This is a genomic window from Bacillus sp. BR3(2024), assembly GCF_039134555.1.
Taxonomy (GTDB): domain Bacteria; phylum Bacillota; class Bacilli; order Bacillales; family Bacillaceae_G; genus Bacillus_A; species Bacillus_A cereus.
In genome coordinates, this window is record NZ_CP152433.1 from 3,215,586 (window position 1) to 3,273,256 (window position 57,671).

Consider the following 57,671-nt stretch of genomic DNA (forward strand, 5'->3'; position numbering starts at 1 on the left):
CACAAATATGAAAATAACCTTAAATTGCTGGTCAAAAAAGCCAGGTAGCATGAATAACACATTACCTGGCTTTTTACATTTTTAATTTAAATTCAACTAAACATTACCAATGAATAGTAGTAAAAACTATACCTGTCACTTATTTAATAATTAACATCTCATAAGGATGTTGTTCCATAAATCTATTCTCCCAAGGAATCTCTAATGATGTCCAATTTGAACCACCGTCTACTGACTGATACACTCCTTTATTGCTAAACAGATAAAACGTTCCATCACTTGTTGCCTTTAATACTGGTATGATTGTGCCTTTAGGAGTTGGTAAACCTACATTCATTTCTGCCCAAGACTGATTTTTTTCTTTCTTATAAATAAATGATTCACAATTTCCATTATTGTAATCATGCGCTACGTGTGGATTTGAAGATGTCGCGATAATAATATTTTCTGGATCATTTGGGTTAACTGCCATTTGATATGCGTAATGATGCTTTAGCCCGCTACACATATAGTTCCAAGTCTTACCTCCATCATTACTCTCCGCATACTCTTGACCTGGTTCTTTCAAGAATGAATCACCTAACACCCCGTATAAACGATTTGGCGCATCGCCATGTGATTTAAGAATGTGAATATCTTGAGGATAGTTCCCCTCTTTTTCCTCAGTCCATGTCTTACCTCCATCTACACTTTTAATTAATCCGCCTACCTCAATAGTCGTATAAATAGTTTCTGGATTATTAGCATCAATTTCAATATGTTTTACATGGTGTGTATATGTTCTTTGAGGAAAGAACCATGATGAATATGATGGCATTTGTCGATAATCAGTTAGCAGCTCAAAACTGTCTCCTCCATTTTTGGATACGAACATTGCGCTCGGTTCAGTTCCTACATATACAATCCCGTTACCGTCATCCCCCTTCGCTGGAGATACAGAAACTGCTGTAATAGCTCTCATATGAATAGCATTTGCTGGGAACACTTCACCAAAGGAAGGTAACGCACCAATCGCTTCCCATGAACTTCCTCCATCTTTACTTCTCCATAATCCCCTGTCAAAGGTACCACAATACATTCTTTCTGGATCGTATGGATCTGAAGCTAACGCAACCGGATTCGCACCTACAAACTGCGATTGGACGCTCCATGTTGAGTCTTTTTTTTCTGCAATTACAAGTTCTCTATCAAACGCTAATATGAATTTTTCCATTACTAAAATCTCCTCGCTTCATGAATTTTCTACTATGTTATTTAAATTTTGAACATTACAAGTTAAGAGGTGTATTTTGTATGCTATAGCATACAAAGGATAAATTTTATAAGCAATATGTGATTAAAAACTTACATTATATAATTTGTTAACTTCACATCCGTATGATGAACAAGATGTCCTGTTAACTCATATAAGTCCATATGCCACCTCTAAATAAATCGTAATTTACATGCTATAGCATATATAATATAGAATCCATTATTTTATGTCAAACTTTAATACTGTTAATCAGTTCTTTAGCTCGTCTAAAGTAATTTAAAAGTCATAATATAAACAGAAACATTTTATTGTCTATTCAATAAAAAAAGAGTGCAATTTTTGCACTCTTTTTACTCATTTCTATTAGAAATCAAAGTTATCAGGATCTGGACCAACGCGGTGATTTTGATTTAATGCATCGATTTTTTCCATATCTTCTTTCGTTAATTCAAAGTTAAATACATCTGCATTTGCAATAATGCGGTGCTCTTTCGTTGATTTTGGAATTGTGATCACTTCATTTTGAAGGTCCCAACGTAAAATCACTTGTGCTGTTGTTTTACCATGTTTCTCAGCAATAGCCTGTAATGTTTCATTATCTAATAATTGACCTTGCATAAGTGGTGACCATGCTTCCATTTGAATACCTTGTTCTTTACAGAAAGCTTGTAATTCTTTTTGTGTTAAACGAGGATGGTATTCTACTTGGTTGATCATCGGCTTAATTTCTGCATCTTTTATTACATCTTGCAGATGGTGAATTTGGAAATTACTTACGCCAATTGCACGTACACGCTTTTCTTTATAAAGTGTTTCTAACGCTCTCCATGTATCTTTATATTTCCCTTCTACAGGCCAGTGAACAAGATATAAATCTAAATAATCTAGCTTTAATTTTTTTAAGCTCTCTTCGTATGCAGCAATCGTTTCTTCATATCCTTGATCTGCGTTCCATACTTTTGAAGTAATAAATAATTCTTCTCTTGAAATACCAGTTGTTTCAATACCGGCACGAATCCCCTCACCTACAGCTGCTTCATTTCCGTAAATTGCAGCTGTATCAATGCTGCGGTATCCTGCTTTAATTGCTGATTTAATCGCTTCTACAAGTTCTGGTCCTTCTTCTACTTTAAATACACCTAAACCAAACCAAGGCATTTCCACACCATTACTTAATACTGTTTTACTTTGTAAGTTTTTCATTTTATTTTCTCTCCTTTTATTTTACTTGATCTCTTTTTTCTAATGTCATGCTCCATGCTGTTAAAATAACAGCACCTACTACCATAATGCCGCCTACCCAAGCTGTATGAATTAACCCTAACGAGTTCGTTACAATACCGCCTAAATAAGCACCAAGAGCAATCCCAGCATTAAACGCCGCAATATTAATTGCCGATGCAACATCGACAGCACTCGGTACAAATCGTTCAGCTAACATTACGACATATACTTGTAACCCTGGAACATTCATAAATGCGAATAGCCCCATTAAAATAATTGTGATTAACCCAGCTACCTTAAATGGTGCCGTAAATGTTAAAACAAATAGTATAATCGCTTGAATAAAGAACATGTAGAATAGCGCTCGAATTGGATTATGATTCGATAATTTTCCGCCAATCACATTCCCTATCGCAATGGCGATTCCATACACTAATAAAATGATAGTAACCGTATTTGCTTTAAATCCTGTTACCTCTTGTAATAACGGAGATAAATACGTAAAAGTTACGAATGTTCCCCCATATCCTAATGCAGTAATAATGAAAACTAGTAACAGTCTTCCGTTCGTAATCAGTTTAAATTGATCGCGGAATGATACAGACGCACCTTTTTTCATATTAGATGGAATGAGAATACTATTTGCAATTAAGGCGATAATTCCAATTACTACAATTGCTAAAAATGATGTTCTCCAGCCAAATTGTTGACCAATAAATGTTCCAATTGGTGCACCTGTAATAGTTGCAACTGTTACACCAGTAAACATAATCGCAATCGCGCTAGCCCGTTTATTTTCTGGGACAAGTGCCGCAGCAATTGTTGAACCAATTGACATAAACACACCATGCGAAAGTGCAGAAATAATTCGCGCAATAAGTAATACAGTGAAGCTTGTTGCTACCGCTGCGATTCCGTTACCAATAATGAAAATAATCATAATCCACATTAATAACGTTTTTCGTGACATATTAGCTGTTAATGACGTTAATACTGGAGCCCCAAACGCTACGCCTAACGCATATAAAGAAACTGTTAAACCAGCCGTTGTAACCGACACATGTAAATCTTCCGAAATAGATGGTAATAAACCGACACTAACAAATTCAGTTGTCCCAATCCCGAACGCACTAATTGCTAACGCTAACAACGCAAATATACTTCTTCGATTCGTCTGAACTTCTGAAGACGATGCTGTATATGAATTCAATTGAGTTTCCCCTCTTCCCTATAATTCCTATCATAATAGTGCGATAAAAAGGCCCTTTTATCTTCTAAAAAACATATTTAATCTCTACAAACGCTATTATGAATGGTTTCATTCTTTTTTTAAAGAACGCACTTTAAAGTACTATAGGTACTTTTTAGTACCGTAAAGCTTGTCTCTCTCTTACATGTACTATTATGAAATATATTCAATACAATGAATAGTACGTACTTTAAAGTGCTGTAGGTACTAAAAAGTAACATAGTTAGTTACCAGTACCGTAAAGCTTGTTTCTCTCTTACATGTGCTATTATGAATGATAATCACCCTAATAAAAAGTACGTACTTTAAAGTACTATAGGTACTAAAAAGTAACATTTATATAACCTAGCTTATTTTGCTCAAAAATTGAAATCTACATTCCATGAAAAAGACTTTCAAATGAAGAAATACACTTTCCCGTAGAGGCAACTTTAGAGAATATTACTTAAACATATAAAGGATCATGTTCATTACCACAGACAAATAATAAAAAGGCAAAAACGAACAGAAATGTGTTCATTTTTGCCTTTTTTATTTAATGATTAAAATGTACGACTTTTGGAAAGGAAATCTGCATTAGCTCCTGTTACACCACTTTGTCCCCAGTTCCCTGGAATCATTTCACGAATAAGAATTAGCACTTTATCCAAAGGTGCATGAGTATATTTAGATGTTACTTGTGTAAGTTCGTTTACCCACTTATCCTTTGTCTCTTGATCAAATGTATTCCATATATCAACCTTAATAATAGCCATTCCATTAACGTTACGACCTAGTGTATCGTAAGACTCTTTTGTCTCCCAATCGGACACCCTACTTTTCACAGCAAAGGTAGCATCACTTGCTACAGCCCCAGCTTTCCCCCAGTTTTCTTTCTCAAGTTCCGTTATCAACACTTGAATTTTGTCAGGGACAATTTTTAATAGTTTTATTGTAAGTTCCGTTACACTATAAATAAATTCCTTCTTTTCTTCTGTTGACATGGTTGGCCAAGTATTTAGCTCGATTAATGGCATAGTATTGCCCCCTAAATTTAATTATCTATTGACTAGTTACAACTATTGGTTCAAATGATTTTTAACTGCTCTTACTACCAATTCGTGATCTTCTTCTGGTGGTAATCCTGAAACTGTTATCATTCCAATAACCCCTACGTTTTTTATCCTGATAGGAAAGCATCCACCAAACGCAGCATATTCCGAAGTATCTAAAAGATATTTTTCATTATATGAAATTCCAGTTATTTCACTTTGTATCTGCATATAATACGAGCTACGATCATGCAGGGAAACGACTCGTTTTTTACGCTCAATCCATTTCGTATTTTCCGCATTTGTCCCTGTCATCTTGAAATGAAATAATTGCACACCATTTTTCGTTATATCAACAGCAATCAATTTCCCCTCTCGCTTTGCTGTTTCAACGATAAATAAACCTAGTTGCAAGGCATCTTCATTTGTAAAAGAGGAAAATTGAAGCGTTTCCTCCTCTTTTAAAATTTGTTTACTTATTTCATTCAAATTTGAAGTGCTCATATTTTTAACCTCCATAATTGTTTTATGCCACACCGACATTTTTTCGAAATTATTAGGCCATATAGTACAACCCTTCAATCAATCTGATTCCAAATAAACTGCTGTAACATCGTTGGTAACTAGTAGTACCGTAAAGCTTGTTTTCTTCTTACTGGTGCTATTATGAATGATATTCAAAGTTATAAAAAGTACGCACTTTAAAGTGCTATAGGTACTTTAAAGTACTATTCTACTTATCCCTATCTTACAGAGACTATTATGAAATATATTTAACATCTTAAAAATGTATGTACTAAAGAATAATATTTTTAATCACTAACTTTTTTGATCAATCGTTATAATCCAATTTCATCAAAATTTTTATCAATTATTACACTATCCAACAATAGGAGGAAACAAAGATGGATGAAAATATATCCAAAAGCTGAAAAGCAGTTGAGTCCCTTGAGGGAATAGTTATAATTCACTACTTATAGAAATAGACATACAAAAACGCCATCCTTTCCTATAATTCTACAGAAAGAATAGCGTATTTTTCAAAAATGAGTTCTTTTATTGAGAAACTTTGATTCTATATCATACATAAAAGGGCAACCAGTGCTAAAACAGCTGGAAGTCCTTGTTTCACAATAATTGATTTATTAGATGTGAAACCTCCGAAAATAGCTGCTATCACCACACAAATTACGAAAAATAATTGGACCATATAACCAATTGGATTGAGTCCAAGTACAAGTCCCCAAATGAGACCAGCCGCTAAAAATCCATTATATAAACCTTGGTTTGCAAACATAATGGCTACGTTTCGATCTCCTTCTAAATGCTTCGGTAATTTGAAAGCACGTTTCGCTACTTTTGAATCAATAAAAAACATTTCAAGGATCATGATAAACAAATGTTCTAATGCTACGATCCCGACTAAAATAGCTGCGATTATTTCCACACTATTCTGCCCCCTACACTCTCTATTCTTTAATATTCTCTACATTTTTTTGCACCTGTAATAGAACATGAATAAGTATTTTGCGTTCTTCTCCACTGATATTTACGAACATTTCCTTCATAAAATGTTCCTTTTCTTTCTTGTCAAAATATTAATTGATATATCAATTATTGATACATCAATTAATATACATCTCTCTTTTTATTTTTGCAAGTTTTTTTGCTCAATTGGTTTTATTTTGTTCCAGCAACTTTAAACCAATTCAAAACATCAGTTCGCATTTCTAGAAATCATAATTACTTTAAGTTCATTCTGACAATCATATTTAACTAAATATATAAAAGAATTGAGTTATATCTCCATCAATTTACAAAAATTAATTTTTTCTAAAAACAGATACTTTACGTTTTTTATAGTAATAAAAATCATTTTTTTGTTTCAGAGGCAATCCATTTTGTTAGCCTGATGGGCATAAGATAGCACCCATATGGAGAACCAATTATCTTTCAAGAAGATGGCTAGAAATCTGGAATTGGTACAGGAGTTGCCTACTTCCCTGATTCAGATGGTACTAATTTAGAGCTAATTGCTCCAAAAGGGCCATTTAGACGTGACTAATTAAAATATATTAATACTGAAAAACCACCTTTATGAGAGGTGGTTTTTTGTTGCTAATAGTGAAGGTTAATATTGAGGTCTGATTGACACCTATTCCTTTTCCACATCTTTCATCATACCATCGAAAGAATAGTCTTATAGCTATTTCAAATATTTCGGCAGTACTATATTGCTAGCAAGCTAAAATTTCATGGTACTCCCCAAAAACTCTGCTGAATCATAACCCAAAGTTCATTTTATCATTTCAAGGTAATTCGAAATTCTTAAGTTGTTGGGCACGGGGTACAGCTGAAAAACAGTGTATATTCATTAACTTCAAACTAATTTTGATGTAACAAAATTGTATTTATACCTTTTTAACAAATTCAGATTTTAATTTCATAGCTCCAAAACCATCAATTTTACAATCAATATTATGATCTCCATCAACTAATCGGATACTCTTTACTTTTGTACCAATTTTTACAACTGATGAAGTTCCTTTTACTTTAAGATCTTTAATTACTGTTACAGAATCACCATCGTTTAAAATATTTCCATTTGCATCTTTAATTACCTTTGTATCTTCATTATTTTCAGCTTCTAATTCTAAAGTCCACTCATGAGCACATTCTGGACAAACAAAAAGATTCCCATCTTCGTAAGTGTATTCTGAATTACATTTTGGACAATTTGGTAAATTAGACATATTTTTATTTCCTCCACTCGTTTTCGTGTATTCTATCAAATAAATATTATTTTTAATTTCCCTTTTCCGTTTAAATATACGGAAAATATTCTCTTCTTACTGTTTGATACTTATTTGTTGAATGTATAAAAAAACTACTTGTTCACACCTTGTAAAAAATCTTCTCCACATTCTCCAAAACAAACTTTCTTCTTCTCTATTTTTTAATAAAATGATGAAAAAGTAGATGAAATCAAACAAACTTTGTATGTGAAGTGAAATTTTTAAAAATCTAATGCATTTACTTTATTCTTTATTGTATTGATTTCCTGAGATTGCTGAGAAAGCCCTGTACACTCATGAAAAGCAAAATGCTTACACCCTATACATTTTCTTGTATTCAGATGTCCTAAAGCACAATTAATTGCTTCCCCGGTATGATCAAAAAAGTTTTCTTTCCCAATCTCAGCGTACAATCCATTCTTATCTAGATTGGCTTTTAGCTCTGATTGAATTCCAGAAATAAGAAGTACGCCACCTTGTTTTTTGAAGTGCTGAACAATATTCCTAAAGTAAGACTCTCCTGTGGTATCAATAAAAGGAACTTTTCCCATACGTAAAATTAAAACTTTAGGTTTATAATGAATAGTCGCTAAAATATTTTGTTCAAATGTTTGAGCAGCCCCAAAGAATAATGGGCCTTCTATTGTATAAATACTAATTTGTGGACAATCATGAGCTTTATTTACCACATGCGATAACAATTTTTCATTCTTTTTTGTATGATCAGGAAGCACTTTAGATATAACAAGCATATTACTCATACGTTTTGTAAACAAAATAACAGCTAAAATAAGACCGATCTCCACAGCTGTTGTTAAACTAGTAAATACAGTAAGTAAAAATGTTACTAGTAATACAAGGGAATCTCCTGTCTTCATTTTGAGTATGTGATAAAAATGTTTTTGTTCGCTCATATTCCAAGCTACCACCATTAAAATGGGAGCCATACTAGCAAGAGGAATATGTGAAGCATATGGAGCTAACAGTAAAAGTGTCAATAACACAAATCCCCCATGAATAATACCCGACATCGGAGATACAGCCCCACTCTTAATATTAGTCGCTGTACGAGCAATTGCTCCAGTTGCTGGAATCCCGCCAAATAACGGGGTAACAATATTTGCAATCCCCTGACCGACAAGCTCTTTGTTACTGTTGTGTTTACTATTTGTCATACCATCTGCCACGACAGCGGATAAAAGCGACTCAATTCCACCGAGCATCGCAATAACAAATGCAGGACCAATTAACTGTTTTATACGTTCTAATGTGATTTCTGGTATATCAAACTGAGGAAGTGTATTTGGAATCGTGCCATATGCTGTACCAATAGTAGGTACATGACCTGAGAAAAATACAGTTGCAATTACAGTTGAAATAACAACACCTACTAATGAACCAGGCACTTTTGGTAAAATTTTTGGTGTTATGAGTATAACAAAAAAGCAAATCAAAGCAGTTATAACACTATAAAAATTGGTAGTACTGATATGAGTGAAGAGTTCCTTCAAATTCGCTAGAAATTCCTCATGCTTTTTTATACCTGTTAAACCTAAAAAACTAGCAATTTGTCCCGTAAAGATAATAACAGCAATACCTGAAGTAAAACCAATTGTTACAGGACGTGGAATAAACTTAATTAAAGAGCCTAGTTTGAAGATTCCCATAAGACATAAAATAATTCCAGCTAACAAACCCGCGAGTAGTAAATTTTCGTATCCATAGGTAATTACAACTCCTAAAAGAATCGGAACAAAAGCACCTGTAGGTCCTCCAATTTGATACTTCGAACCACCAAACAGTGAAATGAGTATTCCAGCAATACAGGTTGTATAAATCCCATACTCTGGCTTAACACCAGAGGCTATAGCAAAAGACATAGCAAGTGGAATCGCAACAACTCCAACAATCATTCCTGAAAGAAGATCCTTTTGAAAATGTGCTAATGAATATCCTTCAAACCTTCCTGTAAATAACTTTCTCATTACAAACCCTTCTTTTCTATTTTTAATAGATCTGGATTACAAATGTATTTCTCGGTCCCTTATACAGAAAATCGTCCTTTTCACAAAAATAAAAAACCTCCTAATATTTACTATATGTTTTACTTAAATGACACTCCAATTCACCTATATCTCCACCTTGTTGTACATAGGATTTCAATCTTTCTGCTAAACGTTCTCCGGCTCGACTATCTAGCTTCTTCGTATCAATAAACGATCTAATCCTTACCTTATCTGGAGTAATATCTCTACGAAACATTTGTCCTGGAATTTCACTCCAAAAACGATTCCATTCATCCAGTAATCCTATTTGATCAAATAAAAAACCTTGAATTCCACATAACCAAGCTGTACAAGCAGTATTTCTTTTTCGACATCCAACTCCATCTTGTAAATGTTGGCATGAAAAACAACAAGAATTTCCACTTTTTATACAAACTTCACAAACGTAATGAGCTCCTAATGAGCGAAATGTTTCAATCCCATGTTGGATGATATCTTCTTTCTTAACCTCAATACTCAACCTATCCCTCCTTGGCCATCATTTCACTTTCTGCTTCATCTAGCTCTTCTAACATTGAAATCGTATCGATTAAATGGTTGTTGAAAATCTTCCGTGCAACCACCAATAAATCCACAATAATAGGGTCTCGTAAAGAATATAAAACTCTTTTTCCATCTTTCCTACCAACAACAATATTTTTTGAACGTAGTACACTTAATTGCTGAGAAACAGCTGAGCCTTCCTTATTTAAAATATCTTGAATTTCGTTTACGCTTTTTTCACCTTCTGACAATAATTCTAAAATACCTATTCGCAAAGGGTGTGCTAAGGCTTTAAAGAAATCTGCTTTAAATTGTTGCATTTCGTTTCCCATTGAAATCCCTCCGTTACTTTTCCTCAATTTCAAAAAGTATCATATACATCTTCAAATGTTTGAATATGTATATGATACTTTTAAAACCTCGAACTTTCAATACAAATTTTACAATATTAAATAAGCATCAAATAGAGAAATATACTATTCAAATTCAGGTTCAAAATTTATTATCCAAAATAAAAGCGCCTAACATATTAGGGATATATAATACGTTAGGCGCTTGATATTTAAAATTTTTCGATTTAGGTCTTGATAATATTGGATGAGTATATGACCAAAACGCTAGATGACTAATATGAATAAACTTATTTGTAAAATTAATTCCTTAGAATATTTTAAGAGCAAGTTTTGAAAAAAACTATTCAAAACTTGCTCCTTATTTTCTCAGATCCAACTATTTTGATACTAAAACCAACAGTAGTGAATTAGAATAATGACTTAATACTTGCTAAGACAGTAAGTACACCTACAATAATAACAAATACGTTGCTCATTTTCCCTTTGTATTTAGCTAGTACTGGCACTTTTTGAATCGCATACATCGGTAATAGACATAAGATAGCAGCAACTAAAGGACCGCTTAGAGAATCAATAAGTCCAAGAATACTTGGATTTGTATAAGCAACAAACCAGCATGATAATACAACAAAAGTAAGAATTATTGTCTTAATTGTTTTTTCTTCAATATCTTTTCCACGTGATTTACCAAACTTAATAATCATGTCACGCATTACTTCAAATGCTCCTATATAATGGCCAAGGAAAGACTTTGTAATAGCCACAAAAGCAATAATTGGAGCTGCAATAGTGATTACAGGCGAATTAAGCTCATTAGCAAGATATGAAAGAATTGATAAGTTTTGTTCTTTTGCCATTTTTATATCATCTGGAGTCAAGCTCAATGCGCTACTCCAAACGAAGAACATAACAACAGCGAATGTCATGATATAACAAACCTTTTGTATTTGCGCACATTTAGCATCAGTGGCTTCGATTCCATACGTAGCTCTCTGTTTCACAACAAATGATGAAATCATAGGTGAATGATTAAATGAGAATACGATGATTGGTAGAATCATCAATATCGTCCCAAAATAGCCTGTTCCTGTTGAAGCAGTTGAAACAGCTGAAAAACTAAGCATTGACGTATTCCACTGTGGAATTAAAGATATTGCGATAAACAGTAGAGAAACTATGAAAGGATACACTAACATACTCATTACCTTTACAGTAATATCTTGACCAAAATTCAGTATAGCGATAAGACCAAGAACTAATACAAGTGATAAAATAGCTCTTGGAGGTTCTGGCATGTGCAATTGATGCACGATAAAACTACTTGCAGTGTTTGTAAGCGCAACCGAATACATTAGTACGATTGTATAAATTGAACCGAAATATACGATGTTAAAAATGATACTCGCTTTATTTCCGAAATACTCTCTAATTGTACCTGTGATCCCCTCATCAGCAGAATTAGAAGCGTATATCATTTTAGCAAGTGCCCTATGTGAGTAGTACATAACTGGATATGCAAGCAATGTAATTAGTAGTAAAGATAATAAACCACCTGAACCTGCATTAATCGGTAAAAAGAGCACCCCTGCTCCAATTGCAGTTCCAAATAGACTGAGTGCCCATGTAGTATCCTGCTTATGCCACTTTTTCGGATCTGCATATTGCTCATTTTTTAGTGCGGTATTTTCAGCTTGAACTTCTATTTTCTTTGCAGTATTCCCGTTCATATAATAACTCCCCCTTGTATCTATTCCTGCATCTCTCTTTGCACCTAACAAATATTCCCTTTTTGAAAAATGAATTCCTTACAAGTTGCCCCACATTGTATGTCCTTCATCATAATGAATCCAAATTGAAACATTCGCTAATTAGCGTCCTAATATAATTGTTAGCGTTCACAAAAAAGTTTACTCGTAATATCCGCTCTTTATATAAAGAACCCTTAAGAGAACAATATAGAATAGACTTCATAAATACGTTGCAACATTTCTAATAACAGTGTATTACTTTAATGGTTTCTCTTTTTTACTTTTAACAGTAATTTTAGCTAAACCGGCCTCTCTTCATTTGCGAGGCATTTCTTTCTCAATTCTATACATTACTTTCATAACTTCGGTAGCACTGATGATATTACTCACACAAGCCACTGAAGCACATTACATACATTTCGCCTCTAATCACACACCTTTCTTACTAATAATCGCATTTTTTATATTTTCTCCAGAGATAATAAAATTTCTCTCGACGCCCTCATTATAACGTGTATATTTATAAAATTAATATTTTTATATTTTCAGAAATATTAAAGCGGAATAATTTTATATGGATAATATTTTACAGTTAGCATGTAGCCATTGTTTTTATCGCTTAAAGCTGAATTAGTTAGTAAAAAAATACAATAATACATTGTTTTTCTAGGTGACTTATTATAAAAATACTTATATCCCCTTTTATCAAAAAATTTTATTTTAAACATAAAAGATATTCTAATAAATAATTAATGTAGGTAAAAAGAAAAAAATCCCAAAATACAAAAACCAAATTTTAGGATATATATTATTAATATTGAATTCATATACAATTTAAAAAGCTACACTGAGCAAAATACAAAAAGCTGCCCCATATGGACAGCTCATTTACATAATTCTCGTTATCAGGAATACACAAACAAATCACTTCAATATCATCTTAATTGTAGTTTGTTCGGCTCTTCTTCAGGGATATCTCTATGCTTGTAATGAATCGTTTTTACATCATTTCCTTTTATGCGAAAAGTAATTGTGTCCCATAAGGCGGATTGTGTGCACCCTCAAAAGTTTAAATTTTTAAATCCCTCATTAACTAGCTCTTTTATCGAGTTTAATTTTGAAGAAAGCTCGATAAACCATTCTTCATCCCCTGTTAATAATGCAAGATCTATAAGATAAAGGATTTGTTCCTTATTTATTACCTTTGATTCAGGGAGTTTGTTAACGTGTTTACTAAAGAGTAAAATCGCTTCGTTTATTGTGTACTGGCCGTCACGTTTCACAATACTAACTGTAACTATATCCTCTACATCATCAAGTGATACAATATAACCAACTATTAATTCACCTTCATTTGATATTCCACGAACCCAATCTCCTACTTTTAAAACATGATTATTATTTGACATCATACCGTTTCACCTTCCTATAAATATTTTTTGTGACGATAAAAAAGATATAAAAACAAATTATACTGTAATATTTTTCATTACATTTAAGTGTTAAGAACTCACGGCTATATAATAATTAAGCCGCTTAACGCTCTTGATTGATAAGGTCAACAACTTCTTTCATTGTATAATTCTTTAAGTATTCACCTAGATGCTCTTCAGCACCTAAGAAAATAGCGAAAAGAACTTTTCGCATATTCGAACCTACAACACACTGATTGTTTGATTCTGGACACTTCGGCTGCAAAGCACCTTCAGAGGTTATCTGATAAATATGCCAAAGATTAATTTCATCTAAATCGCGAGCGAAAATAAAACCGCCACCAGTCCCCTCTTTCGATTGTATAAACTTATGTTTTTTTAACAAACTTAGTACTTTGCGAATGCGTACTGGATGAACACCTGCACTTTCTGAAATAGCATTACTTGTTGACATCCGGTCTGACTGTAAAGCTAAATAAGTTAAACTGTGTATGGCCAAGGTAAAGTCGCTGTTCATGATTTTCCTCCTACGATTAAAAATATTGTTTCTCATATATTAACATACTGTAGCCATAAATATTACAGATTGGTTAGAACGTTAAAACATGTGGAATGCTTCTTGCCATAAAAAATTAATTCCCTTATATTCTATCCCGTCCCACCTATATCTGATAACTTCATTTAGCTTTTTAAGTTAAAAAGAAAATTAAACACTCCACTGTTTCTTCACTTGTTCTTCTGCCAACTGTTCAATTTTTGTCCAAATCGTATCTTTACTCACAATAACATTTGTTTGATAATTTCTATCATTATAATTAACTGTAACACATACTTCAATCATCTTCTGCTTCCTCCTTTCAAGAAAATTTCTTATTTATATTTAATACCTGAAAAATTTTGAATTTAGTTATAATCTCTAGCATATAACTTCATTTTTTTAAATAATTAAGTTTAAAAACCCCACTGTTTCTTCACTTGTTCTTCTGCCAACTGTTCAATTTTTGTCCAAATCGTATCTTTGTTCACAATGACATTTGTTTGATAGTTTCTATCTTTATAATTAACTGTAACGCATACTTCTATCACCTTCAGTTTCCTCCTTTCAAAAAATTTCTCTTTCATACTATTACTTATTAATTAGCCAACTTTTGCAGTTCAATGTTTAAAAATGTTCGGACACTACGTGGTAAAAATTTGCGAATTTCTTCTTCGTTAAAACCAATTTGCAATCTTTTTTCGTCCAGCATAATCGGGCGACGCAACATTAGTGGATGCTCAATTATTAATGTATAAAATTCATTTAGCGAGAGCTCATCAATATTTATATTTAAGTCCTGAAAAGTTTTGGATCTAGTTGAAATAATTTCAGTAGCCCCCTCTTCAGTTAAACGAAGAATCGATTTAAGCTCATCAACTGTCATAGAATTTGATACGATGTTTTTTTCAATATAATCAATTTGATGCTCTTCAAGCCATGCTTTCGCTTTTCGGCATGAAGCACAGCTTGCTGTTGTATATAGAATTACCATATTTAACTCACTCCTTTAATGTTATTAAACGTACATTTTAAATATCGCTTATTGAAATGTATTAAAAAAAATTACAGTTTAGAATCAAATTCACATAATGTTAATTATTCAGCAATGTTTCATTTATCTCTATTATTCATGCTACATTTTACAGACGTTAACAACTCACTTTTAAAAATCTTACTGTAATTTTAAACTTTACAGTTCAATTAATCAACTGTTAAGTCTTGGATTAATTTTAATAACACAACAAATTATTCTCATGTAAAATTCCCCATAGCATGATGGCTCCTTCAAAGCACATTTCACGCATTTCTTGCTTACAAGTGCTATTATGGATTATATTCATCCTAATAAAAAGTACGTACTTTAAAGTGTTATAGGTACTAAAAAGTAACATATGCATTTTTAAGTGCCGTTCTGCTTATTTCTCTCTTACATCGGTTATTATGACCGATATTTAGCACAATAAATAGTACGCACTTTAAAGTGTTATAGGTACTAAAAAGAAATAATTTTAGTATTGCAACGGATGTAGGCTCACAACTGTAATCTAAATTCATCAAAGGAGTTTTTTTATGAAGACATACAATATTCCTGTAGAAGCGACTTTAGAAGTTATTGGCGGAAAGTGGAAAGTTGTTATCCTTTGTCATTTAAAAAAAGGAACAAAAAGAACGAGTGAATTAAAACGTTTAATGCCTGGTATTACGCAAAAAATGTTAACGCAACAATTACGGGAACTAGAAGAAGATGGTGTAATCCAAAGGAAAGTATATGACCAAGTACCACCAAAAGTAGAGTATTCTTTAACGGATTACGGTTCGTCTTTAGGAGCTATACTCGATTCCCTCTGTTCCTGGGGAGAAGTTCATCTTGAAAAAACCGGGAACACATCCATGCTGATTACAGCAGATGAATCATAACTGTAGAGGACATAAAATAGGTTGAGACAATGCTTGCCTCAACCTATTTTATGTCTCTTTATAATTTTTTTGCCGTAATGACTGTTTCAAACTCAAAGGTTTCCGGTAGATGATCTGCATAAGAATATTCAAAAGTTCGTCCATCCGTTAAGTAAGCTACTTGCTCAACTCGCATTAGGAAATCCTGATTTGTTAAGTTCATAAACTGCTTTTCCCTATCATCTGGGCGAATCCCTTTAACCCTGACAACAGATGTCCCTACTTCAAGACCAAGTTTATTTTGAATATGTGAGTATATCGACTCCTCTAAAACAGAAGCTTCAACACCTGGGATAACCGAAATTGGCATCCATGTATGCTCCATAATCGTCGGAATGCTGTGAATGATGCGGAGGCGAATGATTTTATAGACGAAATCACCAATTGAAACTCCCAATTTCTCAGCAACTACTTCATCAGCACCTACAATCGCAAACTCGATAATTTTACTTTCTACCTCACTACCGTAAACAGCTTTCGTACCTGTTAAAGTTTGAATCATTCGTGCCTTTTCCTGCTGATGCCAATCTTGTACCACTGTTCCACTTCCGCGCCGACGGATAATGTAGCCGTCTCTTACTAATAGATCCAGCGCTTTTTTAATCGTAAGTGCTGAAACATCGAATTCTTCAGCAAGGACGGAGCTACTCGGAATTTTTTCGTTGATTTTATATTCACCGTCTAAAATTTGCTGTTTAATCTTTTGATAAATGCCGAGGTATTTTACTTGTGTTGATCCGCTTGCCATTTCCATACCTCCTTTATACTGCAAACTCTCTTCTATTCATTCAAATGTAAAGCCTCAAGTTTGTAAACTGAAGGTGATGGGGCAGCAAATCCGTTTTCCAAGATTTCAATATTCGTTACTGCTTCTTCATCTTTCACAAGTTTTGGTGCACCATTTACAATTGTGTCATACGCTGCATCATAGAAACGACCGTAATCACCAAGCGGCGTTTTAATTTGTTTTTCAATCCAGTCACCATTTGCATTACGATACTTAGCAATTCCATAATACATCGGCGAATCTTCACCAAATCCTGCACTCTCAGGCATAATACCCGCTTTCAAATCATTTTCCTGCTGATCTTCACCGTATTTAATAAAAGAGCCATTTGTTCCATGAACGATAAAGCGTGGATAATCTTTTGCTACGATATGGTTCGTTTTCAGCTTAATCTTCAACTGATTTCCATAATGTAGACCAACATCGAAATAGTTATCAACCGCACCTTCCACTTCATTATTACGAATATCGTATGTCACTGTATTTGGACGGCCGAATAGTGAAATCATGCGGTCCATCGTATGAATACCTAAACTGTAAAATGAACCTTCTTCTTTTGGAGCTTCATGAGTGATTGAACTAGGACGGAAATAATCAATATGTGATTCAATCTCAATAATATCACCAAGGAATCCTTGTTCAATTACTTGCTTCACAGCTAAAAAATCACCATCAAAACGGCGGTTTTGATAAGGCATAACGACTACACCTTTCTCTCGTCCTAATGCTAATAATTCTTTGGCGTGTTCTACTGTATCGCAAAATGGTTTTTCAACAATAACTGATTTTCCGGCTAGTATAACTTTTTTTGCTAATTCATAATGCGTATGTGCTGGCGTACAGATCGTCACGACTTGAATTTCTTTGTCATTCAACAATTCGTCCAAATCAGTAGTGAAGTAAACACCTCTTTCCTCATATGGAGCCGCTAATTCTTCATTTATTTGACGTACAAAAATCGTTTTTACTTTTATATTATTACGTGTCTTTAGATAAGGTAGGTGATAACGGTTAGCTGATTTTCCAAATCCAATAAAGCCCATTGTTAATGTCATGTTCTTCAACTTCCTTGCTCATAAATTTTCGTTTCTACATTTATTATATATTTTTTCTTTAAAAGTATATAGTTTTAATTTTAAAATTATATACTAAAAAGTCGAGATAGAAATCATTTTCTGATTCCCATCTCGACTTTACGTTATAGACTTATATCCTATCATCATTTTATTTATACTCAATGACTTGAGAGCTACTTGGTTACATGCTCTTATTCATACATATACGAACGTGTCATCGGAATTGTATCATTAATCCCTTTTGTAAATACAAATTGATGTAAATCAATATTACCTGTAAAGAACGAAGCTGCACATGCATTTAAATATAAACGCCACATGCGGATAAATCGCTCATCTTTCGTTTTACGAACTTCCTCTAGTACGTTTTCAAAATTTCGAGCCCAATGTTGTAATGTTTTTCCGTAATGTCTACGTAAGCTTTCTACATCCACAATAAAAAATTGTTCGTTTGTCATGTTCGTGATTAATTCGTTCACAGCAGGAACATACCCACCAGGGAATATATATTTTTCAATCCAACCATTCGTAGCACCACCATTAGCCGGAGAAGTAATGCAATGCAGCAGAGAAATCCCGCCATCATTTAATAATTTGTTAACTGTTTCAAAGTATTGCGTAATGTTGTCTTTTCCTACATGTTCGATCATACCTACACTAACAATTTTATCAAATTTATGATTCTTAATATCGCGGTAATCAAGTAAAGATACTTCAACTAAATCCGTAAGTCCCTCTTGTTTAATTCGCTCAGAAGTCTTAGCATATTGTTCCTCACTTAACGTTACTCCCATCGCTTTCACACCGTACTGTTTAGCGGCAGCTGTAATGAGTTCACCCCACCCACAACCGATGTCTAATAGCGTATCACCTTTTTGAAGGTTCAACTTTTTCAAAATATGATTCACTTTATTATGCTGCGCTGTCGTTAAAGAATCTTGCTCATTTTGGAAATATGCACAAGAATATGTCATTGTTTCATCAAGCCATAATTTATAGAAATCGTTCCCAATATCATAATGATGAGCAATATCATCTTTATTTTTTTGTTTTGAGAAATTCCATTTACTTTTGAAATATTGCAACTTACTATCACCTAAAAAGCTATCCTGCCTTTTATAAATAGATTGAATTGCTTTTTCAAGGTTACCCTCTATTTCAAGATCCCCATTCATATATGCTTCACCGAATGCAATAGAAGGATCCTTAGCGATTTCTTTTTTTGAAAGTGGCTTATGGAATGTTATGTGAAATTGAGGTTCCCCTTCGCCATATTGGATTGTTTCTCCATTCCAAAGTGTAATTTGAACTGGATCTGAAAACAGATTTTTGAGTATTTTTTTATAAAAAAGTTCTTCAACCATAAAAACATCTCCTACTAAAAAATTGAACAAAAAACTATACTAGTTAATAAGTCTTTTTGAACATAGCTTAAAATCGTTATTGTACTGACTTCTTGCTACGAGTGTCATTATAAAACGGTTATATTATGAAGCATAGTACGTACTTTAAAGTGATGTAGGCACTTTTAAGTACCCATGACTGAAACAGGTCCTCAAAAATTTTACTTTTCATCATAACAACTTTCTAAAGTTTTAAAACGAAAAACACCACCTCGTCATTAGGTGGTGTTTTCAATATTACATATAGAGATTTCACTTAACTTCTGTGTTTTTTCTATCTATGCATCGTTCTCCCCATACGGTCAATTGATTTAATACATTTTGCAAAGACCACCCATAATCAGTTAAGGAGTATTCTACTCGGGGTGGAATTTCTTTATAGATTTCACGTGTAATCACACCATCATCTTCTAGCTCACGTAATTGTTGCGTCAACATTCTAACAGAAATTTCAGGAATTAGACGCTGCAACTCGCTCGTTCGCTTTGTTCCTTTCGTTAAGTGACATAAAATGACGACTTTCCACTTTCCCCCGATAATTTCTAAAGTTGCTTCTATCGGTATATTGTATTGTTTCACACGATCTCCCTCCTTTTTTCTAAATTTCTTCTCTATTGTTACGTAAAAACAAATAATTTTCTATACGGCACATTTTAGTTCCTACAGCACAAAAAAGTACCTATATTACAAAAAAGTAATTATGCTGCTTAAAAATCTCCCTCTATACAAAAAGAAAAAACGAACGTATTCTCGTTCGTTTTTTCTTTCTTTATTCAACTGCGGTTATAAGCATAGACGTGTTACCATTCTTTTCAAGATGATTTTCTCCCCAGTTACAAAGAGTATCGAGTATAGAATCTAAAGAATGACCGTAATCAGTTAAAGAGTATTCTACTTTTGGTGGCACTTGGTTATACACTTTTCTCTCGATTACACCATCTTCTTCTAATTCACGTAATTGTTGCGTTAACATCTTTTGTGTAATACCAGACATTAATTGTTTTAATTCGCACGTTCTCTTTTTGTCTTTCTTTAAATGACAAAGGATAACTACTTTCCACTTTCCACCGATAACCTCTAAAGTTGCCTCTACAGGAATATTGTATGTTTTCATATAAAAATCTCCTTTAATAATTTTATAAGACAAATAAGCTAAAATATTTAAATATTACTTTTAAGTATCTATAGCACCTTAAAGTACGTACTTTTTACCCTGTTAAACATGTTTCATAATAGCATACGTAAACAGCAGATGAGTAGTACGGCACCAAAAAGTACCTGTATTACTTTTTAGTATCTATATCACTTTAAAGTACGTACTTTTCATTATGTAAAATACATTTCATAATAGCATTTGTAAGAGTTGAGTGAGTCATGCAGTGTTAAAAATTACCTGTTAGTACCTTTACTTTAAAGTGAGTATTTTTCTCATACATTTTGTCAGACGATAAAATGACATGTTTTCATTTTCACATCCATTCACAATGAATAAATAATTTTCAAATACATTTTAGGAGGATATCTATAATGAGTAAATTACTAAAAGAAAAAATCGGGTTTGGTACAGCACCACTAGGAAATATGTACCGTAATATCCCAGAGGAAGAAGCAATCGCTACAGTGGATGCTGCTTGGGAGAATGGCGTTCGTTACTTTGATACAGCTCCACTTTATGGATCTGGCTTAGCGGAGATTCGTCTTGGTGAAGCACTATCAAAAAGAAATCGTGATGATTACTTTTTAAGTACGAAAGTAGGTCGAACTATTTCGGATGAATTAGAAGATCCATCTGCACGTGATTTAGGTGAAAAAGGCGGGCTTTTCGAATTTGGTCGCAAAAATAAAATGATCAATGACTATAGCGCAGATGCAACACTTCGTTCTATCGAGCAAAGTTTGAAACGTTTAAAAACAGATCGTCTAGACTTTGTTTTCATTCATGATTTAGCACAAGACTTTTATGGTGATGCGTGGATTTCACAATTTGAAATTGCTCGAACAGGAGCATTCCGTGCGCTAACACGTTTACGTGAAGAAGGAGTCATTAAAGGCTGGGGGCTTGGAGTAAACAAAGTAGAATCAATTGAACTTATGCTTGATTTAGAAGAAGCGAAACCAAATATATCCTTATTAGCTGGTCGCTATTCATTATTAGACCACGAACGTGCATTGCAACGAGTAATGCCTGCATCTGTAAAGCATAATATGGATATTGTTGTTGGTGGCCCATATAGCTCAGGTATTCTTGCTGGCGGCGCTCACTTCGAATATCAAAAAGCATCGCCAGAAATTATTGCAAAAGTTGAGAAAATCAAAGCTCTTGCAGATCGTCACGAAATCAGCATCAAAGCTGCTGCATTACAATTTTCACTAGCAAATCCAGCAGTTGCTGCCGTTGTTCCTGGGGCAAGTAAACCGGAACGAATTGTAGAAGACCAAAACGCCTTAAATACAGTAATTCCAGCAGCATTCTGGGAAGAAATGCGCGAACAAAAACTAGTAGCACCTAATGCACCACTACCAATCAACGTAAAATAATTTGAAACCTTAATCAGTGGGGTCATCCCCACTGATTATTTGCTCGCAAATATCGAGATAAAAAGGAGCGTAATGAACATGGCACATACTACTACATCTATGGAAATTTTCGGTTCACCTGAACAAGTATGGCAATTAATCGGAGGTTTCAACTCCCTTCCAGACTGGTTACCTTATATACCTAGCAGTAAATTAACTGAAGGCGGTCGTGTACGTCATCTAGCTAATCCAGATGGCGATACAATTATAGAACGCTTAGAAGTATTCAATGATAAAGAACGCTACTACACGTATTCAATCATGAATGCACCATTCCCAGTCACTAATTATCTATCTACAATCCAGGTGAAAGAAGGTACTGAAAGTAACACATCGTTAGTAGAGTGGTCTGGTACATTCACTCCTGTTGAGGTTAGTGATGAAGAGGCAATAAATCTGTTTCATGGTATTTACAGCGATGGACTGAAAGCATTACAGCAAGCATTTCTAGATTAATTCATGTAATAAATTGAGACGAAAAAGTAAATTAACAGTCAAATATTCGATTTTTTTAGTTAAATTCATTATGAAAGATAAACAAATACAAATTTCATGCCTGCTTGTTATTGACAAGAAATAAAAAATACTACCTCCAAATGGAAGGTAGTATTTTTTTATTAATCAGGAAAAACAATTAATCCCTCTTCTTTTTCCTCCTGTTTTAAATCTTCTACTGGGAAGGTTACAGTTGAATTTTTATCACCTGTTCTTTTTGTTTCTTCACCTGGAAATACGAAAGTTGAATTTTCTTTTCCTTCATTTTTTTCTACGTTATCTGGAAATACCATAGGATCATTGGTAGTCAAATCACTATGAAATCCAAGGTTAGACAAAATTGCTTTTAAATCTGGTAAAACCCCTATTTTATCAGATGATGGGTTATTAGACTTTGTGCCTGTATTAGGATTACTTAAAATTGCTCTCAATTCTTTTGGTGTATATGCCTTACCTAAATGTTCTTTAGCAATCCCTTGAATCGATACAGCAGCCCCAGCAATTATAGGCGAAGCGCTAGAAGTACCACGGAAATTAGAAGTATAACGATTAATTATGTTCTGATCTGTAACTTTTTGTCCTTTACTATTTTGATTTTGATATGTATCTAATGTATCAACATACTCTCCCCAACCATATACATCAATTCTACTACCATAGTTAGAGAAAGCTAAACGTTTATGAGGAACTCTTGCTGTAGATGCTCCAACTATAATAGCTCCTGAATCTTTAAAGTCTGGACTATTTCGATTTAAAATCTGCTTACCATTACGGTCTTTAAATTCATCTAAATCAATCCCACCATTACCAGCTGCTTCTACAATAATAATGCCTTTATCTGTACCTTTGCGAATTGCGTTAAATATACTCGGGTATACTTCTACTGGTAAAGGGTCATCTCCATATCCATCATATTTAAAGGATTCTTCTATTAATAAAACATCTCCAGCCTGTAAAGAATCTACGGCACTTAAAATAGCATCTCTTACATCGATTCTCCCATTATCTCGGATCACTGAAATTACTTTTGCCTTTGCTTTTGGTGCAATCCCAATATTCCCAATCCCATTGTCAGCTGCCGAAACAACACCTAGAACTGAAGTACCGTGAGAAAGATCATTACTCATTTTTCCAGACATAAATTCAATATTTTGACCGACTAAATCTTCATGATTTAGTAACCAGCCTTCTTCCAAATCTACAAAATTTGCTCCCTGGCCATTTCCTCCTTTAATTCCCCAAGCATAAGGAGCATTAATTCCTAAAGGTGCCTCTTCAAGATATCCCTGTCTTGAAAATCTAGGTTCATCATAAGGATTGACTGATAATACAGGCAATCTCGAGCCAGTTGTTGTGTTTATACTCTTATTAGAACGAACTTGTATTTTACTAGAATCGTCATTAGCAGCATATACTGTATTTGTTACAAATGTCGTACCTACCCCAGCAAAAGTTGTAATTGCAAGTGATGATATTAACATACCTTTAAATTTTTTCATTTTTCCACCTCTAGTTTTCTATTAGAAATAACATATTTAATAATGTGTATGAACTGAAAAGCATTTTATCTTATTATAAAAATTAATAGATTTTTATAGCTTTTTGATTTACATAAAAACTCCCTTCATTCTTGTAATTCAATGTGGACATTTCAAAATAATAAACTTACTGTAACTATTATAGTTACACCTCTATTAATTTTCAACTACGAAATATAAATTTTTAAAAATAAATTTATATTACTTTAAAACAGCACTAGCCTTTTACCCACATAAAGTGAAACTTTAATCAGGTTTTTTTTGTTCATCCCCCACTGATTATTAGCCCTCACCAATCGGGCATTTACGGGCAGTTAATGCGGGATAAAAATGCAAAATATCTGTCCAAATTACAGCAATCAATAAGTTTATGGACTACGAAAGAAATACGAAAAAGCAAAGCGATATCGCTTTGCTTTTTTTATAAAATCCCTTTTAACTTTTCACCAATTAACTTCGCTAGATACTCATAACCTTCTGGACCAAAGTGTAATCCATCTTTTTCATCATTTTCTACAAACCTTTTATAATTCAGTTCTTGAATCATTTCAGCATACAAATTTAGAAAATAGCTTCCTGTTTCTTTCGCCACTTTCTCCACCACGTCTGCATACTGACTAAGCACTCTATTTGTTCTATTATGCTGTCTTTCTTCATCAACTGGTGCAGGACTAATCAGTAGTACTTTATCTGATGAAACTTGGTTCACAATCTTCTCTAAGTTTTCTTTATATGCTTGTAATGACACTTGAGAAAAAGAAACTGCATCATTCGTACCAAGAAAAACTGTTACGAAATCTGGTTTATATAATATTACATCTTCTTCAATCCTATTTAACGCATCGAATGTATTATCACCTGGAACACCTGCATTCACTACTTTCCAGTTCGGAAACATCTCTTGCAAACGTGGTGTTAATCTCGGCATTCCATCATAAAACGTTTCATCAGCTGTAATACTATCTCCAAAACATACTAACTTTTTCATTAAGCTACTCTCCTTTTACGTATGAAACAACTTTCCTTCTATTGCTTTTATATATCTGTCAGCAGAACGTTCAACTGCCTCATTTGCATTTTCTTTTACTACTCGATGAAAAGCGTTGTATAAACGATTAAACTGTAACGGCTTCACTCGATTCACCATTTCTTCCACTTTTCTCGCTGGTAGTGGAATTAAGTTTGGATAGCTGTACATGAAGCTTACCCACCGCTCATCTGCTACAACTTGAATAATATCACCTGTTAACAAAATTCCTTTTCCGTCATTACCTTCTTCCCAATGTAAGACAGATCCACCTTTAAAATGTCCCCCTAAACGATGAATGACTAATCCATCAGCTAATTGTAAAGACTCACCAGACCAATAAATAATACGACTACTCGGACGCATCACCCACTCTTTATCATCTTCATGTATATAAATTGGTACATCAAATGTCTCTGCCCATTCTACTTGCGTTGAATAATAATGAGGATGAGACAATGCAACCGCATCTAATCCGCCAAGCTCTTTTATTTTCGTAATTGTCGTTTCATCTAAATACGTAATACAGTCCCACAGTAAACGATATGACTCTGTTTTCACTACAAATGCCGTTTGACCGATCGCAAATCCTGGTTTTGTCGTAATACTATAAAGTCCATTTTCCTCTTTAATTATTTCATTTTTATATGTATCATCTGTTTGCAAATTTTCTAAAGTCGTCCAAGACTGCCCTTTCGGATTCACATACTGCCTTTCTTCATCACAAATATGACAACTCACTGGTTCTTCTACACTCGCTGCATACTGCACGCCACACGTTGTACAAACGAAATTTTTCATCATAATTTCCCCTATCCCTAAATTTTTATTAAGCTGCTTTTTTATGTTCAATTAATAAACTTATAAAAGTAAGTAAATAGACAAATGTAACCGATAATGGAATTACAGTAAATCCTTTTTCGCTTCTACAACATTCATCTCACCATCTCCCCTAAAAATATTTGTACTATAAAGTCACCTCAACCTCACCCATCCAATAACGCCAAGCTGCTAAATAATCTTCTAAATCTTTCGGGTGGTGCCGTAAACATGTATCTATACGCAAATATAATCCTATGACTATCTCTTCATATAAATCACGGTCATTTTTATGAAATACACATTGTTTCATCGCATAACCAATCGTTTCTTTTGTTAAATCTTCCGGAGTTGAACAGAACGCATAAATTAAATCATATATAGAATCTCCTAACACTGGTAAAGGATCAATTACACCGTGCAGTTTATTCTCTTGAAATATAAAATTATGAAATCCAAGATCACCATGCAATAAAAATGGCTGATTTATTCCAGTCCCCCTACTTGGACTATTTGCTAACTTAAAAACCGTTCTATACGCTTCCTCACTTATGTAACGTCTTACATTTTCATGAGCTTCCATCACATTTGTCGTTAAAAATTCATTCCAAGATTGAACTAGGTTTTCTTTCCATCCCCAGCCATCAATCTCTGTAGCTACTTCATACTTATTGATAACTTCCTTTACAAGTTTACAAAGAACGCTCCGTTTATGGCCTAGTTTGCAAAAAGTTGTGCCCTCAAGGAATGAGTAAACAATATAGCGATTTAAAGGTTCCTTATAAAAAAGCTTTGGAAATAATTCATCCTTTTTATAAAACTGAAGAAAATAAGCTTCTTCACGTATGACATCCGATTCATTCAACTTTACAACGTATTGTTCATCTAACAAATATATAGTACTTGTTGTTCCCCCGTTTAACACTTTTACACTATTTGGATAATGTGAAATCACTTTCTCCTTAACTAGTTGTGCAGTGATTATTGAAATATCCATTCTCTCACCCTTTAACTCCGAATATTCCCTTAATTCAAAAGACAACTTTACTATTATTTGACAAACATAAGGGAATTCCTCCTAAAAATCTTAATATAACAAAAGATAATTTTATCTCATTGCAACTGCGTCTTTCAATATTCCATCATATAGTTCATTCCATTGATGGTAATGCGATGTAATTTCTTCACTCCAAATGTTCTTCATTTAATCTAGTAATTTCTATTGAATTATCTCTTTCTTTTAACTTATGAGCCAAACTTTCTACACCAAACACTTCTGTAAACGTATGACTGCCTACAATTAAATTAATCCCTTTAAATTTCGCATGTTGCACTGTATATAATGTTTTTTCACCTGTTATGTACGTGTCACACCCTTTTTCTAATGCACGTTCAATCAAATTTGTATTGTTTCCTGCACCGGTTAAAATCGCAATCCGTTTTACTGGTTTATCGTGATTTCTCCAGCTCTTCACTTTCTCTTCCATTCTTTCTTCAAGTTTTCCAACTAAGTTTGAAAAAGGAATCGCTTCTTTATATTCTCCTATTCCCGGTAGTTCTTCTTCCTCATACGTGGAATATTCCAGTATTGTATCTATCCCAATTCCGTTAAATAACGATGTACATGTGCCAAACTTTACAAAATCTAACGGCAAATGAACCCAAAAATGATTCATTTCATATTGCTTCAATTTCTCAATACAAGCCTCTTCCATACCAAATAAAAAACTCCACGGCGCATGATGTGTAACTATCATATCGACTCCATTTCTATACGCTTCTTCAATAGTTTCTAACGTTAAATTTGTTGTGTAACCGATTTTGTGAAATTCATCTTTACTTATATGAGTAAAACCATATTCATCATCGCCGTATTTATGAAGATGCTCTCCAAATAGTGATGTTATATGTTCGTTAAACTGCTTTATATTCATTTTATTTCTCCTTTCATTTACTTTTATATTTCAAAAATAAGGAAATACTAAATAAAAACGTTACATACATATAGGAGGACACCATGAAACCTGAATTTTTAAAAGCTGTACATGATGCCATTGGAAACGTCGAACATATTCATATAGAAGAAAGCGGTGCTGACAGCTTACTTATCCATCATGATGATGCACAGCAATTACAACAAGTTGCTGTGGCGTTAGAAAATAATAATTTCCGCTCCGCTTTAAGAACAACTGGAAATGCTTCGTATATTGAAGTATTGAACAGATAGTGAACGTCCGGATGTATGCCGGGCTTTCTTTTTTTATATTGAAACTTCAAACTCTTTCACATACACCGCTGTTCCAGCAATATCTATTTGTAACTTTTCGTTTTCTATCCCTTTCGTTACATAAACAGTTACACGGCCATCTTTATTTATTTCCTGTCCTTGCTCAACGATTAAACCCAATTCATGTTCAAAATCTTTCTCTAAATACTCCGCATAATACGCTCCCATTACACCTGAAGCTGTTCCTGTCACTGGATCTTCAATCGTCCCAGCATAAGCTGACGAGAAATGACGGCCATGCATTTGTGCTAGTTCATCATAAGTTTCTAGACAAATTGGGTGAATAGAAGCATTAGGTATTTCTTTTAATACCGATGGAAATGCAGCATTATTAGGTTTCATTCTCTCACACGCATCTAGATTTTTAATCGGCACAATTACAGTCCAGTTTCCTGTACTTCCATATACTATCGGTAAACTTACATCTAAATCATTTACTTCTAAACCGATACTATGAGCTAATTCTTCTTTTGAACCTGCAAAATCTTTAAACTGAGGTGCTGTCTGCCTCATTTTAATAAAGGTTTCTCCATTTTCATTTACACCTATTTGTATCGGTAAAATCCCTGCCTTCGTTTCAATCGTAAGGTTACTTTTCTCTTCTAATAAACCTTTTTCGCGCAAGGCATATATCGTCCCTACTGTCCCATGACCACATAAATCCATTTCAAAACCAGGTGTAAAATAGCGCATTCTTATATCTCCTACTTCTGAGGAAAGAACAAAAGTTGTTTCGTTATATCCAACTTTTTCAGCAATAATTTGCATTTCCTCTTCCGTTAATCCATCTGCTTCTAATACAATACCTGCTGGATTTCCCTTATTTGGTTTATTCGTAAATGCGTCGTAATGAAATACGTTTATAGTCTTCATTTTCTTTCCCCTTATTTGTCCATTTCTTTATTTTTATAATCAATAAGAAAATTGATCTAACCAACTTTCATAATCATCATTTTGGAACGGACGGATCATCAGTCTCTCTGTCTCTACCTGTAATAGCGGTAGCTTCATTTATATCTCTTCCCTCAATTATTTTTTGAATATTCTTTATTACCTTACACAAAATACAAAATCTAGTAAATCATTATGTTTTTGATACATAAAAACCCAGTCATGCCTTATACATAACTGGGTTCTCCATCGTTTTATAATTTTCTATTTCACAAGAACCGCATCTCGTAATTCCCTCTTCAACACTTTTCCTAAAGCGTTTTTCGGTAACTCGTCTATGAATACTACTTCTGGTATTTTATAACTTGCTAACTTCTCCTTACAATACTGAATAATACTTTCTTCTGTTAATGTTGTTTCACCATCCTTCACAATGTAAGCTCTTGGAACCTCTCCCCAAAAGTCATCTGGAACTCCAACTACTGCAACTTCTAAAACACCATGTATTTCATGAATAACATCTTCTACTTGATCTGGATATACGTTGTCACCACCGCGTATAATAACGTCTTTATATCTTCCCATAATATGCAGGAATCCATCATCATCTATCATGCCAGCATCGCCCATGTTAAACCAGTTATCTTTTACTACCTTCTTTGTCGCCTTTTCATTATTCCAATACCCTTTAAACATGTATGGACTTTTCACATGAATCTCTCCAACTTCATTTGTTGTTAGTTCATGTCCTGTTTCCGGATGAACAATTTTCACCTCTACATTTTTCAAGGTTTTTCCTACAGAAGACATCTTTTCTTTTCCCATCATTGGATGCCATGAGGTTACAACCCAACCTTCTGTACTACCATAACCTTGCACCATATAGATTCCTTTTTCCATATATTTTTGAATGAGTGTTTCTGGCACTTTTGTACCACCGCTTTGTGCTACTTTAAAGGTTGAAATATTACGTTCTTTTTTATTTAATTCATCAAGCATGTAACTATAAACAGCAGGGAACGCAAGCATCGTAGTAATTTTCTCTTCTTCAATCTTATCCCAAATAATAGCAGGATTCGAATCAGCTAAGAAAATCATCGTAACGCCATGATAAATACAATTTAAAATAGAAAGCACGCCACTCATATGGAACAATGGATGCACAGATAAAAAGCGTTCACCTGCTGGGATTTCTCTTTGTCCCGCAATTTCAGCAAAATAGTGATGTAAGTTTTTATGTCCAATTACACATGCTTTCGCCTGTCCAGTCGTTCCTGAAGTAAATAAGTAAATGGCGTCGTCTTCTTCATGAACTTCTACGTTCGGTTCTGTCGTTGGCTGTTTTTGCAGCTCTAATTCAAATGAACCAAAACCTTCTTTTGTCGTTTGAATTACATAAGGAATTTCTTTAACAGCATCAACATTTAATAACACTTCACTAAATTCTTCATCAATAACTAACACTTTTAATTTCGCTTCTTTTACAATTGTTTCTAATTCATATACAGTAAGCTGATGATTTAGCGGAATAAATACCGCTCCAATTTTTAAACTTGCCATCATAACGCTTGGAAATGGGTGATTATTTTTGCATAGTATTCCTATACGATCTCCTCTTTGCACACCATTATGTAACAAATAATGTGCAAGCTGATTTACTCGTTCATTATATTGCTGAAACGAATATCTTTTCTTCCCTCCTACAAGCGCTTCCAAATTTGGTGACTGCATTGCTCTCTTTTGTAATAATTGTCGCATCGTTCTCAAGTAAAACTCCCCTTTATATATGTTAGGTTTTTTATTTTACCAGATTAACTATTAATTTACTAAAGATTATACTTAGTGAATATAAGAAGAATATAAAATAGCCATTTACTTCACAAGTAAATGGCTATTTTTCATTATATATTAGAATACTTCTTGTTCATTACATATTGCACATACTCAGGTGCACTTTTATCAATCTCTTCATCACTTAGTTTATATTCTGCACCATATAAATAAAAGGAAGGTATAAATTCCATACCTGTATATAGGCATGTAGCTTGGAATGGTTTCGTCAACTCATCCATTGTAATCCCACTATTTTCATAGTCTTTTTCTAATCCACCTATAGAAATAGCTACACCAAATTCTTTCCCCTTCACTTTATCTCCTTGTGATCCGTACGCAAATCCATATGTTAATACATCATCGAACCATTTTTTTAATAATGGTGGTGAGCTGTACCAGTAAAGCGGAAATTGAAATATATATCTGTCATGTTCTACTAATAACTTTTGCTCTTGTTCAATATTAAACTCCCAATTTGGTGCCACCTTATATAATTCATGCACCGTAATTTCATCTGAATGTTTCTCAAGTTCTTCTATCCATCTTTTATTAATTTTTGATTTTTCAATATGAGGGTGTGCTACAATTACAAGTGTTCTCATCATTTTCCAGCCCCTTTATAAATTAATCAATCCTTTACGTATTAGTATGAATGAGTTACATATAATTGAAAAGTACGTACTTTCAGGTACTATAGGAACCTTGAAGTACCTTTGGAGGTGTTATATGAATCAAAATGATGATTGCCCAATTGCAACAACACTCGATGTAATCGGTGGAAAATGGAAAGTTCATATTTTATGTATTTTGTCGGATGGGAAAATGCGAACAAATGAAATTAAACGAGAAATCCCAAACATTACACAAAAGGTTCTTACACAACAACTTCGGCAACTTGAAGCTGATGGGATTATCTATCGTACCGTATATCAAGAAGTACCACCAAAGGTTGAGTACACCATAAGTGAATACGGAAAATCTTTAATGCAAATAATGAATGATCTGTTTGAATGGGGAAAAGATCATCAAATTAAAAGATTACATGACTAAAAAAGCACTATATACTTTGTTTAATCCTCTACGTTCATATTTTTTATTTCTATAAAGTTTATTTTCATCATTTTTTAGCTAACTTGTTTTCTTAGATTGATGGACGTGACCCCACATCCATCAATCTAAAAAGATACAATTAGAAAAATGAGATTTCTATAAAGTTTCGCATATAAACACTACTTCCGCCTCATTAAGCGCTCGCTCTACTTTTTCTAATCTCAATTGTACGTAAGCTATAAAGAAGCACCCCTAAACCGAGAATTTTTTCATTATTAGACGCATTAGAACCTAAGGTAATAGTAGGTACATTTAAACCCATAAACCTTTCACTCCATTCTATAGGCATATAAAAAGATACTCCTTAAAAATAAAAAACGCTATTCTCTCTGTAAAATCATAGAAAAGAATAGCGTTTTTTATTTTGAAATAGAAGTCATTATTTAAACTAAACATGCTAATATTGATTTTGTGCGATTGTCAGTTACCTCATAATAAATTTCTAATCCTTTCCGAGTACCTGTAACCATTTTAGCAGCTTTTAGTTTAGATAAATGTTGACTAATTGTACTTTGAGGCATTTGTAAATCCCCATACATTGTTGTTACATTAGTAGGACCTTTTGCAAGCATTATTTTTACTAAAGATAGACGAACTGGATGCGCCAATACCTTTAACACCTCAGCGATTTCTTGAAACATTTCTTTTTTTTCTTTCATCTTATTTCTCCCCTTTTATATACATATTTATGTTATCCATATATATAATTCGAAGGTATATGCGTTTTTGTGTCCGTCATTTTAAAAAAATATAAAAAAACTTTAATCCGAAACTAAAGGATTAGCTTAACATACTGTCTCACTATTCATAATGAATAGGAATCTCGTTATAGAAGCAGCAGTTTTTATGCTACAACTCTACATTCAACTAACTAAAACTAATGAAAAAAAGAGCAGATAGTCCGCTCTTTTATGATGCCTCCTTATGTTCCGTGGAATGTTTAACACTCCCCAGTCTCTTTAGTTTATTCCACCCTACCGCTACTCCTCGAAGCGATGAGAATATAGATTTAATGACAACATAAGTCATAAATTGACGATAAATAAAACGTTGTAAAATTAACCATACTAATGGTTTCGGATTTTCTTCCTCTAATTTAAATGCGAACAGAGAAGCGAAAAGATCCATTAAAAAGAATACAAAATAAAATCCTAAAACTTTTAGCGGATTACTACTAAATAGTCCTATAATCATTAATATATCTGCAAAAGGAGCAATGAATTGCAGAACATATTGGAATAACCACATGTTAGGCAGTGCAATAAACCCTAACGTTTTATGTTTTGAATTACACAACGCTTTTCGATGTTTCCAAAGACATTGAAGTGTACCATATGACCAACGATATCGCTGTTTAATGAGACTTTTCACATCCTCAGGTGATTCCGTAAAAGCATGCGCTTTTTCTTCATATACAATTCTATGCCCTTGACGTAAAAATGTAATAGTAAGATCGGTATCTTCTGCTAATGTATCTTCGCTTAAATATCCAGATTCAACTACATTCTTCTTGCGCCACGCCCCAATAGCTCCTGGAACTACTGTAATACAATTTAACTCATCAAAAGCTCTACGTTCTAAATTAAACCCTGTAATATACTCAACATGTTGCCAAGTAGTTAACAAATTCCGTCTATTCCCCACTTTGACATTACCTGAAACTGCAGCTACATTCTGATCTTCAAAGTGTCTAACCATTAAAGAAATAGCGTCTTGCGCAATAATAGTATCCGCATCTAAAGTGACAATGATTTCTCCTCGCGATTGTTGAAACCCTAGGTTCATTGCCGATGATTTCCCGCCATTTCCTTTCTGAATGAAACGAACTTTAGGGTGTTTATAAAATGTTTCTTTCATTACTTTTGACGTACCATCTGTCGATCCGTCATCCACAACAATAACTTCAAATTCTCTATAATTACTATTCAAAATTGAGTGAATCGTCTTGGCTATCACCTTTTCTTCATTATATGCCGCTATGACAACACTAACAAAAGGTTGATAAGACGAATTAATATAGCGAGATAACGTTTTTCTTTTCTGCTTCCATGCAAAATAAATTAAGAATAAAAATCGAAAAATCCCTAATCCAATAGCAATATAAAAAATAGTAGTTAATATATGTTTAAAGTATCCCGCTCCTGAAAAGACAGCTTTATTGTAAAGTAAATATTGCTTCCCCTCAGAAGAAACAGGAGGCATAATTTCATCTCGTTCTTTATTCATTAAATCTGAAATTGTTACAAAACTATATCCATGCTTTTTTAGGTCTTTAATAATGATTGGGAGCGCCTCTACTGTATGTGTACGATTCCCTCCCGCATCATGGAGAAGAATAATATTTCCCTCTCCCTTATAAATGGGATTAAGAGCACGCTTTACTAATTCATTTGTTGATGGTGTTGCCCAGTCTTCGGGATCAACTTTTTCCGCTACCATTGTATAGTTCATATTTTGTGCACGTAAAATAGGCAATATTTCATTTGATGAATCCGGGTTAGCATCCGCTTCATATGGCGGTCTAAATAAAACCGTAGAATGTCCAGTTACTTCCTGAATTAAACGTTGCGTCGTATTAAGTTCTACTTTCGTTCGTAGTAAAGACGTATCAGCTATGTTAGGATGCTTGAAAGTATGATTGCCAATTTCATGCCCTTCATCGTATATTCTTTTTACAATACTAGTATTTAGTTGTGCGTTTTCACCAAGTACAAAAAAAGCAGCTTTTATTTGATTCTCTTTTAATATATCTAAAATTTCTGGCGTATATTTCGGGTCTGGTCCATCATCAAATGTTAATACTACTTGTTTCCCATTTGGTTTTCCATATCGTTGCACTTCATATGCAGATGGTAAGGATTGATATACTTCATCTGTAAGGTAACCATCTCTGCCTACTTTAAAATCTCTCAATCCATTTTTTCTTTCATTCTCAATCTGTAAAATTTCACCTTGTCCAGAATAATTTACTTCATCTAAACTATTGATTTTATGTAATACATTAGGATTTTTTTGTACCTCAATCGGATTTTTTAAAACTTTCCATATTGTAGGATCTTCTGCTCCTAATCTCCATAGCGCAAATCCATTTGCATTATTGTCCATTGCGATTTTCACTTGATTATAGAGAGTAACGCCATCTAAGAACCAAGCAGTATGTTCTTTCTCTCCTGTTTTATATCTAAAATAAGGGTTCCCACTAATCTTATCCCATTGAATTTTCATATTTGAATCATGAGCCATTGCCATAACTTCTGAGAAAGTTAAAGATTTCGCAGCTTCTTTACTATTTACTTCCCAATCATACCCATAGTTACCGAAAGCAACTATAAGTTTATTAGACGGAATATTCAGTTCTTTCAATGTATGTTGGAACCACTTATTTGAAGCAATTGGTCCTGGTTCCCCGGCTCCATAGTGCTCATCGTACATCATTACAATCATTCGATCTATTATTTTTGCTAACGCACTATAATCAAAAGCCTTATCATTAGCTGGAACATCTTGTGTAACGAGCAAATCATGTTGATGAAATTCCGTAGTAAGTTCTTTCATAAAATTTGTTAAGTTTTCTCTATCACTTTCAGGTACGGCCTCAAAGTCAATATTAATTCCTGAAAAATGATTCTTTTTAACTTGGCTTACTAAATCATTAATAAACTTTGTCTTTACATCATTTGAGGAATTCAGTAACTTATGAATTAGCCCACTATCAGGACCAGAAGCTTCCTCAGTATAATTAGTAAGCAAAGGCATAATCTTCACTTGATTTTTTTCTGCCAACTTTACTATCTCAGGTTTGATTTCACTTCTAATCGTTAAATCTGCTTTTAAATGATACCACTCTGGTACTAACGTAGTTAAGGAATCGATATTTTCTTTTAAAGAAGCGGTACTATTTTCATCCCAGTTTACATAAAAACCATACACTTCTTTAGGTTGTTTACTATCCTTCGGCGGATTCACCAAATTTTCATTATCCTTCGTTCCGGTATTTGGGTTAAATTCTTCCTTCTTTAACTGCTGATCACTAAGTTTTTGATTAATTGGTACAAGTTTAGTATCTTGTTGTACAGCGGTATTCATATTTGGAATTTCTGGTGTTGAAAAAATACTTTGAAAGAAAAAATAAAATACAACACCTACACTAACTATTGAGATACATAGAAACGAAATAAAGGCTATGTTTCTCCTTCCTTTCGGATCATAAAAAACAGGTTTTTCTTTATCTTTCTCTTGTTGAATGTTTTTCTCCATTATATTTTTCACATACTCCTTCTTAATAGAACTATAAAATAATAAAGTGCAACTTTAATCAGCCCTCACCAATTGGGCATTTACAAGCAGCCCAACTCCCACCTAACTTCTTTGCTCCAGCCAAATTTTGAGATGGGAGTTTTACTGCCCACAATAGCGAGAGAAATCCTTTTAGCTTTGAAATGAATCTCTCACTTCCATATTCTATTGATTCTTCTTTTCATTCCCTTGCTGGTGGCCTCTATTTTCTTGTTGAGCCCCCCTACCGTTGTTCCCTTGCTCGTTTCCGTCATTTTCTTTCTGGGATCCTCTTCCATTGTTCCCTTGCTGATTCCCGTTATTTCCTTGTTGAGGATCTCTTCCATTGTTCCCTTGCCCATTTCCATTATTCCCTTGTTGAGACCCTCTTCCGTTGTTCCCTTGCTCGTTCCCATTATTTCCTTGTTGAGAACCTCTTCCGTTGTTCCCTTGCCCATTTCCATTATTCCCTTGTTGTGATCCTCTTCCGTTGTTCCCTTGCCCATTTCCATTATTTCCTTGTTGTGATTCTCTTCCGTTGTTCCCTTGCTGATTCCCATTATTTCCTTGTTGAGATTCTCTACTGTTATTCTCCTGTTGATTCCCTCTATTTTCTTGCTGAGATCCTCTTCCATTGTTTTCTTTTATTTGCTTCGATGGCTGTCCCTCTGTTTTCTTTTGTTCTTTCTGCTCTTGCTTTTCATATTTTTTTTCTTTTACAGGAGATAAATCCATTGATGCATCAGGAGATGACTCCGGCTGTGATTGCACCTCTTCTTCATTTCCCACCGGATTAGGCGGCGTGGCAGGAGGAGTAAGCGATTTGTTTTTCTCATTCTCTTGCTTTATATAGACACCTGTGCCAATTCCAGCTTTTCTAGCATTCTCTCGTACTTGCATCGTGCTACTTTGATATTCAACTGTAATATGTTTTAACTCATATTCTTTCTTCAATTCTTTCATTGCCTTTTCTAACTGTGGTTCTAGCGCCTTGTCCTTTGCAACTGCTGTTAGCATAACTTGCTTATCATTCGTTAAATACTTATCCTCTTGACTTTGCTTTATAATAGTACGTATTACTTCTTGTAATTGTTTATTTTCCCATTGCTTCAATTCTTTTAAAATACGCCTTCCATCATCATTACAAGCCTGTAAATCTATAACACGAAAATCCTTCGTTACGCTCACCTCTAAACTTGGATTTATATCAACTGAGACGTAAGCAAATACTTTTTCTTCTGGTTGGTTGTAGAAAAACAGCACTGCAAATAGAAAACAAGCAACAAGTATTGATGCAGGTTTTAGAAAGGAAGGGATCGAAAAATGCGATGCTTTTTGTTCTTGCTCATCAAATGAGATTTCCTCCCCGATCATGCAAGAATCCCCTTTTCTTTTACACGTAATAAACTCTCCATTTGGTGTTAAAACAACTACGCTATGCTTTTTTATATCCATCACAATTCCTTTATTCATCATGCTTTTCCCCTCTTATGTAATCCAGAATATATGTATAGTTGTTTGCAAAAATAATACACATTGCAATAATGTATTTTCTATGTCGTTCCAACGTTTTACGACTTACCCTAACACGCGGTTCAATATGTTTAAGCGGTAACTTTTTCTTTCGGAACAGCTCTTCCATCATTTCCTCTTCTTTTATAATAATTTTTACAATTTCTATTAAGTGCTCACGCGTATCACGATGCTTAGGAGATTCTTTAGCAAGCTCTGAGAATGTGATTTTAAACTCAGCTAGCACACTTTGAAAATGAAGAATTTCCTCCTTACGGTTACTATTTTCCATCTCTTTCATATACTCTGTAAGCGACACTTGCATTTCTAACATTTCCTCTTGCTCATCTTCTTTTAAAAAGACAAAGTTATGTTTAGACTCCTTACGTATATAGTCAATTACATCTCTTTTTATAAGAAGATCAGCAAACGCTAAAAAGGATTTTCCTTTTGTATAGGAATACTGTTCAATTGCTTCGTTAAACGCAAACAATCCAATGCTATATTCATCATCCTGTTCTGTAATATACCGGCGGCAGACAGATGAGATTGATTTTCTAATAAAAGGCTGATACTGTACGATAAACGCTTCTTTATCTTCTTCGTTGTTTTGTATGTTACATACGATATCTTCTATTTTCGGTTTTCTTAAGATCTTCATTACTAAACTCAACACTTGTAATCTCCCAGCCTCCTTCAAATAGCAAAATGGCCACTACAAAAGTGACCATTTAACCAGATTTTCTTGGTACTTTTCTTCGGTCTTGTTTTCTTGCTGTTAGTTATATTTTTTGAGTCTAACTTTTTCCAACGTTTTCTTAATGATTTTCCTTTTCTCTCGGCACTACAGTTAAGTTTGTATTTTTATCTACTTTCTTATTTTCTACCGTTCGTTTTGCTTATTCTGTTTCTATTTTATCTGCAATCCTTGAATAACTCTCCTCTATACCATTGGTAATTTCATCCTTTTATTTTGGATGCCCACCTAATCTAGTAATTTTATTAATGCTTCTATATTCTTTCATAGTCATTTTTCTTCTATTTATTTTCTTCACTATACATATTCGGAGGAATACATAGTTTTATGGGGGTCAAAAAATATTTTTATAAAAAAATACATATTTATTTCAAAAATAAAAACCACCAATTTGAAAAAGGATAATCAAATTGGTGGTTTTCTTATAATATCTATTAAATTAAGTTGGATTCTCATTATATCTAAAAAAGTACTAGCTATCCTCTTCTGATTTTCTCCATTTTTATCTTTCTTGGTTATCATAATATGTCTTATCTGCGTATTTTCTATCATTTCCTTTTAGATAAGCTAAAATTACTTTTGGATTTTTAAGTAAAGTCCAGTCTCCATATGTATCAAATCTTCTGCATGAAGTTATCATTCCATTTTTAATAGTACCGAATTTCTTATTATTTTTCTTTCCCCACTCTTTTAAACGTTTAGCGAAATCTGCATCTTCTGCCATAAGCATGTTTTCATTAAATCCGTTGATTGCCATAAAGTCTTTTCTATAGCACCAAAAAATCCCTACAGATATAGCTCCGTACTTAAAAAGTAAGGGGATTATGATTAACATTGCGGAGAGAAATATTCCTAAAGATATTCTTTCAAACTTACCATTCACCCCACCACCAATGTATGTACCTGAAGCTAAATATTTATCTACATTAAACAACATAGACTCTGTCATTATGGTATCAGCGTCTATAGTAACGATTATTTCTCCACTAGCTATTTTAGCCCCTGCATTTCGAATTTTAGATAAGTTTTTATCGTTATTTTTCAATGTAACACAATTATAAGATTTTGCTATTTCCTCTGTTTTATCTGTACAACGATTTAAAACAACTATAACTTCCGTTTGCTCTTTATATGCCTCTGATGCCTTTGCAATTGAATCTAAACATTTTCTAATGTACTTTTCTTCATTATGCGCAGGAATTATAATAGAAAACTTCACATCTTTTTTCAAATTAACTCCTGAAGATTCGTTTGTCTCAGTCATAATATTCCCCCCTTATTTTATAAGGTAAATATCTACTATACATAAATTATATTAATATTTATTAGGTTATATTATAGAAACTGACGGTAAAGAGGCTCTTACTGTCGACGTTCAAAAGCAAGACGTACAGCAAGCCCCGTTAAAACACTTGCCATAAGCCAACGCTGTACTCGTAGCCACGTCGGGCGTGTGCCAAACCATTTTGCAATTTTACTTGCTGTACATACAATTACAAGGTTAACCATAAAGCTAACAGTGATTTGCGTAAGCCCCAAAACTGCACCTTGAAAAAGCAACGATCCCTTCTCTGGATCTTCAAATTGAGGTAGAAGTGATACATACAAAATAGCAATCTTTGGATTCAGAAGATTCGTCATGAGTCCCCTCAGAAATAATTTCCTTGGTGGCTCATTAGAAATCATACGAGGTTCCATAATAGATGTAGCACCCGGTTTAATCGAATTCCAGGCGAGCCAGAGCAAGTAAGCAGCACCTGCCCACTTTACTGCTTCATATACAGCGGGAACAGCAACGAATAGAACTGTAAGTCCAAACATAGTTGCGATTATATAGATTACAAATCCGAGCATGATGCCCAATAAAGAAATAAATCCCGCCATACGTCCTTGCGTAATGGAACGGGAAATGAGGTAAATCATATTAGGCCCAGGTGAACAAACCATGCTAAGCGAAACAATTGCAAAAGCTACCAATGTACTCAAGCTGACCATAAACCTTCCCCCTTTATTTTACATAAAATTTCCTATTGTACATTTTATCATGATTGAGGAGAGAAAAGATTAATATAAAACGATGCAGCTAAGTAATATTATCGGATCGAATGTATTGTAATCACATACTTCTCATTCTCTTAAGTAAGGATCTAAGAGTACCCTATCCATAGAGCTACTAAAACCACTACAAATAAAGCAAAACAACATGTGATATTTCGAATCCACTTTTGTATATCACCAAAATACCTTTCTATATATAGCGTTGATAGTAAGCATAAGAAATAAAACAAAGAAAGGCAGCGAGGTATAGGTCCATTTTTATCTTCATGGCTGGAATTATACCCCTTACCAAACTTCTAAATGAAATGTATAGCTGAGTAGTTACCTTATTTTTCAAAAAAACATTCTGATTATTTCTTTTTCACTTCTTCTACAAATTCCCATGTCTCTCCGTTATCTTTTGATTGATAAAGTGCACTACTATCGCCATTGTAGTCTCCATCTGCCCCTTGTCCAACTAACATATGAAAAACCCCATCTTTCTCATATGGCATACTAGGTGAATCAAAAGGACTTATTGTGGACTGTGTATGATCTAATTTCACTTCATGCGGCGGATATTCTACCTTTTTAAAAGATACTCCCCCATCATCTGTGCGATATAACTCTCCTTCATTACCAGAAGGCCTAATTGCTCCTAAAAACCCAAGTTTATCATTTATAAAAGTGATTCCTGATACACTACCAATCCCCCCATTAAATGGGTCTGGATTGATAACCTCCCATGTTTTCCCTTCATCACTAGTCTTGCTTAATGAATAAAAGGCGCTCCCTAATGCTTTATCTGTCATATTTAGTTTATAACCAACTTCTTTCGATAGGAAAAACTGTTCTTTTTCATTCTTTAAATCTTGTTGTTTCTTCTCTTTAAGCATATCTTCTTTTGGAGGCGTCTTTGATTTACTCCAACTTGCGTCACTTATTAAATTATATCTAGCAGGGACTAGCTCTTGCTCTTTTCCAGGGACAAATATAGATACAGTATATCCAATGATATCAGAAGCTGCTTTTTTAAGACTCTGCCCCTTACCATCCTCAGTAATATTAATAATTCCCTCTGTATTGGATCCCCAATTTCTTTTTCCATAATAAATCAACCCATACTTACTTTCATTCCATTTTCTAACCGTTTGCTTAACTGGAATCGCCTTAACCGTTTCAATTAAAGGTTCTACTAATTTATCATCATTATAATCAGGCTTTGCGTATCCGTCTCGTATTATAGTAATATCTTCTGACTTCTTCTTATTATAAGAGATTAAATAAGTTTCTTCTTTCCCATCATCATTTTTCCCATAAACAAATGTATCAAACGCTGTGATTGTTCCATCTGAATGAAATGTAAGATCAAAATCAGTTGCCATATACAATTTCTTTGGCAAAGGATATTTTTTATTTATATCTTCAAAAATACCTTCTACTCCAGACTTATATATATTATTATGTTTAAGTTTAACTGACCTTTCATGTTTTAACTTTTCTATAAACCATGCCAATTTACCATTGTAATTTATTGCACTTTTATAAATCTGCATCCCATAAAATGATGTAATTGCAACAATAATGATAATAGAAATGGATCTCCATGCTATTGAATTTGTTAATTTTTTAGATTCATATTCTCTATTTTTTATCACCCGCATTGTAGTAAATGTAGTTATGGATATAAAAAGTACTATACATAATAACAAAATGTAAATATTATAATTCATTCTTCCGTACTTACAGTATAAGGCCAACTCATAACAAAAAATTCCGTATACAATTATTAGTATTGGATTTGTTACTAATGACAGAAGTATCCTTTTTGTATTTTCTCTAAATATAGAAACCACCCCTAATTACATGAATTACTGATATTAAGTATACTTTATTGTAAAGTAACAAAAAAGCTATTTAATCTTGCCGCAAAAAATACAATAGACATCTTTCTATTAAAGCCGTTTACAAATCTAGTTGTTTCATAGACAATGGATTTTTGAGTGAATACTAAAGTTGCTTCATTTATATGAATTACAAATCCAAGCATGATGCTTAATAAAAAAATAAATCCTGTCATACGCCCCTACGTAATGGAATGAGAAATAAGATAAATCAAAATAGGCTCACCATACTAAGTGAAACAAGCGCAAAAGCTAGCAAAGTACTCAGGCTGACCGTAAACCTTCCTTCTTTATCTTACATAAAATTTCCTATTGTACATTTTATCATGATTGAGGAGAGAAAAGATTAATATAAACCGATGCAGCTAAGTAATATTATCGGATCAAATGTAGTGTAATCACATATTTCTCATTCTCTTAAGTAAGGACTAAAAATAACCTATCCATAGAGCTACTAAAACCACTACGAATAAAGCAAAGCAACATGTAATATTTCGAATCCACTTTTGTATATCATCAAAATACTTTTCTATAAATGCAGTGTAAATAGAAAGCATAAGAAGTAGCACAATGAAAGTAAAAGATCCCAATTTATCGTTAAACTTTTCATTAGTAAATGTACTTACATGAAGGAATAGAAAAACAAACGTTACTATGAATAGCTCAAATAACCTTTTTTTATTCACCCCACCACCACCTTACAGCAATTACCTTTTATTCCATTTTATCAGAACATACTGTGTAGCAGCACATGAATATTATATTCATGTTAAAAAGGCCAACAATCCAAGATTGTTAGCCTCTAATTTCCATATTCGCACCTTTTATCACTTTACTTCCTAACAACAGGAATCCACATTTCACCAAATACTAAGCCATTTCTCTGCCCCATTTCAACCGTTGTATTCGGTCCACCAACATAGGCAAAATCCTTTGCTTCTGGTAAAGCTTGACCGAAGCCGATGCCAGTAAGCTTATTACTTAGCTCTTCAGCCGTTTTGTCTTCTCCTTTCACTACTAAGTATTCTCCCCTCGGAAACTGAATCACTCTAGATTCTTCTTCTATTTGTGCTTCTGTCATGACACCCGCATAATACATCATTTTGTTGTTCACCGCTTCGCTCACGGAAAAAATGTATTCATTTGTAGCTAAAGCTTTTAAAGTGTCCAGCCTTCCATCTTCTTTAACAGCCGACCAAAAGTCTTCCTTTTCTTTATTTATTCCAGCAAAGTCTGTGTATTCACTCTTAATTTCAGTTCCAATACCTAACACAATAAAGCTATCTTTTTCTTCTATAGTATAATTTTTCATGTTCAAAACCTGCCTCTTTTTTTATTAATCAAACGATTTATCTTTTCATCTGATACGTTTATAATACCTTTAAACCATGTCAAAAAATGATACTGTTTAGGAGACTAAAATGAAAAAAGTTGAACGGATTAATACAATGATGCGGTATATCAACAACCGCTCTCACTTTACAATTTCTGAAATTATACAAGAATTTAACATATCACGGTCGACAGCTATTAGAGACATTAGAGAAATTGAAGCTATGGGAATGCCACTTGTCACTGAAGTTGGGAGGGCTGGGGGATATTTTGTTATGCACAACTCTATCCTGCCCGTTGTTCGCTTTACTGATAATGAAGTGAAAGCTCTTTTTATTGCCTTTATGGCTACGAGGAATCAACAACTTCCCTACCTAAAGAGTCGTCAATCTTTAGCCGAAAAACTACTAGGACTCATCTCAGAAACCCAGCAAGATGATCTCGTTCTTTTAAATCAACTCTTGCTTTTCCAAGGGACTAACCCTCATAATCCCGATCTACTTGAGCTTTCTGATCTCCCCCATCCTATGTTAGAAAAACTCATTCAAATCCTTCTTTTGGATAATCATTTATTGATTACTATGAAAGAAGATGAAGAAATCAAGACTTATCCAATTTATCTATTGCACCTTTATCAAGAAAAAAGCCATTGGATCATTGAAGGGTTTGACTTAAAAAAAGAAAAGAAGATGATGTTTCCTGTCGATGATCTCATTAATATCGAACCATACACGACGAACAAAAGGCTAAATAAGAAAAAGATTTTAGAAAAACTAAGTAAGAAGGACGAAATAATCAACTTGGTACTTGAACTTGGACCAAAAGCAATTGCCCAGTTCAAAAAATACCATCCTTTAAAAATTTCAATATCTTATACTAATCCTTACCAATCTACAGCCATTTTAAAAACTTTTATCAATGTTAACAATCCCGATGAAGTGACGGAAATAATAAATTGGCTGCTTTTTCTAGGGAAGGATATTAAAATCAAAGAAATACCCGATGAAGTATTAGCAGATTTACAAAAACGAGTGTGCTTATACATTCCATAAGCAGTGAGCCTCAAATATTAAGCTTTATCACTGGATAATTATCCTATTTTTAAATACCATTTCATTTACTACAATGAGAGCATGATAAATAATAAAAGCACGGAAAATCTCCCGTGCTTTTCTAGATATATATTATTCCTGAAGGTTTCGTTTATCACGTTTCTTACCCTAACTGACGTTTAAATGCTTTACTGGCGAAAAAGTAAGAGATGACCATTATACCTACGCACCAAGCGAGCGCAATCCAAATATCGTTTCCAACAGTTCCTTCATATAAAAGAGCACGAATCGCATTCACGATTGAAGTTACAGGCTGATTCTCTGCAAACGCACGAACAATTTTTGGCATCGTTTCGGTAGGCACAAAGGCCGAACTAATAAATGGAAGAAAAACTAGCGGGTACGAGTAAGCAGTCGCCCCTTCCATAGACCTCGCTTTCAATCCTGGAATGATAGCTAGCCATGTTAGCGCCAGCGTAAACATCCCAAGTATCCCAGCTACCGCGAGCCAATCTAGAATATTAGCACTGGAACGGAAACCCATTAAGAGTGCAACAAGAATAACCACCACGATAGTAAGTACATTAGCAACTAGAGAGGTTAAAACGTGAGCCCACAATATGGATGAGCGCTTAATAGGCATCGTAATGAAACGTGCCATCAGCCCACTCTTTACATCCGTAAAGAGTCGCACGGAAGTGTAAGCTACACCGGATGCGATAGCCATTAGCAAAATTCCCGGCAATAAATAATTAACGTAGTTTTCCGTTCCAGTTTTTATTGCGCCGCCAAACACGTAGACAAATAATAGCATCATCATAATCGGTGTAATCGCTACTGTAATAATTGTATCCGGACTGCGCATAATGTTACGCATTAAACGACCTAGTAATACACCTGTTTTACTTTTCATTTACATCTCCTCCTTTTTGCCAATGATCGAAAGGAATATTTCTTCCAATGTCGGTTGCTTCTCGATATACTCCACTTTTGCCGGCGGGAACATCTCTTTTAGTTCAGCAAGAGTACCTGTCGTAATAATTTTTCCGCCATGCAAAATAGCGATACGGTCTGCCAGTTGTTCTGCTTCCTCCAAGTACTGAGTCGTAAGCAAAATAGTTGTACCGCTACCAGCAAGTTCCTTGACTGTATCCCACACTTCGATTCGCGCTTCAGGATCAAGTCCAGTCGTTGGTTCGTCAAGAAAAATAACTGCTGGCGCCCCAATCAAACTCATCGCGATATCAAGCCGGCGCTTCATCCCGCCTGAATACTGATCTGCCCTTTGGTTTGCCGCATCAGTCAGGCTAAATCTTGCAAGTAGATTGTCAGCAACTTGAGCGGGATTGGAAACACCACGTAATTTGGCGATCATTATCAAGTTTTCCCTCCCAGTCAGCATACCGTCTAAAGCTGCAAACTGCCCTGTCAAACTGATACTTTGACGAACATGATCTGGTTGACTCTGTACATCAAATCCACAAATACTTACTTCACCGTTATCTTGCTTCATTAGTGTCGAAAGGATGTTGACCGTTGTCGTCTTTCCCGCTCCATTTGAGCCTAGCAGCGCGAAAATTTCTCCACGCTGCACCTCAAAATCTACCCCTTTTAAAACTTCCTTATCTTTAAAGGATTTTTTCAAGCCTTTTACAGAAATCACTGCATGACTCATACTTTTTTCCTCCCTATAAAAATGTTTTGCGAAGACTATTTATTTACCTCTATCTATTTAGTATCACTGATATTCTGTATTACTTAGTACCGAGTTAAAAATATAACTGAATAGCTATGATGGCAATTCATATGTGTAACCAGCTAATCAGTCGGTACTACTTATTCCATTTATTTTTTTCTCAATTTCTTCATAATACTTTCATTCAAATCTTCACGATACTTGGAGACGTAAGTTTTAGCATTTGCCACTAGTTCGTCAGCAAAGGAAGCCACGTCATCCCCAGTAATGTCAAGCACTTGTCTTCCTTCCGTTGCACCCGCTTCGAACAAATCGATTAATTCATACTGTATGTGTAACATATCCATCCCGTTACCCGCTGAAAAATTCCACATGTAGTTTTGAATTTTCTTAAATACAAATTGGTAGTCCTCTGGCAGAGCCTCAACTCGTGCCATCATCATTTTGTACTCTTTTTTATCACCAATTAACTTTTTGAACATTTCTAACATCTTATTTTCCTCCTTTTTTATAAAACCGAACAAGAAATTCCCAAAGTATCGGCCGGAACATTTTATCTTATGAACCTATTTTGACTTCAAGACGTTAATTTTTGACGATACAAAATCCCATTTTTCCCAAAACAATTCAAGCTCCTGGCGGCCTTCTTCATTTAATGAATAAAACTTACGAGGCGGTCCCATATCTGATGGTTTCTTTTCAATATTCACAAGCTTTTTCTTCTCTAATCGTACGAGGATGGTATACACCGTACCTTCCACAACTTCGGTAAACCCAAGATCATTCAGGTGGCGGGTAATCTCATAGCCATACGTTTCACGGCGACTAATGATTTCCAGTACACACCCTTCCAGTGAACCTTTCAGCATTTCAGTTAAATTTTCCATGTCCTGATCCTCCTTTACCCCCTATTCTGTCTGACTTATATTCAGTATCACAGAGTACTAAGGCGAATTTTTTACTGAACAGTTTTTGTGAATCTGAACTATTCAGTATCACTTATTACATCTACATTGTATGACTAAGTAGTTATGGATGTCAACTTTATTTTCAAAAAAATTAAAAATCCGCTTTACCCTAATCGGATACAGCCTACTTTTTTATTGTAAGGACCATCACACTAGCAAAACAGAACTGATTCAAAGTGTAATTTAAATCAGCTCTGTTTTATTGTTTTTATACCGATATATCTTGTTTTTTCACGATACAAATTGTTTCTCACTACCATTCCCATTGCATATAAAGCATAAAAGCAAGTGCGGTCAGAGAAAATTTCCAGAGATTATCCGTACATGATACGAGCCCCTAAAATACAATTCTGTTAGAAATCTGTTCTCTATATTCTCTTTTATTTTATTTCTGATAGTTGATTAGCAACACTATCTAAAAATTTTTCTACCTTTTCTTTTGATGTATCCGGCGCATGATAACCGATCGTAAATGTAAGCCTTCCATTATAAGAGCTTGCTCCCATTGAAAAGAATGGTGCATACATAATAGGTGATGCCATATACCCGTCCTCAGCTTGAATTTGACCAAACTGAATAGGTTCCTCAGCAATCACTCCCAAATTTGTCAGTAATGGCAACGCCATCCCCATCTGTACAGCCTGTTCATATTGCTGATTATACATTTCCTTCACTGTAGATAGCTTCATTTCTGCCAGTAACTCCATTCCTGCTGCTGAAGAAAGACCTGGATTTTGAGACTTTATTTTATCCATTGATTGTTTAACTCGAACAAGAGTCTGCTTAAATGTTTCATCGTCTTCCATTTTAATCACTGGCATTTCCATACCGGATAAGTTGCAAATAGCACCAGTTGTATTATTAGGCAGATATCGACGTAAATCAATTGTCAAACCAATCATTTTTTCTGCAGTGCGAGGTTCTGCATACACAGTGAAATGTGATAAAACTCGGAAGTAAGCAGTCATGATTACATCATTCAAGGTAACCTGTTGTGCTTTTGTCCATTGGGTTAAACGTAGAGTTTGCTTATGGCTCAATCGCCGTACGGACATTTGGGGAAATTTATTTTTGTTAGGTTGAGATGGAAAAGACCATAACGATGCCTGTTGTTCTTGGTTAGGACGATACGCACTTTTTATGTCCGATATTCCAGCGTATTTGAATACATGTGATTGATCTCGACAACTCTCATTTCCCTCATCAAATTCCTTTATAATTTGCTTCTTAGACCGTCCCAATGAAAGGTGAGTATATATTGTTCCAAGCAATTTTATATATTCCTTGACTCCTGCACCATCTGAACATAGATGAGACAATTTCACAACTAACATATCTATTGTAGTGCCCCGTAATAATTTCGTTTGAACCATAGGCCCCTGAATACGATCACCAGGTTCCTTAATAAAATCTATTGCCATTATTTCAAGTTCTTGATTATTTCCTTCTGCAAAAAAGCAAATAGATGAGTTAGTGTCAGATGAATGTTCCTCCCAGTAAGGAATATCATTTTCTACAAACCGGCTGTTCAAAACTGGTTGCAATTGCAACGTTATCCTTACTGATTCTTCAAGTATTTCCTTGGATATACCTACAGGAAAATAAAGAACTGCATTAATTTGTTGATCTGCAGAATAAAGACCTAATACATAATTCATTCGATCTTGTGGTGTTACTGAATACTTTCTTTTCTCCATAATTCCGTCCCCCTTTAGGACTTTTTGTATAACCCTATTTTCCATATGCTTGTAATTTTTCTAGTCATTTTTCTTCAAGAGCTAATAACGCTTATTTTTCGAATTTTTAACGAAATCATCTTCTCCGTATTGGTTTCATTCTTTTTACAGGTGATATATTCATTATTTTATTGTTATCAACACTGCCTAACCTTACAATAAAACCAAACGAAAATAAATTAAGTTTACATATACATAAACATTTTATTATAACGTCTATAAATTATCAATACAGCAAATAAATCATTTTTATGTCTGTCAATAAAAAACAATATATTCAAGGTCCACTTCATAATAAAAGATTGATGTGCATGTAAATGTACCCATATCACTTTCAAAATAAGAATGAGAATTTTTTCAACAAAAATAAGATGCAGTTATTGATTTTACAGTAAAAAAAGCCCCTCCATTTTGAAAATGCGCAATCAAAATGAGTAGGGCTATTTCCAATTTAAATTTTATAAAAGAATGATTATCATAAATAATATTTTACTTTTTAGTCTACCTTATTATTTTCAATCCATTTTCCTAATAAATGAATGGATTTTATTCCTATAATTTGAGGTGGTATCGTTGGTTTTTAAAAATAGAAAGCTTATTTTCAAATCAAATGAAAAAGAGGTAAAATTATAGATATTCATGTAGAAATTTCGTTTTGGGGATACTTAAAATCTTAAGGTGATGGGCATGTGGTGTTATACTTTAAAAGCTCTATAAATTTTATAGATATAGCGATTTTCTTTATTAATAATCATTTGTATGTGTGTTTACTCACACACATACAAATGATTTATAAAGCCACAATTAAGTGAAAACATCTTTTCCGTTACGATAACATCATAGCCATGTCTTCTGCTGCATTTGTAATTAGTTTTAAACCAAATGTTTCTTGTAATACATCAAGCACGCCAGGTGAAATAAATTCAGGAGCCTTTGGACCGATGCGAATATCTTGAATTCCAAGACTAAATAGCCCGAGTAAAATGGCAACCGCTTTTTGTTCAAACCATGATAGCACAATACTTACTGGCAATTCATTCACTTCACATTGGAAAGCATCAGCTAATGCAGCTGCTATTTTCACTGTAGAAATGGAATTATTACATTGTCCTAAGTCGATGTAGCGCGGAATCTCGGTACCAGGTACAACACCGTAATCCACATCATTAAAGCGGAATTTCCCGCAAGAAGTTGTTAAAATAACTGTTTCTGGCGGAAGTGACGTTGCTAATTCACGATAATATTCTCCACCTTTTCCCGGTGCATCACAACCGGCAATAACAAAGAAACGCTTTATCTTCCCCTCTTTTACTGCATTAATAATTTCCGGAGCTAATGATAATACTGTATTATGATGAAACCCTGTTACTAACTGTTCATCCGACTCCATATGTACTTCTGAAAGTTCTAGTGCTTTTTGAATCAATGGTGTAAAATCATCATTTTCAATTTTTTGTACACCCTCTAAACCTGCAATGTCATATGAAAAGAATCGATCAGAGTATGATCCTTTAATTGGCATAACACAGTTCGTTGTAGCTAATATGGCACCAGTAAATTTTTCAAAAAGGCGTCTTTGATCATACCATGCCTTACCGATGTTTCCTTTTAAATGTTTATATTTTTTCAGTTGCGGGTATCCGTGTGCTGGTAGCATTTCAGAATGCGTATAAATATTAATGTCTTTTCCTTCTGTTTGCTTTAATAGTTCTTCTAATGCAAATAAATTATGGCCCGTAACTACAATTGCTTTACCTTCTACACGATTTTGTGTAATTTGTACAGGTTCTGGCACACCAAAATGATTCGTATGTGCCTCATCTAATAATTCCATCACCTGTAAAGCTGATTTCCCCACTTTCATAGCCATATCAATATGCTCTTGTTCGTTAAAATTAGAATTTGTTAATGTCATATATAAAGCTTCTTGTGTTGTAGCATCTACAAATCCATCCGTATACCCTAGCTGAGCAGCATGTGTGCGATAAGCTGCAATTCCTTTTAGCCCAAACACAATCGTATCTTGTAGACTCGCAATCGTTTCATTCTTGCCACAAACACCCATTACTTTACATCCGCCTGTTGGCGTTTGTTCACATTGATAACAAAACATATCATCCCACCCTCTCCCAATCATTCATTACACCTTAAGCATAATACCCATTGAAAAAAAGTGATGTGATATCAATCACAATAATATATAAAGATTTGTGACAGTTCATATTGTTGACATAATACTTTTATTGACATCCAAAAAATATACATTAGTGTGCACACATCTTTCGATACTTTTAAATAGCTAAATAATTAATTTGGAGAAATATATACAACAAAAAAATTTTTTTGAATCCCTTATACAAATAATTGCAATTCATCTCATATGAAAATAGCGTATTTTTTATTTTAAGGAACTATCATTTTTTTATTAAAGCCTTCATTGTAAACCTCTTTATTTACAATACATTTACACTATCTTAACATTACTTACATTATTTATATGATATATTTATATAGAAGCTACTTAAGAAATTTCATATACATTTTATCTTTATGATCTCTAATCTAATCAATAAAAAGATCATGTTATATTTTTATAACAGGGGTGAATTACGATGACTGAAACTTTAAAAACACTTATAATGCTTGATGCTACTTACGTTGTTATTGCAATTATGACAGTACTAGTATTTGTATACTTGGAATTAAAATCTCAGTAATATATGCTGACGTAATCGACAGATTCAGCATTTAAATATAGTTAGAAGAAAGAAAGAAAGGAGAAAATTATTTCTCCTTTCTTTTGTATTTCTACAATTTCTTATTTTAATAAATCCAATGTATGTAAAAGTAATCCCTTGTCTCCTACTTCTCCATGACCAGGTACTACCGAATTTATATTTCCATATCGCTTCAGCACATTCTCAATCGATGTAGACCATTCATTTACATACGCATCCGCAACATTTCCTAAATCTTTAGCTTCCGCAGATTTTACTAAACAGCCTCCAGCTAAAGTTTGATATTGTGGCAACCAAACAACAATATTATCTTCTGTATGTCCTTTCCCTGGATAGAACGTTTCTACTTTTGTATTGCCAAACTTCAAACTCGTAATTATTTGTAAATCTCCAAGCGGCTCTTCATATCCACTGTTCTTTGCTAGTTCTGCGGTTAATGCTGTACTATGCGCTTTAATTCCTCTTTCTTTCAACGTTTTTATTCCGCCAATTCGATCAGCGTGCGCATGTGTAATAATGACATCCGTTATGCGCTTCTGAAATTTCTTTTCTACCATTTCCATTAGTTCCTTCGTTAATTTGTTATCCCAAGAAGAATCAACAAGCACTAGTCCTTTAGTAGTATTAAGAACTAGACCGTTCGAAGGAACTGCTTCTCCATTAAAATAACCTAACTCCGTATGAACCCATACATTCTTGTTTAACTGAGATATTGAAATGGTTCCCGTCTCATTTTTTATTACTGTTTTCTCTACCTTTTGTGATGCTTGTACAGAAGAAATTGTGCTAACAAATTGAATTGTTCCTAGTAAACCTACACATAATCCTACTTTTAACAACGTATTCTTTTTCATGTTATCAACCCTTTCTTTCAAGCTAAATAGTTATTACCTATATTAGACAATTTATCTCAAATGTTTGTTCCATATAATTGGACACTTTATAATCGCGGCTTATGTAAATACACGCATGGTGCAGTAAAAAAGATCACCCAAATGGATGATCTTTTTTATAATTTATCAACATATTGCTTCGCTTCTAGTAAGGAAAAACTAAAAGCTTCTCTTACTCTCTTAACTGCTGTAATTTTTTTGCCTTCTTCTACAAGCTGGCGTAGTTCTTTATTAATTTCAGGTTCTCTTTCTATAATTCCCATTTCTTTCGTAATTAATTGTAATCTATCTTCAATTCTCTTTAAACGCGCATCATTTTTCTTTTCAATTGTAGTTAATTTTTCAGCGATATAAATGAAACCAACAGCTACTATCAGTATAACCATCCAGAATTCCATGAATGTTCCCCCCTTACTAACTTTCATTTACTTTATTCCACTAACTTATGTAAATTTTACCACAATACACATTTAATGTATAATATCACTATATCAAACTGTTAATAAAACCTATTATTTTAGGGGGACACTTTATGAAAAGATTTTTAAATACGTTACTTCAATTTGTAGTTCTTTCAATCGTGCTACATTTGTTATTTGATATAGTTGGTTGGCTTGTTTTCAATGCACCAATTAAAAACAAACAAATCATCATTTCTTTAATAACAATCTCATGGGTTATGTACATGTACCGAGACAAATTTTTTCAAAAGTTCACTTCAAACTAACTAAAAAAGAAAACACTTCATTGGTGAATGACGAAGTGTTTTCTTTTTTTTACTACTGTATAATAAAAATACTATTCTGTCTTTAAAGAAAGGAGTCACCATGAACTTAAAAAGTAGCAATATATACGAGAAAATGAACCAATATTCCGTTGCAGGTTTAAGCCTCGCTGTTATATGTAATGGCAAACTAGATGAAGCGACTGCCTTTGGAACACTTGAAGCTGGAACAACTAGAGCTGTTACTACAAATTCTCTCTTTAATTCTTGTTCTATCAGCAAATTCATCACTACAATGCTCGTACTAATGTTATCAGATCAAGAAATCTTGCATTTAGACGAAGACGTAAATGATAAACTCACATCTTGGAACATTCCTACTAATCTATTTACTTCACAAAAAAGCATCACTTTGAGAAACTTATTAAGCCATCAATCTGGACTCATTGATCCACCTAATAGTTTTGAACATTATACACCTGCAAAAGGCTTACCTAATATGTCTGAGCTCCTTTCCGGTAAAACACTATATTGCCCCGTACCTATAGAGGTAACTTATAAACCAGAAAGTGAATTTCACTACTCAGACGCAAACTTTTGTATAATCGAACTACTACTAGAAGATATTACAGGAAGATCATTTAGTCAGTTATTAGAAGAACACATCTTCCAGCCATTACAAATGAAAAATAGTACACTTTTTTCTCCAAAAGACATAGATAAAACCGATGTTTTTGCTTGCGGACATAATAAAGATAGAACTGTAACAAATGAGAAGTATCCATTTTATCCATTCGCAGCTGCTTCAGGTATTTGGACAACACCAACTGACTTATCAGCTTTAGTTATTGAAATCATTCATTCCTTACAAGGAAAGGGCAAACTAAAACTTTCTCAAAAATTAGTAATAGACATGATTTCTCCTCAAGGTTGCTCAAAATGGACTGGATTAGGTTTTTTTCTAGATGATTCTAATGAAGAATTACAGATTTATTCACTCGGATGGGGCGTTGGATTTCAATGTATGATGGTTTGTTATCCATACTGCGGGAATGGTGCTGTTATTATGACTAATTCCGATTTAGGTGTTCATCAAATGGAAGGGATCATTGGTGAGGTTGTAAAAACGTTATCCTTATAATGAAAATAAAGAAGCTGTTCCTTCCAGCTTCTTTATCTATATAACATTTTTCGCAACAATTTTTATATGTTCTGGTGCGATAATCTCCGTTATACTTTCTTGGAAATCTTCCCGCAACATTTCTTCCAAATGTTCTAACTGCACTTCAACATGAGTGCATTCTAAATTATGTATATTTAACAGTGCATAATGATCTTTTTTCTTAATTACTAAATATTGATTTTCCTCTGTCACAAGTACAGAACCTAATCGGACTCCTAGTAAGCGTTGATCATCAAACTTCATAATTACTTCTCCTTCCCTCATATAAACAAAATTACAATGAAAATAATTACATTTATGGAAAAACACACTTATTTAGACTATATCATAATTTACTAAAATAGAAATATCTTTTTCTGTTTTAATAAAAATCCCTATTTTTTCATATATTTCGATACAAAAAACTTTCTCAACATTAAATTTGAATTTTCAGTTTTTAATCCTATGAAAATCTATTATAATAAAGTTAATAAATGTTTGACCTCTCCTAATTCATGTACATATGGATGATCAGTAGTTATTGCTACTGATCTATTTTTTTGATTTCAGAAAGTACATACTCTGCATCCTTTCCTACACCACAAATAAGTGCGGAACCCCTTTGAGATTGCCATGGTAAACCGATATAATACAATCCTTTTACTGGACTGATTCCCTTTATATGATTAGGAAATCCTTTCTCATTCACTGCCTGTTCAATTTCAATCCAATTATAATTTTGAACAAAACCAGTTGACCATATAATGCTTTCTGCACTATAAGTATCACCATTCTGAAACATAATGTTATTTCTTGATGCACTTACTACTTTTTCTTGCAGTTTGATTGCTCCATTACGAATAAGTTTCTTACCTTCAAAACCGAAAATAGGGTCCTTTCTCTTCTGAAACCATCTTCCCCTCTTTGTATTTATTTCAGCGTACAATAAACCCACTTTTTCTAGCAGATTAAAAATACTTTTTCCAAAAAGTTGTAACGGTAAAAACGTTAAAGGATGACTAATAGACACCGTAACTTCATGAGTCTTTGCCAGTTCTACTGCAATTTGCATTCCTGAATTCCCACCACCTACTACTAGTACTTTTCCCTTAGGAATTTGTGATGGTGATTTATATTGTGATGAATGTATTTGAAAAATATGTGATGATAGATTTGCTGAAACTGAGGGAATAAACGGTTGCTGAAAAGCACCTGATGCGATAATAACTTTTTTCGTTTGTAAAATTTCTGTAGGAGTATGTAATTCAAATATTTCTTTTTCTTTCTTTATTTTTAGAACTTCCGTTTGTAATTGTACCGGTAATTGAAAATGTCTTGCATATTCTTCTAAATAAGTTGCAATTTCATCTTTATATGGAAATTCATTTTTTTCACCTATTAACGCCATACCCGGCAAGCTACTGTAAGACCTTGGGGTAAAAAGCTGCAAAGAATCATATCGATTTCTCCATGAATCACCAACTCGTTTTCCTGCCTCAAGTAATAAAAAATTATGCCCTTCTTGCTTCAAGTAATATCCCATTGTTAATCCAGCTTGACCCGCCCCAATAATAATTAGATCTTTCATTCTAATCCCTCCTCTTCTTAAACGCATGAATACTTGTTCATATATTCATACGTTTCCATAATCATAACATTTTCTTTTTATATGATTCAATATCTACTCAAAATAAAAAAGAGCAGTTCACTGCTCTATGAACTACTCTTCATTCCATTTCTACAATTTTTCCTCGTATAGTGTAATTCTATTTGAAAACGGATCAATTACGGTTAATTCAATTGTACCCCAAGGTGTTTTTTCTATATTCGGCTTCGAATAAGCATATTCTTTACTTAATACTACAGAATGATAATCCTTTACATCATCTATTTTGATCCGAATCGCACCACCTGGTGAGGCATCACCATGATGTTCTGATAAATGTATCACAGCATCCTGTAACGAAATTTGCAAATATAATGGCATATTTTCCTCATACCGATGTTCCCAATCCAGTTTAAATCCTAAAAAACCTAAGTAAAATAGTTTTGCTTTTTCAATATCAAAAATTCTAAATATAGGTGTTATCATTTATACTCTCCTCCTATTTATAAACATCTGCTGCCAATTCTCTCAAAACTTCCACGTTTACTACTTCAAAACAACCATCATTCTTCTTTATTATCTCTTTATCACAAAAAACATTTAATGTGCGCAACAAATGCCGATAGCTCGTTCCTAACAATTCCGCTGTTTCCGTTAAATTCCCACTAAATACAATTCTATTTCCGTGCTGTACTGCCCGTTCTCCTGCTGCTAACATGTAACTCGCAAGTCTATTTTCAAGAGGATATAGTAAATTAATTGTACTATTTTTTGAAAGTCGATTTAACTTATGCGCTAACGATCCGCAAATACATCGTAAAAATTTCGCATCATTAAATAGTTGATTTCTCACTTTCCCTAAAGGCAAACCAACACAATATGAATCTGCCATCACTTGTACGTTTGAAGTTGTCTTTTGAGAATGAATTAACTCCACATCTCCTAACAGCTGCAAGCTATCATAAAAGCATAATAATACAGATTTCCCGTTACTTAATGTATTAAACGCTTTCGCTTTTCCTTCAACGAAGAAAAATAAATAATCTATCTCTTCATTTTCTCTACAAATAAACTCATTCTTTTTAAAAAATATAAGTTTCATATATGGCTTCATATCATGACTAAAAAATGAATCAATATTATTTTTCTTCATATACTCTGCTAATTTAATAGAATTACATACTTTCTTCATAGTTCCCCACCTTTACAACTCATCCCCATTGTAATCAAAATTTTCTTCTTCCACTATGACATATGTCATAACAATACACAATTTCAGCATGATACAGTCATTACAAATATGAA

General features: G+C 33.8%; 60 protein-coding genes and 3 pseudogenes (1 of these 63 only partly in view). 9 read left to right on the top strand and 54 right to left on the bottom strand.

Annotated elements, in window-relative coordinates:
• Nucleotides 1-139: 139 nt before the first annotated feature.
• The 16 genes from V7S45_RS16520 to spxA form a co-directional block, all read right to left on the bottom strand.
• Nucleotides 140-1,213, bottom strand: a complete 1,074-nt coding sequence (locus tag V7S45_RS16520; RefSeq protein WP_000410430.1) for a hypothetical protein — start codon at nucleotides 1,211-1,213, stop codon at nucleotides 140-142.
• 405 nt (nucleotides 1,214-1,618) lie between these two features.
• Nucleotides 1,619-2,458 (bottom strand): aldo/keto reductase, encoded by an 840-nt coding sequence (locus V7S45_RS16525; RefSeq protein ID WP_000793565.1) that lies wholly within the window; start codon nucleotides 2,456-2,458, stop codon nucleotides 1,619-1,621.
• Nucleotides 2,459-2,474: 16 nt separating this feature from the next.
• A complete protein-coding gene (locus V7S45_RS16530) occupies nucleotides 2,475-3,689 on the bottom strand; it encodes an MFS transporter (protein ID WP_001089891.1) in 1,215 nt (404 codons plus the stop codon).
• Nucleotides 3,690-4,270: 581 nt separating this feature from the next.
• On the bottom strand, nucleotides 4,271-4,744 hold the full coding sequence (locus V7S45_RS16535; protein ID WP_001128308.1) for a tautomerase family protein: 474 nt from the start codon (nucleotides 4,742-4,744) through the stop codon (nucleotides 4,271-4,273).
• Nucleotides 4,745-4,786: 42 nt separating this feature from the next.
• Complete coding sequence (locus V7S45_RS16540; protein ID WP_002195678.1) at nucleotides 4,787-5,302, bottom strand: heme-degrading domain-containing protein; 516 nt, start codon at nucleotides 5,300-5,302, stop codon at nucleotides 4,787-4,789.
• 532 nt (nucleotides 5,303-5,834) lie between these two features.
• On the bottom strand, nucleotides 5,835-6,206 hold the full coding sequence (locus tag V7S45_RS16545) for a DUF1304 domain-containing protein (RefSeq protein ID WP_000402472.1): 372 nt from the start codon (nucleotides 6,204-6,206) through the stop codon (nucleotides 5,835-5,837).
• A gap of 964 nt (nucleotides 6,207-7,170) precedes the next feature.
• Nucleotides 7,171-7,512, bottom strand: coding sequence for a zinc ribbon domain-containing protein YjdM (locus tag V7S45_RS16550; RefSeq protein ID WP_000067657.1), 342 nt, complete (start codon nucleotides 7,510-7,512; stop codon nucleotides 7,171-7,173).
• A 263-nt stretch (nucleotides 7,513-7,775) separates the two neighbouring features.
• Nucleotides 7,776-9,539: a sulfate permease gene (gene sulP, locus V7S45_RS16555; RefSeq protein ID WP_001228486.1), complete on the bottom strand. Its 1,764-nt coding sequence runs from the start codon at nucleotides 9,537-9,539 to the stop codon at nucleotides 7,776-7,778.
• Nucleotides 9,540-9,639: 100 nt separating this feature from the next.
• Nucleotides 9,640-10,080, bottom strand: coding sequence for a hypothetical protein (locus V7S45_RS16560; RefSeq protein ID WP_000021461.1), 441 nt, complete (start codon nucleotides 10,078-10,080; stop codon nucleotides 9,640-9,642).
• A 1-nt stretch (nucleotide 10,081) separates the two neighbouring features.
• Complete coding sequence (locus V7S45_RS16565) at nucleotides 10,082-10,435, bottom strand: metalloregulator ArsR/SmtB family transcription factor (protein ID WP_000526187.1); 354 nt, start codon at nucleotides 10,433-10,435, stop codon at nucleotides 10,082-10,084.
• A gap of 428 nt (nucleotides 10,436-10,863) precedes the next feature.
• Nucleotides 10,864-12,183: an aromatic amino acid transport family protein gene (locus V7S45_RS16570; RefSeq protein ID WP_001014168.1), complete on the bottom strand. Its 1,320-nt coding sequence runs from the start codon at nucleotides 12,181-12,183 to the stop codon at nucleotides 10,864-10,866.
• 1,082 nt (nucleotides 12,184-13,265) lie between these two features.
• A complete protein-coding gene (locus V7S45_RS16575; protein WP_342761427.1) occupies nucleotides 13,266-13,616 on the bottom strand; it encodes an IDEAL domain-containing protein in 351 nt (116 codons plus the stop codon).
• Nucleotides 13,617-13,740: 124 nt separating this feature from the next.
• Nucleotides 13,741-14,154, bottom strand: coding sequence for an Rrf2-family transcriptional regulator SaiR (gene saiR / locus V7S45_RS16580; protein WP_001083473.1), 414 nt, complete (start codon nucleotides 14,152-14,154; stop codon nucleotides 13,741-13,743).
• Between the two features lie 189 nt (nucleotides 14,155-14,343).
• On the bottom strand, nucleotides 14,344-14,478 hold the full coding sequence (locus tag V7S45_RS16585) for a BA3454 family stress response protein (RefSeq protein WP_000573530.1): 135 nt from the start codon (nucleotides 14,476-14,478) through the stop codon (nucleotides 14,344-14,346).
• Between the two features lie 110 nt (nucleotides 14,479-14,588).
• Nucleotides 14,589-14,723, bottom strand: coding sequence for a BA3454 family stress response protein (locus tag V7S45_RS16590; protein WP_000573515.1), 135 nt, complete (start codon nucleotides 14,721-14,723; stop codon nucleotides 14,589-14,591).
• A gap of 47 nt (nucleotides 14,724-14,770) precedes the next feature.
• Nucleotides 14,771-15,166, bottom strand: coding sequence for a transcriptional regulator SpxA (spxA, locus tag V7S45_RS16595; protein ID WP_000236189.1), 396 nt, complete (start codon nucleotides 15,164-15,166; stop codon nucleotides 14,771-14,773).
• Nucleotides 15,167-15,744: 578 nt separating this feature from the next.
• Between spxA and V7S45_RS16600 the strand changes: the two genes are divergently transcribed.
• Complete coding sequence (locus V7S45_RS16600; protein ID WP_000860832.1) at nucleotides 15,745-16,092, top strand: helix-turn-helix domain-containing protein; 348 nt, start codon at nucleotides 15,745-15,747, stop codon at nucleotides 16,090-16,092.
• Nucleotides 16,093-16,150: 58 nt separating this feature from the next.
• Here V7S45_RS16600 and V7S45_RS16605 read toward each other — a convergent pair whose 3' ends face one another.
• The 5 genes from V7S45_RS16605 to V7S45_RS16625 form a co-directional block, all read right to left on the bottom strand.
• The gene (locus V7S45_RS16605; RefSeq protein WP_002026090.1) at nucleotides 16,151-16,885 is read right to left on the bottom strand and encodes a GntR family transcriptional regulator; all 735 of its coding nucleotides are present in this window, start codon (nucleotides 16,883-16,885) and stop codon (nucleotides 16,151-16,153) included.
• A 26-nt stretch (nucleotides 16,886-16,911) separates the two neighbouring features.
• Nucleotides 16,912-17,973, bottom strand: a complete 1,062-nt coding sequence (locus V7S45_RS16610) for an oxidoreductase (protein WP_000176600.1) — start codon at nucleotides 17,971-17,973, stop codon at nucleotides 16,912-16,914.
• 212 nt (nucleotides 17,974-18,185) lie between these two features.
• A complete protein-coding gene (locus V7S45_RS16615) occupies nucleotides 18,186-19,358 on the bottom strand; it encodes a cyclopropane-fatty-acyl-phospholipid synthase (RefSeq protein WP_000229037.1) in 1,173 nt (390 codons plus the stop codon).
• A gap of 291 nt (nucleotides 19,359-19,649) precedes the next feature.
• Complete coding sequence (locus V7S45_RS16620; RefSeq protein WP_000816335.1) at nucleotides 19,650-19,976, bottom strand: helix-turn-helix domain-containing protein; 327 nt, start codon at nucleotides 19,974-19,976, stop codon at nucleotides 19,650-19,652.
• A gap of 190 nt (nucleotides 19,977-20,166) precedes the next feature.
• Nucleotides 20,167-20,511, bottom strand: coding sequence for a winged helix-turn-helix transcriptional regulator (locus V7S45_RS16625; protein WP_000860821.1), 345 nt, complete (start codon nucleotides 20,509-20,511; stop codon nucleotides 20,167-20,169).
• A 413-nt stretch (nucleotides 20,512-20,924) separates the two neighbouring features.
• Here V7S45_RS16625 and V7S45_RS16630 point away from each other — a divergent pair, with 413 nt between their 5' ends.
• Complete coding sequence (locus V7S45_RS16630) at nucleotides 20,925-21,935, top strand: aldo/keto reductase (RefSeq protein ID WP_000040527.1); 1,011 nt, start codon at nucleotides 20,925-20,927, stop codon at nucleotides 21,933-21,935.
• 78 nt (nucleotides 21,936-22,013) lie between these two features.
• Nucleotides 22,014-22,430, top strand: coding sequence for an SRPBCC family protein (locus tag V7S45_RS16635; RefSeq protein WP_000951521.1), 417 nt, complete (start codon nucleotides 22,014-22,016; stop codon nucleotides 22,428-22,430).
• A 161-nt stretch (nucleotides 22,431-22,591) separates the two neighbouring features.
• On the opposite strand, the gene V7S45_RS16640 is transcribed toward V7S45_RS16635, so the two are convergent.
• The 5 genes from V7S45_RS16640 to V7S45_RS16660 all read right to left on the bottom strand — a co-directional run bounded on the left by V7S45_RS16640 (nucleotide 22,592) and on the right by V7S45_RS16660 (nucleotide 27,787).
• A complete protein-coding gene (locus V7S45_RS16640; protein WP_342761428.1) occupies nucleotides 22,592-23,968 on the bottom strand; it encodes a S8 family peptidase in 1,377 nt (458 codons plus the stop codon).
• Nucleotides 23,969-24,428: 460 nt separating this feature from the next.
• On the bottom strand, nucleotides 24,429-24,995 hold the full coding sequence (locus tag V7S45_RS16645; protein WP_000737390.1) for an SGNH/GDSL hydrolase family protein: 567 nt from the start codon (nucleotides 24,993-24,995) through the stop codon (nucleotides 24,429-24,431).
• A 15-nt stretch (nucleotides 24,996-25,010) separates the two neighbouring features.
• Nucleotides 25,011-25,838 carry an MBL fold metallo-hydrolase gene (locus V7S45_RS16650; RefSeq protein ID WP_002182907.1) on the bottom strand — a complete coding sequence of 276 codons (828 nt, stop codon included), beginning with the start codon at nucleotides 25,836-25,838 and terminating at the stop codon, nucleotides 25,011-25,013.
• 163 nt (nucleotides 25,839-26,001) lie between these two features.
• Nucleotides 26,002-26,850: an aminoglycoside phosphotransferase gene (locus tag V7S45_RS16655; protein ID WP_002164480.1), complete on the bottom strand. Its 849-nt coding sequence runs from the start codon at nucleotides 26,848-26,850 to the stop codon at nucleotides 26,002-26,004.
• A gap of 187 nt (nucleotides 26,851-27,037) precedes the next feature.
• Nucleotides 27,038-27,787 carry a Nif3-like dinuclear metal center hexameric protein gene (locus V7S45_RS16660; RefSeq protein ID WP_001022442.1) on the bottom strand — a complete coding sequence of 250 codons (750 nt, stop codon included), beginning with the start codon at nucleotides 27,785-27,787 and terminating at the stop codon, nucleotides 27,038-27,040.
• A gap of 83 nt (nucleotides 27,788-27,870) precedes the next feature.
• Between V7S45_RS16660 and V7S45_RS16665 the strand changes: the two genes are divergently transcribed.
• Complete coding sequence (locus V7S45_RS16665) at nucleotides 27,871-28,080, top strand: hypothetical protein (RefSeq protein ID WP_000801655.1); 210 nt, start codon at nucleotides 27,871-27,873, stop codon at nucleotides 28,078-28,080.
• A 33-nt stretch (nucleotides 28,081-28,113) separates the two neighbouring features.
• Here V7S45_RS16665 and V7S45_RS16670 read toward each other — a convergent pair whose 3' ends face one another.
• From V7S45_RS16670 to V7S45_RS16685, 4 genes and pseudogenes are all read right to left on the bottom strand, one after another.
• Nucleotides 28,114-29,013: a PhzF family phenazine biosynthesis isomerase gene (locus tag V7S45_RS16670; RefSeq protein WP_000849323.1), complete on the bottom strand. Its 900-nt coding sequence runs from the start codon at nucleotides 29,011-29,013 to the stop codon at nucleotides 28,114-28,116.
• 45 nt (nucleotides 29,014-29,058) lie between these two features.
• Nucleotides 29,059-29,151: pseudogene (locus tag V7S45_RS16675) on the bottom strand (N-acetyltransferase); the annotation flags it as partial.
• Nucleotides 29,152-29,295: 144 nt separating this feature from the next.
• On the bottom strand, nucleotides 29,296-30,789 hold the full coding sequence (locus tag V7S45_RS16680; RefSeq protein WP_080016875.1) for a class I adenylate-forming enzyme family protein: 1,494 nt from the start codon (nucleotides 30,787-30,789) through the stop codon (nucleotides 29,296-29,298).
• Nucleotides 30,790-30,932: 143 nt separating this feature from the next.
• Nucleotides 30,933-31,466, bottom strand: a complete 534-nt coding sequence (locus tag V7S45_RS16685) for an NAD(P)H-dependent oxidoreductase (RefSeq protein ID WP_002164479.1) — start codon at nucleotides 31,464-31,466, stop codon at nucleotides 30,933-30,935.
• Between the two features lie 124 nt (nucleotides 31,467-31,590).
• Here V7S45_RS16685 and V7S45_RS16690 point away from each other — a divergent pair, with 124 nt between their 5' ends.
• A complete protein-coding gene (locus tag V7S45_RS16690; protein WP_001072958.1) occupies nucleotides 31,591-31,914 on the top strand; it encodes a helix-turn-helix domain-containing protein in 324 nt (107 codons plus the stop codon).
• Nucleotides 31,915-32,107: 193 nt separating this feature from the next.
• Here V7S45_RS16690 and V7S45_RS16695 read toward each other — a convergent pair whose 3' ends face one another.
• The 12 genes and pseudogenes from V7S45_RS16695 to V7S45_RS16750 all read right to left on the bottom strand — a co-directional run bounded on the left by V7S45_RS16695 (nucleotide 32,108) and on the right by V7S45_RS16750 (nucleotide 43,771).
• The gene (locus V7S45_RS16695; protein ID WP_001121201.1) at nucleotides 32,108-32,263 is read right to left on the bottom strand and encodes a hypothetical protein; all 156 of its coding nucleotides are present in this window, start codon (nucleotides 32,261-32,263) and stop codon (nucleotides 32,108-32,110) included.
• A 94-nt stretch (nucleotides 32,264-32,357) separates the two neighbouring features.
• Nucleotides 32,358-32,633 (bottom strand): metalloregulator ArsR/SmtB family transcription factor, encoded by a 276-nt coding sequence (locus tag V7S45_RS16700; RefSeq protein WP_000660066.1) that lies wholly within the window; start codon nucleotides 32,631-32,633, stop codon nucleotides 32,358-32,360.
• 250 nt (nucleotides 32,634-32,883) lie between these two features.
• Nucleotides 32,884-36,231 (bottom strand): glycosyltransferase, encoded by a 3,348-nt coding sequence (locus V7S45_RS16705; RefSeq protein WP_000414284.1) that lies wholly within the window; start codon nucleotides 36,229-36,231, stop codon nucleotides 32,884-32,886.
• Nucleotides 36,232-36,435: 204 nt separating this feature from the next.
• Entirely contained in the window at nucleotides 36,436-37,725 is a 1,290-nt protein-coding gene (locus V7S45_RS16710; protein ID WP_025687558.1) for an anti-sigma factor domain-containing protein, read from the bottom strand.
• Nucleotides 37,715-38,437, bottom strand: a complete 723-nt coding sequence (gene sigI, locus V7S45_RS16715; protein WP_002082432.1) for an RNA polymerase sigma factor SigI — start codon at nucleotides 38,435-38,437, stop codon at nucleotides 37,715-37,717. Before sigI ends, V7S45_RS16710 begins: the two co-directional genes overlap by 11 nt.
• A gap of 583 nt (nucleotides 38,438-39,020) precedes the next feature.
• Entirely contained in the window at nucleotides 39,021-39,782 is a 762-nt protein-coding gene (locus V7S45_RS16720; RefSeq protein ID WP_000141007.1) for a glycosyltransferase, read from the bottom strand.
• A 98-nt stretch (nucleotides 39,783-39,880) separates the two neighbouring features.
• Nucleotides 39,881-40,513 (bottom strand): LysE family translocator, encoded by a 633-nt coding sequence (locus V7S45_RS16725; protein ID WP_000254114.1) that lies wholly within the window; start codon nucleotides 40,511-40,513, stop codon nucleotides 39,881-39,883.
• 152 nt (nucleotides 40,514-40,665) lie between these two features.
• Nucleotides 40,666-40,804 (bottom strand): annotated as a pseudogene (locus V7S45_RS16730) (DUF3963 domain-containing protein); the annotation flags it as partial.
• Between the two features lie 122 nt (nucleotides 40,805-40,926).
• Complete coding sequence (locus tag V7S45_RS16735; RefSeq protein ID WP_074554922.1) at nucleotides 40,927-42,411, bottom strand: glycosyl hydrolase; 1,485 nt, start codon at nucleotides 42,409-42,411, stop codon at nucleotides 40,927-40,929.
• A gap of 170 nt (nucleotides 42,412-42,581) precedes the next feature.
• Nucleotides 42,582-42,688: pseudogene (locus V7S45_RS16740) on the bottom strand (LysE family translocator); the annotation flags it as partial.
• Nucleotides 42,689-42,887: 199 nt separating this feature from the next.
• The gene (locus V7S45_RS16745) at nucleotides 42,888-43,145 is read right to left on the bottom strand and encodes a DUF3963 domain-containing protein (protein WP_001036208.1); all 258 of its coding nucleotides are present in this window, start codon (nucleotides 43,143-43,145) and stop codon (nucleotides 42,888-42,890) included.
• 146 nt (nucleotides 43,146-43,291) lie between these two features.
• A complete protein-coding gene (locus V7S45_RS16750; protein WP_000801041.1) occupies nucleotides 43,292-43,771 on the bottom strand; it encodes a GyrI-like domain-containing protein in 480 nt (159 codons plus the stop codon).
• 109 nt (nucleotides 43,772-43,880) lie between these two features.
• Here V7S45_RS16750 and V7S45_RS16755 point away from each other — a divergent pair, with 109 nt between their 5' ends.
• A complete protein-coding gene (locus tag V7S45_RS16755; protein WP_000755073.1) occupies nucleotides 43,881-44,843 on the top strand; it encodes an HTH domain-containing protein in 963 nt (320 codons plus the stop codon).
• Nucleotides 44,844-45,006: 163 nt separating this feature from the next.
• On the opposite strand, the gene V7S45_RS16760 is transcribed toward V7S45_RS16755, so the two are convergent.
• The 8 genes from V7S45_RS16760 to V7S45_RS16795 all read right to left on the bottom strand — a co-directional run bounded on the left by V7S45_RS16760 (nucleotide 45,007) and on the right by V7S45_RS16795 (nucleotide 53,272).
• Nucleotides 45,007-45,756, bottom strand: a complete 750-nt coding sequence (locus V7S45_RS16760; protein WP_000837816.1) for an ABC transporter permease — start codon at nucleotides 45,754-45,756, stop codon at nucleotides 45,007-45,009.
• Complete coding sequence (locus tag V7S45_RS16765) at nucleotides 45,757-46,518, bottom strand: ABC transporter ATP-binding protein (RefSeq protein WP_025688019.1); 762 nt, start codon at nucleotides 46,516-46,518, stop codon at nucleotides 45,757-45,759.
• A 170-nt stretch (nucleotides 46,519-46,688) separates the two neighbouring features.
• Nucleotides 46,689-47,030 (bottom strand): DUF1048 domain-containing protein, encoded by a 342-nt coding sequence (locus V7S45_RS16770; protein ID WP_000891988.1) that lies wholly within the window; start codon nucleotides 47,028-47,030, stop codon nucleotides 46,689-46,691.
• A 75-nt stretch (nucleotides 47,031-47,105) separates the two neighbouring features.
• Entirely contained in the window at nucleotides 47,106-47,426 is a 321-nt protein-coding gene (locus tag V7S45_RS16775; RefSeq protein WP_000429487.1) for a PadR family transcriptional regulator, read from the bottom strand.
• 461 nt (nucleotides 47,427-47,887) lie between these two features.
• A complete protein-coding gene (locus tag V7S45_RS16780; RefSeq protein WP_000415478.1) occupies nucleotides 47,888-49,204 on the bottom strand; it encodes a condensation domain-containing protein in 1,317 nt (438 codons plus the stop codon).
• An 865-nt stretch (nucleotides 49,205-50,069) separates the two neighbouring features.
• The gene (hcp, locus tag V7S45_RS16785; protein WP_002164474.1) at nucleotides 50,070-51,356 is read right to left on the bottom strand and encodes a hydroxylamine reductase; all 1,287 of its coding nucleotides are present in this window, start codon (nucleotides 51,354-51,356) and stop codon (nucleotides 50,070-50,072) included.
• Nucleotides 51,357-52,061: 705 nt separating this feature from the next.
• Nucleotides 52,062-52,835, bottom strand: a complete 774-nt coding sequence (gene bla2 / locus V7S45_RS16790; protein WP_000742479.1) for a BcII family subclass B1 metallo-beta-lactamase — start codon at nucleotides 52,833-52,835, stop codon at nucleotides 52,062-52,064.
• 155 nt (nucleotides 52,836-52,990) lie between these two features.
• Nucleotides 52,991-53,272, bottom strand: a complete 282-nt coding sequence (locus V7S45_RS16795; protein ID WP_000397725.1) for a hypothetical protein — start codon at nucleotides 53,270-53,272, stop codon at nucleotides 52,991-52,993.
• Between the two features lie 134 nt (nucleotides 53,273-53,406).
• Here V7S45_RS16795 and V7S45_RS16800 point away from each other — a divergent pair, with 134 nt between their 5' ends.
• On the top strand, nucleotides 53,407-53,601 hold the full coding sequence (locus V7S45_RS16800) for a hypothetical protein (RefSeq protein WP_000819660.1): 195 nt from the start codon (nucleotides 53,407-53,409) through the stop codon (nucleotides 53,599-53,601).
• A 100-nt stretch (nucleotides 53,602-53,701) separates the two neighbouring features.
• The gene (locus V7S45_RS16805) at nucleotides 53,702-54,739 is read left to right on the top strand and encodes a serine hydrolase domain-containing protein (protein WP_001050186.1); all 1,038 of its coding nucleotides are present in this window, start codon (nucleotides 53,702-53,704) and stop codon (nucleotides 54,737-54,739) included.
• 36 nt (nucleotides 54,740-54,775) lie between these two features.
• Here V7S45_RS16805 and V7S45_RS16810 read toward each other — a convergent pair whose 3' ends face one another.
• The 4 genes from V7S45_RS16810 to yeiL form a co-directional block, all read right to left on the bottom strand.
• The gene (locus V7S45_RS16810) at nucleotides 54,776-55,024 is read right to left on the bottom strand and encodes a hypothetical protein (RefSeq protein WP_000666948.1); all 249 of its coding nucleotides are present in this window, start codon (nucleotides 55,022-55,024) and stop codon (nucleotides 54,776-54,778) included.
• A 280-nt stretch (nucleotides 55,025-55,304) separates the two neighbouring features.
• A complete protein-coding gene (locus tag V7S45_RS16815; protein ID WP_000653862.1) occupies nucleotides 55,305-56,348 on the bottom strand; it encodes an NAD(P)/FAD-dependent oxidoreductase in 1,044 nt (347 codons plus the stop codon).
• 150 nt (nucleotides 56,349-56,498) lie between these two features.
• Complete coding sequence (locus V7S45_RS16820; RefSeq protein WP_000632406.1) at nucleotides 56,499-56,852, bottom strand: glyoxalase superfamily protein; 354 nt, start codon at nucleotides 56,850-56,852, stop codon at nucleotides 56,499-56,501.
• A gap of 13 nt (nucleotides 56,853-56,865) precedes the next feature.
• Nucleotides 56,866-57,558: a transcriptional regulator YeiL gene (gene yeiL, locus V7S45_RS16825; protein WP_000754835.1), complete on the bottom strand. Its 693-nt coding sequence runs from the start codon at nucleotides 57,556-57,558 to the stop codon at nucleotides 56,866-56,868.
• A gap of 108 nt (nucleotides 57,559-57,666) precedes the next feature.
• Here yeiL and V7S45_RS16830 point away from each other — a divergent pair, with 108 nt between their 5' ends.
• A protein-coding gene (locus V7S45_RS16830) for a DMT family transporter (RefSeq protein WP_002039063.1) crosses the window boundary here: on the top strand, nucleotides 57,667-57,671 show its 5' portion. 442 nt of this gene lie beyond the right edge of the window; the window shows 5 of its 447 coding nt (coding positions 1-5); its start codon is at nucleotides 57,667-57,669; its stop codon lies beyond the right edge, outside the window.

Excerpts from the sequence above, each read along its gene's own strand:
- V7S45_RS16630 (WP_000040527.1), top strand. The coding sequence starts at position 20,925 with ATGAGTAAATTACTAAAAGAAAAAATCGGGTTTGGTACAGCACCACTA.
- V7S45_RS16525 (WP_000793565.1), bottom strand. The coding sequence starts at position 2,458 with ATGAAAAACTTACAAAGTAAAACAGTATTAAGTAATGGTGTGGAAATG.
- V7S45_RS16605 (WP_002026090.1), bottom strand. The coding sequence starts at position 16,885 with ATGGAAATGGCAAGCGGATCAACACAAGTAAAATACCTCGGCATTTAT.
- V7S45_RS16520 (WP_000410430.1), bottom strand. The coding sequence starts at position 1,213 with ATGGAAAAATTCATATTAGCGTTTGATAGAGAACTTGTAATTGCAGAA.
- V7S45_RS16760 (WP_000837816.1), bottom strand. The coding sequence starts at position 45,756 with ATGAAAAGTAAAACAGGTGTATTACTAGGTCGTTTAATGCGTAACATT.
- saiR (WP_001083473.1), bottom strand. The coding sequence starts at position 14,154 with ATGAACAGCGACTTTACCTTGGCCATACACAGTTTAACTTATTTAGCT.
- V7S45_RS16815 (WP_000653862.1), bottom strand. The coding sequence starts at position 56,348 with ATGAAAGATCTAATTATTATTGGGGCGGGTCAAGCTGGATTAACAATG.
- yeiL (WP_000754835.1), bottom strand. The coding sequence starts at position 57,558 with ATGAAGAAAGTATGTAATTCTATTAAATTAGCAGAGTATATGAAGAAA.
- V7S45_RS16650 (WP_002182907.1), bottom strand. The coding sequence starts at position 25,838 with ATGATGAAAAATTTCGTTTGTACAACGTGTGGCGTGCAGTATGCAGCG.
- V7S45_RS16805 (WP_001050186.1), top strand. The coding sequence starts at position 53,702 with ATGAACTTAAAAAGTAGCAATATATACGAGAAAATGAACCAATATTCC.
- hcp (WP_002164474.1), bottom strand. The coding sequence starts at position 51,356 with ATGTTTTGTTATCAATGTGAACAAACGCCAACAGGCGGATGTAAAGTA.
- V7S45_RS16535 (WP_001128308.1), bottom strand. The coding sequence starts at position 4,744 with ATGCCATTAATCGAGCTAAATACTTGGCCAACCATGTCAACAGAAGAA.
- V7S45_RS16720 (WP_000141007.1), bottom strand. The coding sequence starts at position 39,782 with ATGACTGAGACAAACGAATCTTCAGGAGTTAATTTGAAAAAAGATGTG.
- V7S45_RS16750 (WP_000801041.1), bottom strand. The coding sequence starts at position 43,771 with ATGAAAAATTATACTATAGAAGAAAAAGATAGCTTTATTGTGTTAGGT.
- V7S45_RS16625 (WP_000860821.1), bottom strand. The coding sequence starts at position 20,511 with ATGAAAACATACAATATTCCTGTAGAGGCAACTTTAGAGGTTATCGGT.
- V7S45_RS16610 (WP_000176600.1), bottom strand. The coding sequence starts at position 17,973 with ATGACATTAACAATGGGCTTTATTGGATTTGGAAAATCAGCTAACCGT.
- V7S45_RS16540 (WP_002195678.1), bottom strand. The coding sequence starts at position 5,302 with ATGTCGGTGTGGCATAAAACAATTATGGAGGTTAAAAATATGAGCACT.
- V7S45_RS16565 (WP_000526187.1), bottom strand. The coding sequence starts at position 10,435 with ATGGGAAACGAAATGCAACAATTTAAAGCAGATTTCTTTAAAGCCTTA.
- V7S45_RS16705 (WP_000414284.1), bottom strand. The coding sequence starts at position 36,231 with ATGGAGAAAAACATTCAACAAGAGAAAGATAAAGAAAAACCTGTTTTT.
- V7S45_RS16665 (WP_000801655.1), top strand. The coding sequence starts at position 27,871 with ATGAAACCTGAATTTTTAAAAGCTGTACATGATGCCATTGGAAACGTC.
- V7S45_RS16780 (WP_000415478.1), bottom strand. The coding sequence starts at position 49,204 with ATGGAGAAAAGAAAGTATTCAGTAACACCACAAGATCGAATGAATTAT.
- spxA (WP_000236189.1), bottom strand. The coding sequence starts at position 15,166 with ATGGTAATTCTATATACAACAGCAAGCTGTGCTTCATGCCGAAAAGCG.
- V7S45_RS16700 (WP_000660066.1), bottom strand. The coding sequence starts at position 32,633 with ATGAAAGAAAAAAAAGAAATGTTTCAAGAAATCGCTGAGGTGTTAAAG.
- V7S45_RS16800 (WP_000819660.1), top strand. The coding sequence starts at position 53,407 with ATGAAAAGATTTTTAAATACGTTACTTCAATTTGTAGTTCTTTCAATC.
- V7S45_RS16770 (WP_000891988.1), bottom strand. The coding sequence starts at position 47,030 with ATGTTAGAAATGTTCAAAAAGTTAATTGGTGATAAAAAAGAGTACAAA.
- V7S45_RS16710 (WP_025687558.1), bottom strand. The coding sequence starts at position 37,725 with ATGATGAATAAAGGAATTGTGATGGATATAAAAAAGCATAGCGTAGTT.
- V7S45_RS16585 (WP_000573530.1), bottom strand. The coding sequence starts at position 14,478 with ATGATTGAAGTATGTGTTACAGTTAATTATAATGATAGAAATTATCAA.
- V7S45_RS16795 (WP_000397725.1), bottom strand. The coding sequence starts at position 53,272 with ATGGAATTCTGGATGGTTATACTGATAGTAGCTGTTGGTTTCATTTAT.
- V7S45_RS16725 (WP_000254114.1), bottom strand. The coding sequence starts at position 40,513 with ATGGTCAGCTTGAGTACATTGGTAGCTTTTGCAATTGTTTCGCTTAGC.
- V7S45_RS16575 (WP_342761427.1), bottom strand. The coding sequence starts at position 13,616 with ATGATGTCAAATAATAATCATGTTTTAAAAGTAGGAGATTGGGTTCGT.
- V7S45_RS16820 (WP_000632406.1), bottom strand. The coding sequence starts at position 56,852 with ATGATAACACCTATATTTAGAATTTTTGATATTGAAAAAGCAAAACTA.
- V7S45_RS16810 (WP_000666948.1), bottom strand. The coding sequence starts at position 55,024 with ATGAAGTTTGATGATCAACGCTTACTAGGAGTCCGATTAGGTTCTGTA.
- V7S45_RS16655 (WP_002164480.1), bottom strand. The coding sequence starts at position 26,850 with ATGGATATTTCAATAATCACTGCACAACTAGTTAAGGAGAAAGTGATT.
- V7S45_RS16640 (WP_342761428.1), bottom strand. The coding sequence starts at position 23,968 with ATGAAAAAATTTAAAGGTATGTTAATATCATCACTTGCAATTACAACT.
- V7S45_RS16660 (WP_001022442.1), bottom strand. The coding sequence starts at position 27,787 with ATGAATATAAAGCAGTTTAACGAACATATAACATCACTATTTGGAGAG.
- V7S45_RS16570 (WP_001014168.1), bottom strand. The coding sequence starts at position 12,183 with ATGAACGGGAATACTGCAAAGAAAATAGAAGTTCAAGCTGAAAATACC.
- V7S45_RS16775 (WP_000429487.1), bottom strand. The coding sequence starts at position 47,426 with ATGGAAAATTTAACTGAAATGCTGAAAGGTTCACTGGAAGGGTGTGTA.
- V7S45_RS16765 (WP_025688019.1), bottom strand. The coding sequence starts at position 46,518 with ATGAGTCATGCAGTGATTTCTGTAAAAGGCTTGAAAAAATCCTTTAAA.
- V7S45_RS16690 (WP_001072958.1), top strand. The coding sequence starts at position 31,591 with ATGAATCAAAATGATGATTGCCCAATTGCAACAACACTCGATGTAATC.
- V7S45_RS16755 (WP_000755073.1), top strand. The coding sequence starts at position 43,881 with ATGAAAAAAGTTGAACGGATTAATACAATGATGCGGTATATCAACAAC.
- V7S45_RS16645 (WP_000737390.1), bottom strand. The coding sequence starts at position 24,995 with ATGAAAAAGTTAGTATGTTTTGGAGATAGTATTACAGCTGATGAAACG.
- sulP (WP_001228486.1), bottom strand. The coding sequence starts at position 9,539 with ATGAGAAAGTTATTTACAGGAAGGTTTGAAGGATATTCATTAGCACAT.
- V7S45_RS16685 (WP_002164479.1), bottom strand. The coding sequence starts at position 31,466 with ATGAGAACACTTGTAATTGTAGCACACCCTCATATTGAAAAATCAAAA.
- V7S45_RS16550 (WP_000067657.1), bottom strand. The coding sequence starts at position 7,512 with ATGTCTAATTTACCAAATTGTCCAAAATGTAATTCAGAATACACTTAC.
- V7S45_RS16635 (WP_000951521.1), top strand. The coding sequence starts at position 22,014 with ATGGCACATACTACTACATCTATGGAAATTTTCGGTTCACCTGAACAA.
- bla2 (WP_000742479.1), bottom strand. The coding sequence starts at position 52,835 with ATGAAAAAGAATACGTTGTTAAAAGTAGGATTATGTGTAGGTTTACTA.
- V7S45_RS16695 (WP_001121201.1), bottom strand. The coding sequence starts at position 32,263 with ATGCCTATAGAATGGAGTGAAAGGTTTATGGGTTTAAATGTACCTACT.
- V7S45_RS16615 (WP_000229037.1), bottom strand. The coding sequence starts at position 19,358 with ATGGTTGAAGAACTTTTTTATAAAAAAATACTCAAAAATCTGTTTTCA.
- V7S45_RS16600 (WP_000860832.1), top strand. The coding sequence starts at position 15,745 with ATGAAGACATACAATATTCCTGTAGAAGCGACTTTAGAAGTTATTGGC.
- V7S45_RS16670 (WP_000849323.1), bottom strand. The coding sequence starts at position 29,013 with ATGAAGACTATAAACGTATTTCATTACGACGCATTTACGAATAAACCA.
- V7S45_RS16680 (WP_080016875.1), bottom strand. The coding sequence starts at position 30,789 with ATGCGACAATTATTACAAAAGAGAGCAATGCAGTCACCAAATTTGGAA.